55 protein-coding genes and 1 other RNA gene (2 of these 56 running past the window's edge) are annotated in these 54,807 nt (G+C 68.0%); 28 read left to right on the forward strand and 28 right to left on the reverse strand.

Annotation, left to right across the window (positions count from 1 at the left end; genetic code table 11):
* From AC3WXD_RS22950 to AC3WXD_RS22970, 5 genes are all read left to right on the forward strand, one after another.
* Positions 1 to 46, forward strand: partial view of an ABCB family ABC transporter ATP-binding protein/permease gene (locus AC3WXD_RS22950; RefSeq protein ID WP_492324766.1) — the 3' portion only. 1,853 nt of this gene lie to the left of the window's left edge; only the last 46 of its 1,899 coding nucleotides appear in the window; its start codon lies off the left edge, out of view; its stop codon occupies positions 44 to 46.
* 317 nt (positions 47 to 363) lie between these two features.
* On the forward strand, positions 364 to 1,389 hold the full coding sequence (locus AC3WXD_RS22955; RefSeq protein ID WP_043366622.1) for an ABC transporter substrate-binding protein: 1,026 nt from the start codon (positions 364 to 366) through the stop codon (positions 1,387 to 1,389).
* Entirely contained in the window at positions 1,386 to 2,249 is an 864-nt protein-coding gene (locus AC3WXD_RS22960; protein ID WP_059410476.1) for an ABC transporter ATP-binding protein, read from the forward strand. Before AC3WXD_RS22955 ends, AC3WXD_RS22960 begins: the two co-directional genes overlap by 4 nt.
* A 2-nt stretch (positions 2,250 to 2,251) precedes the next feature.
* The gene (locus AC3WXD_RS22965) at positions 2,252 to 3,037 is read left to right on the forward strand and encodes an ABC transporter permease (protein WP_492324767.1); all 786 of its coding nucleotides are present in this window, start codon (positions 2,252 to 2,254) and stop codon (positions 3,035 to 3,037) included.
* 416 nt (positions 3,038 to 3,453) lie between these two features.
* On the forward strand, positions 3,454 to 4,278 hold the full coding sequence (locus tag AC3WXD_RS22970; protein ID WP_454730919.1) for an IS5 family transposase: 825 nt from the start codon (positions 3,454 to 3,456) through the stop codon (positions 4,276 to 4,278).
* A gap of 152 nt (positions 4,279 to 4,430) precedes the next feature.
* Here the strand turns inward: AC3WXD_RS22970 and AC3WXD_RS22975 are convergent, their stop codons facing one another.
* From AC3WXD_RS22975 to AC3WXD_RS23005, 7 genes are all read right to left on the reverse strand, one after another.
* Positions 4,431 to 6,137, reverse strand: a complete 1,707-nt coding sequence (locus AC3WXD_RS22975) for a LeoA/HP0731 family dynamin-like GTPase (protein ID WP_492324768.1) — start codon at positions 6,135 to 6,137, stop codon at positions 4,431 to 4,433.
* Positions 6,138 to 8,360 (reverse strand): acyl-CoA synthetase family protein, encoded by a 2,223-nt coding sequence (locus AC3WXD_RS22980; protein WP_454730920.1) that lies wholly within the window; start codon positions 8,358 to 8,360, stop codon positions 6,138 to 6,140. It abuts the gene before it with no gap.
* A 365-nt stretch (positions 8,361 to 8,725) separates the two neighbouring features.
* Positions 8,726 to 9,025 (reverse strand): tyrosine-type recombinase/integrase, encoded by a 300-nt coding sequence (locus AC3WXD_RS22985; RefSeq protein ID WP_454730921.1) that lies wholly within the window; start codon positions 9,023 to 9,025, stop codon positions 8,726 to 8,728.
* 206 nt (positions 9,026 to 9,231) lie between these two features.
* Positions 9,232 to 9,543: a phage integrase central domain-containing protein gene (locus tag AC3WXD_RS22990; protein ID WP_454732441.1), complete on the reverse strand. Its 312-nt coding sequence runs from the start codon at positions 9,541 to 9,543 to the stop codon at positions 9,232 to 9,234.
* A gap of 27 nt (positions 9,544 to 9,570) precedes the next feature.
* The gene (locus AC3WXD_RS22995; RefSeq protein WP_454732442.1) at positions 9,571 to 9,957 is read right to left on the reverse strand and encodes an Arm DNA-binding domain-containing protein; all 387 of its coding nucleotides are present in this window, start codon (positions 9,955 to 9,957) and stop codon (positions 9,571 to 9,573) included.
* Positions 9,958 to 10,164: 207 nt separating this feature from the next.
* The gene (locus tag AC3WXD_RS23000) at positions 10,165 to 10,626 is read right to left on the reverse strand and encodes an Lrp/AsnC family transcriptional regulator (protein WP_020203173.1); all 462 of its coding nucleotides are present in this window, start codon (positions 10,624 to 10,626) and stop codon (positions 10,165 to 10,167) included.
* 60 nt (positions 10,627 to 10,686) lie between these two features.
* A complete protein-coding gene (locus tag AC3WXD_RS23005; protein WP_020203174.1) occupies positions 10,687 to 11,247 on the reverse strand; it encodes a cysteine dioxygenase family protein in 561 nt (186 codons plus the stop codon).
* A gap of 174 nt (positions 11,248 to 11,421) precedes the next feature.
* Between AC3WXD_RS23005 and AC3WXD_RS23010 the strand changes: the two genes are divergently transcribed.
* From AC3WXD_RS23010 to AC3WXD_RS23035, 6 genes are all read left to right on the forward strand, one after another.
* On the forward strand, positions 11,422 to 12,435 hold the full coding sequence (locus tag AC3WXD_RS23010) for a LysR family transcriptional regulator (RefSeq protein ID WP_059410477.1): 1,014 nt from the start codon (positions 11,422 to 11,424) through the stop codon (positions 12,433 to 12,435).
* 127 nt (positions 12,436 to 12,562) lie between these two features.
* Positions 12,563 to 13,882: a Glu/Leu/Phe/Val family dehydrogenase gene (locus AC3WXD_RS23015; protein WP_020203176.1), complete on the forward strand. Its 1,320-nt coding sequence runs from the start codon at positions 12,563 to 12,565 to the stop codon at positions 13,880 to 13,882.
* Between the two features lie 425 nt (positions 13,883 to 14,307).
* A complete protein-coding gene (locus tag AC3WXD_RS23020; protein WP_029043645.1) occupies positions 14,308 to 15,207 on the forward strand; it encodes a glutamate/aspartate ABC transporter substrate-binding protein in 900 nt (299 codons plus the stop codon).
* A gap of 63 nt (positions 15,208 to 15,270) precedes the next feature.
* Positions 15,271 to 15,999: an amino acid ABC transporter permease gene (locus AC3WXD_RS23025; protein WP_020203178.1), complete on the forward strand. Its 729-nt coding sequence runs from the start codon at positions 15,271 to 15,273 to the stop codon at positions 15,997 to 15,999.
* Between the two features lie 11 nt (positions 16,000 to 16,010).
* A complete protein-coding gene (gene gltK / locus AC3WXD_RS23030) occupies positions 16,011 to 16,694 on the forward strand; it encodes a glutamate/aspartate ABC transporter permease GltK (protein WP_020203179.1) in 684 nt (227 codons plus the stop codon).
* On the forward strand, positions 16,691 to 17,425 hold the full coding sequence (locus AC3WXD_RS23035) for an amino acid ABC transporter ATP-binding protein (RefSeq protein WP_454730922.1): 735 nt from the start codon (positions 16,691 to 16,693) through the stop codon (positions 17,423 to 17,425). The genes gltK and AC3WXD_RS23035 overlap by 4 nt, the downstream gene beginning before the upstream one ends.
* A gap of 367 nt (positions 17,426 to 17,792) precedes the next feature.
* On the opposite strand, the gene AC3WXD_RS23040 is transcribed toward AC3WXD_RS23035, so the two are convergent.
* A complete protein-coding gene (locus AC3WXD_RS23040; RefSeq protein WP_059410478.1) occupies positions 17,793 to 18,623 on the reverse strand; it encodes a class II glutamine amidotransferase in 831 nt (276 codons plus the stop codon).
* Between the two features lie 190 nt (positions 18,624 to 18,813).
* Between AC3WXD_RS23040 and AC3WXD_RS23045 the strand changes: the two genes are divergently transcribed.
* The 5 genes from AC3WXD_RS23045 (at position 18,814) to rnpB (ending at position 23,546) form a co-directional block, all read left to right on the forward strand.
* Positions 18,814 to 19,902: a tartrate dehydrogenase gene (locus AC3WXD_RS23045; RefSeq protein ID WP_020203182.1), complete on the forward strand. Its 1,089-nt coding sequence runs from the start codon at positions 18,814 to 18,816 to the stop codon at positions 19,900 to 19,902.
* Positions 19,899 to 21,212 carry a glycerate kinase type-2 family protein gene (locus AC3WXD_RS23050; protein ID WP_454730923.1) on the forward strand — a complete coding sequence of 438 codons (1,314 nt, stop codon included), beginning with the start codon at positions 19,899 to 19,901 and terminating at the stop codon, positions 21,210 to 21,212. Before AC3WXD_RS23045 ends, AC3WXD_RS23050 begins: the two co-directional genes overlap by 4 nt.
* A gap of 57 nt (positions 21,213 to 21,269) precedes the next feature.
* The gene (gene pyrC, locus AC3WXD_RS23055; RefSeq protein WP_492324769.1) at positions 21,270 to 22,304 is read left to right on the forward strand and encodes a dihydroorotase; all 1,035 of its coding nucleotides are present in this window, start codon (positions 21,270 to 21,272) and stop codon (positions 22,302 to 22,304) included.
* Between the two features lie 32 nt (positions 22,305 to 22,336).
* A complete protein-coding gene (locus AC3WXD_RS23060) occupies positions 22,337 to 23,146 on the forward strand; it encodes a DUF3025 domain-containing protein (RefSeq protein ID WP_059410511.1) in 810 nt (269 codons plus the stop codon).
* A 59-nt stretch (positions 23,147 to 23,205) separates the two neighbouring features.
* Positions 23,206 to 23,546: RNase P RNA component class A (gene rnpB / locus AC3WXD_RS23065), an RNA gene on the forward strand.
* Positions 23,547 to 23,652: 106 nt separating this feature from the next.
* Here rnpB and AC3WXD_RS23070 read toward each other — a convergent pair.
* Positions 23,653 to 24,075, reverse strand: coding sequence for an OsmC family protein (locus AC3WXD_RS23070; RefSeq protein ID WP_029043648.1), 423 nt, complete (start codon positions 24,073 to 24,075; stop codon positions 23,653 to 23,655).
* A 760-nt stretch (positions 24,076 to 24,835) separates the two neighbouring features.
* On the opposite strand from AC3WXD_RS23070, the gene rplM reads away from it, so the two are divergent.
* From rplM to erpA, 5 genes are all read left to right on the forward strand, one after another.
* A complete protein-coding gene (gene rplM, locus AC3WXD_RS23075; protein WP_011296658.1) occupies positions 24,836 to 25,264 on the forward strand; it encodes a 50S ribosomal protein L13 in 429 nt (142 codons plus the stop codon).
* 11 nt (positions 25,265 to 25,275) lie between these two features.
* Positions 25,276 to 25,668 (forward strand): 30S ribosomal protein S9, encoded by a 393-nt coding sequence (rpsI, locus tag AC3WXD_RS23080; protein WP_017226024.1) that lies wholly within the window; start codon positions 25,276 to 25,278, stop codon positions 25,666 to 25,668.
* A 233-nt stretch (positions 25,669 to 25,901) separates the two neighbouring features.
* Complete coding sequence (locus tag AC3WXD_RS23085) at positions 25,902 to 26,645, forward strand: DUF6776 family protein (RefSeq protein WP_492324770.1); 744 nt, start codon at positions 25,902 to 25,904, stop codon at positions 26,643 to 26,645.
* A 42-nt stretch (positions 26,646 to 26,687) separates the two neighbouring features.
* The gene (locus AC3WXD_RS23090) at positions 26,688 to 27,158 is read left to right on the forward strand and encodes a bactofilin family protein (RefSeq protein ID WP_492324771.1); all 471 of its coding nucleotides are present in this window, start codon (positions 26,688 to 26,690) and stop codon (positions 27,156 to 27,158) included.
* Positions 27,159 to 27,268: 110 nt separating this feature from the next.
* Positions 27,269 to 27,637: an iron-sulfur cluster insertion protein ErpA gene (gene erpA, locus AC3WXD_RS23095; protein ID WP_029043650.1), complete on the forward strand. Its 369-nt coding sequence runs from the start codon at positions 27,269 to 27,271 to the stop codon at positions 27,635 to 27,637.
* Between the two features lie 106 nt (positions 27,638 to 27,743).
* Here the strand turns inward: erpA and AC3WXD_RS23100 are convergent, their stop codons facing one another.
* The gene (locus tag AC3WXD_RS23100) at positions 27,744 to 28,577 is read right to left on the reverse strand and encodes a phytanoyl-CoA dioxygenase family protein (RefSeq protein ID WP_492324772.1); all 834 of its coding nucleotides are present in this window, start codon (positions 28,575 to 28,577) and stop codon (positions 27,744 to 27,746) included.
* 101 nt (positions 28,578 to 28,678) lie between these two features.
* Here AC3WXD_RS23100 and AC3WXD_RS23105 point away from each other — a divergent pair, with 101 nt between their 5' ends.
* A complete protein-coding gene (locus AC3WXD_RS23105; protein WP_492324773.1) occupies positions 28,679 to 29,593 on the forward strand; it encodes a LysR substrate-binding domain-containing protein in 915 nt (304 codons plus the stop codon).
* A gap of 39 nt (positions 29,594 to 29,632) precedes the next feature.
* Here AC3WXD_RS23105 and AC3WXD_RS23110 read toward each other — a convergent pair whose 3' ends face one another.
* Positions 29,633 to 30,793: an anhydro-N-acetylmuramic acid kinase gene (locus tag AC3WXD_RS23110; RefSeq protein ID WP_492324774.1), complete on the reverse strand. Its 1,161-nt coding sequence runs from the start codon at positions 30,791 to 30,793 to the stop codon at positions 29,633 to 29,635.
* A 6-nt stretch (positions 30,794 to 30,799) separates the two neighbouring features.
* Positions 30,800 to 32,188, reverse strand: a complete 1,389-nt coding sequence (locus AC3WXD_RS23115; protein WP_020203193.1) for a M23 family metallopeptidase — start codon at positions 32,186 to 32,188, stop codon at positions 30,800 to 30,802.
* Between the two features lie 225 nt (positions 32,189 to 32,413).
* Here AC3WXD_RS23115 and tyrS point away from each other — a divergent pair, with 225 nt between their 5' ends.
* The 4 genes from tyrS (at position 32,414) to AC3WXD_RS23135 (ending at position 35,686) form a co-directional block, all read left to right on the forward strand.
* A complete protein-coding gene (gene tyrS / locus AC3WXD_RS23120; RefSeq protein WP_059410485.1) occupies positions 32,414 to 33,655 on the forward strand; it encodes a tyrosine--tRNA ligase in 1,242 nt (413 codons plus the stop codon).
* A gap of 19 nt (positions 33,656 to 33,674) precedes the next feature.
* Positions 33,675 to 34,136, forward strand: coding sequence for a D-aminoacyl-tRNA deacylase (gene dtd / locus AC3WXD_RS23125; protein WP_020203195.1), 462 nt, complete (start codon positions 33,675 to 33,677; stop codon positions 34,134 to 34,136).
* Positions 34,137 to 34,197: 61 nt separating this feature from the next.
* On the forward strand, positions 34,198 to 34,854 hold the full coding sequence (locus AC3WXD_RS23130) for a YbhB/YbcL family Raf kinase inhibitor-like protein (RefSeq protein WP_059410486.1): 657 nt from the start codon (positions 34,198 to 34,200) through the stop codon (positions 34,852 to 34,854).
* Positions 34,855 to 35,011: 157 nt separating this feature from the next.
* Complete coding sequence (locus AC3WXD_RS23135; RefSeq protein WP_492324775.1) at positions 35,012 to 35,686, forward strand: histidine phosphatase family protein; 675 nt, start codon at positions 35,012 to 35,014, stop codon at positions 35,684 to 35,686.
* 22 nt (positions 35,687 to 35,708) lie between these two features.
* On the opposite strand, the gene AC3WXD_RS23140 is transcribed toward AC3WXD_RS23135, so the two are convergent.
* The 16 genes from AC3WXD_RS23140 to AC3WXD_RS23215 all read right to left on the reverse strand — a co-directional run bounded on the left by AC3WXD_RS23140 (position 35,709) and on the right by AC3WXD_RS23215 (position 50,993).
* Complete coding sequence (locus AC3WXD_RS23140) at positions 35,709 to 36,434, reverse strand: queuosine precursor transporter (RefSeq protein ID WP_020203198.1); 726 nt, start codon at positions 36,432 to 36,434, stop codon at positions 35,709 to 35,711.
* A gap of 100 nt (positions 36,435 to 36,534) precedes the next feature.
* A complete protein-coding gene (locus tag AC3WXD_RS23145) occupies positions 36,535 to 37,122 on the reverse strand; it encodes a BPSL1445 family SYLF domain-containing lipoprotein (protein WP_059410488.1) in 588 nt (195 codons plus the stop codon).
* Positions 37,123 to 37,321: 199 nt separating this feature from the next.
* A complete protein-coding gene (ruvB, locus tag AC3WXD_RS23150; protein WP_020203201.1) occupies positions 37,322 to 38,377 on the reverse strand; it encodes a Holliday junction branch migration DNA helicase RuvB in 1,056 nt (351 codons plus the stop codon).
* Between the two features lie 81 nt (positions 38,378 to 38,458).
* A complete protein-coding gene (ruvA, locus tag AC3WXD_RS23155) occupies positions 38,459 to 39,040 on the reverse strand; it encodes a Holliday junction branch migration protein RuvA (RefSeq protein WP_020203202.1) in 582 nt (193 codons plus the stop codon).
* A gap of 57 nt (positions 39,041 to 39,097) precedes the next feature.
* The gene (locus tag AC3WXD_RS23160; protein WP_492324776.1) at positions 39,098 to 40,291 is read right to left on the reverse strand and encodes a glycerophosphodiester phosphodiesterase; all 1,194 of its coding nucleotides are present in this window, start codon (positions 40,289 to 40,291) and stop codon (positions 39,098 to 39,100) included.
* Positions 40,292 to 40,342: 51 nt separating this feature from the next.
* Positions 40,343 to 40,888 (reverse strand): crossover junction endodeoxyribonuclease RuvC, encoded by a 546-nt coding sequence (ruvC, locus tag AC3WXD_RS23165; protein WP_020203204.1) that lies wholly within the window; start codon positions 40,886 to 40,888, stop codon positions 40,343 to 40,345.
* Between the two features lie 833 nt (positions 40,889 to 41,721).
* Positions 41,722 to 43,296, reverse strand: a complete 1,575-nt coding sequence (gene purH, locus AC3WXD_RS23170; RefSeq protein WP_492324777.1) for a bifunctional phosphoribosylaminoimidazolecarboxamide formyltransferase/IMP cyclohydrolase — start codon at positions 43,294 to 43,296, stop codon at positions 41,722 to 41,724.
* A 16-nt stretch (positions 43,297 to 43,312) separates the two neighbouring features.
* Positions 43,313 to 43,546, reverse strand: a complete 234-nt coding sequence (locus AC3WXD_RS23175) for a Fis family transcriptional regulator (RefSeq protein WP_017225335.1) — start codon at positions 43,544 to 43,546, stop codon at positions 43,313 to 43,315.
* Positions 43,543 to 44,634 (reverse strand): tRNA dihydrouridine synthase DusB, encoded by a 1,092-nt coding sequence (gene dusB / locus AC3WXD_RS23180; protein WP_492324778.1) that lies wholly within the window; start codon positions 44,632 to 44,634, stop codon positions 43,543 to 43,545. The genes AC3WXD_RS23175 and dusB overlap by 4 nt, the downstream gene beginning before the upstream one ends.
* A gap of 258 nt (positions 44,635 to 44,892) precedes the next feature.
* On the reverse strand, positions 44,893 to 46,158 hold the full coding sequence (locus tag AC3WXD_RS23185; RefSeq protein WP_492324779.1) for a UbiH/UbiF/VisC/COQ6 family ubiquinone biosynthesis hydroxylase: 1,266 nt from the start codon (positions 46,156 to 46,158) through the stop codon (positions 44,893 to 44,895).
* The gene (locus tag AC3WXD_RS23190) at positions 46,139 to 46,648 is read right to left on the reverse strand and encodes a hypothetical protein (protein WP_020206444.1); all 510 of its coding nucleotides are present in this window, start codon (positions 46,646 to 46,648) and stop codon (positions 46,139 to 46,141) included. The genes AC3WXD_RS23185 and AC3WXD_RS23190 overlap by 20 nt, the downstream gene beginning before the upstream one ends.
* Complete coding sequence (locus tag AC3WXD_RS23195) at positions 46,645 to 48,027, reverse strand: aminopeptidase P N-terminal domain-containing protein (RefSeq protein WP_029044332.1); 1,383 nt, start codon at positions 48,025 to 48,027, stop codon at positions 46,645 to 46,647. Before AC3WXD_RS23195 ends, AC3WXD_RS23190 begins: the two co-directional genes overlap by 4 nt.
* 62 nt (positions 48,028 to 48,089) lie before the next feature.
* On the reverse strand, positions 48,090 to 48,830 hold the full coding sequence (gene murU, locus AC3WXD_RS23200; protein WP_454730939.1) for an N-acetylmuramate alpha-1-phosphate uridylyltransferase MurU: 741 nt from the start codon (positions 48,828 to 48,830) through the stop codon (positions 48,090 to 48,092).
* A gap of 29 nt (positions 48,831 to 48,859) precedes the next feature.
* Entirely contained in the window at positions 48,860 to 49,198 is a 339-nt protein-coding gene (locus AC3WXD_RS23205; protein WP_020206447.1) for an AzlD domain-containing protein, read from the reverse strand.
* Positions 49,195 to 49,959: an AzlC family ABC transporter permease gene (locus tag AC3WXD_RS23210; protein ID WP_020206448.1), complete on the reverse strand. Its 765-nt coding sequence runs from the start codon at positions 49,957 to 49,959 to the stop codon at positions 49,195 to 49,197. The genes AC3WXD_RS23205 and AC3WXD_RS23210 overlap by 4 nt, the downstream gene beginning before the upstream one ends.
* A complete protein-coding gene (locus AC3WXD_RS23215) occupies positions 49,959 to 50,993 on the reverse strand; it encodes an aminoglycoside phosphotransferase family protein (protein WP_059410493.1) in 1,035 nt (344 codons plus the stop codon). Before AC3WXD_RS23215 ends, AC3WXD_RS23210 begins: the two co-directional genes overlap by 1 nt.
* A gap of 155 nt (positions 50,994 to 51,148) precedes the next feature.
* Here AC3WXD_RS23215 and AC3WXD_RS23220 point away from each other — a divergent pair, with 155 nt between their 5' ends.
* Both AC3WXD_RS23220 and AC3WXD_RS23225 read left to right on the forward strand, forming a co-directional pair.
* Positions 51,149 to 53,557: an LPS-assembly protein LptD gene (locus AC3WXD_RS23220; RefSeq protein WP_492324780.1), complete on the forward strand. Its 2,409-nt coding sequence runs from the start codon at positions 51,149 to 51,151 to the stop codon at positions 53,555 to 53,557.
* Positions 53,558 to 53,566: 9 nt separating this feature from the next.
* Positions 53,567 to 54,807 carry the 5' portion of a peptidylprolyl isomerase gene (locus AC3WXD_RS23225; protein WP_029044335.1) on the forward strand. 265 nt of this gene lie beyond the right edge of the window, so the window shows 1,241 of its 1,506 coding nt (coding positions 1-1,241); it begins with the start codon at positions 53,567 to 53,569; the stop codon falls past the right edge of the window.

The following is a 54,807-nucleotide window of genomic DNA, read 5'->3' on the forward strand; positions in this document are numbered from 1 at the left end:
CGCGACGCTGGCCGTCGAGGCCGGCGACGCCACGCAGGACGCCTGAACATCTGATTGCCTGAAGCGGCGGCGGGGCGGACACGCCCGGCGCGCGCAATTCGCGCGCGCGGATTGCCGACAATCCGGCGCGGCAAACGGCGCCGGCGCATCGGCTTGCGCAAGTCCGGTTCGACAAACCGATGCGGGCCCGCCCAGGCCTGGTGCGCCTTCGCATGGCATGCCGCTTGCAGACGGACTCTCCACGAAAACGATCAACAGGAGAGAGAGTCCATGCCGCAATCCCGTGCCGCCAACCCGATCGAAGTCATTGCCGCCGCCACCGCCGCGCCGGCCGCGTCCGCCGCGCCAACGCTGGGCCGCCGCATGCTGCGGCTCGGCATGGCGCTCGGCACCGCGCTGGTGCTGTCGACGCAATTCGCCGGCCACGCGCATGCCCAGACCAAGGTCCGCTTCCAGCTCGACTGGCGTTTCGAGGGGCCGTCCGCGCTGTTCCTGCTGGGCGAGCAGAAGGGCTACTTCAAGGCCGAGAAGCTCGACGTGTCGATCGACGCCGGCAACGGCTCGGGCAACGTGGTCAACCGCGTGGCCTCCGGCACCTACGACATGGGCTTCGCCGACCTGGCCTCGGTGATGGAGTTCTACGGCAACAACCCGGACGCGCGCAACAAGCCGGTGGCCGTGATGATGGTCTACAACAACACGCCGGCGGCCGTGCTGGCGCTGAAGAAGTCCGGCATCAAGGCGCCGCGCGACCTGGCCGGCAAGAAGCTCGGCGCGCCGGTGTTCGACGCCGGGCGCCGCGCCTTCCCGATCTTCGCCAGGGCCAACGGGCTGCAGGCGGCGAGCTTCAACTGGCAGGCGATGGATCCGGCCCTGCGCGAGACCATGCTCGCGCGCGGCGACCTCGACGCCATCACCGGCTTCTCGTTCACCTCCATCCTCAACCTCAATGCGCGCGGCGTGAAGGACGAGGACATCGTGGTGCTGCCGTATCCGCAGTACGGCGTGAAGCTGTACGGCAACGCGGTGATCGCCTCGGAGGAATTCATCAAGAAGAACCCGGAAGCCGTGAAGGCCTTCCTGCGCGCGTTCGCCAGGTCCGCGCGCGACGTGATCGCCCGGCCCGAGGACGGCGTCAAGGCGGTCAAGGCGCGCGACGGCATCATCGACGAGAAGCTCGAGGTCCGGCGCCTGAAGCTGGCGCTGGACAGCGTGGTCAAGTCGCCCGACGCGCGCGCCGAGGGCTTCGGCCGCGTCAGCAAGCCGCGCCTGTCGCTGATGGCGTCGCAGGTGGCCGACGCGTTCGGCACCAAGGGCCGCATCGATCCCGACGCGCTGTGGACCGATGCCTACCTGCCCTCGGCCGCCGAACTGGACGTGCTGCGATGACGGCCGGACACGCATCGCCGCGCGCGCTGGCGCCGGCCGAACCCGCGGAACCGGCGGAACCGGCGGACAAGCCCTTCGTCGAGTTCAACCGCGTGTGGCTGGCCTATAACGACGAGCTGGCCCGCAAGGGCGAGTTCGCCGTCGAGGACATCTCGCTGCAGGTCGAGCCCGGCGAGTTCATCGCCATCGTCGGGCCTTCGGGCTGCGGCAAGTCCACCTTCATGAAGCTGGCCACCGGCCTGCGGCCGGCCACGCGCGGCGTGGTCAGGATCGCCGGCCGGAAGGTGAGCGGGCCGCTCAACATGGTCGGCATGGCGTTCCAGGCGCCGACGCTGCTGCCGTGGCGCACCACGCTGCAGAACGTGATGCTGCCGCTGGAGATCGTCGAGCCCTACCGCGCCACGCTGCGCGAAAAGCGCGAGGAATACACGGCGCGCGCGCGCGACCTGCTGCGCACGGTGGGGTTGGCCGGCTACGAGGACAAGTATCCGTGGCAGCTTTCCGGCGGCATGCAGCAGCGCGCCTCGATCTGCCGCGCGCTGATCCACGAGCCGCGCATGCTGCTGCTCGACGAGCCGTTCGGCGCGCTCGACGCCTTCACGCGCGAGGAGCTGTGGTGCGTGCTGCGCGACCTGTGGCAGGCGCGGCGCTTCAACGTGATCCTGGTCACGCACGACCTGCGCGAGGCGGTGTTCCTGGCCGACACCGTGTACGTGATGAGCCAGCGCCCCGGGCGCATCCTCACGCGCAAGGAGATCGGCCTGCCGCGCCCGCGCGACCTCGACCTGACCTATACCGAACCCTTCGCCGATCTGGTCCACGCGTTGCGCGAGAAGATCGGCCACGTGAGGCAGCACTGACCATGAGCACCTTCTCTTCCCCGATGAGCGCCGCGCGGCAGCGCTGCGTGCAGCGCGTGGCGCCGTGGCTGCTGCTGGCCGCGGTCCTGGCGCTGTGGCAGGGCGCGTGCCTGGCGTTCGACCTGTCGGACTTCATCCTGCCCAGCCCGCGCGCGATCGTCGCCGCGCTGTTCGAATACTGGGACGTGATCGCCGGGCATGCCTGGCGCACCTTCTGGACCACGATGGTCGGCTTCGCCCTGGCCATCGTGGTGGGCGTGGCGCTGGGGCTGGTGATGGGCTCGTCGAAGCTGGCCTACGCCGCGGGCTATCCGCTGATGACGGCGTTCAACGCGCTGCCCAAGGCCGCCTTCGTGCCGATCCTGGTGGTGTGGTTCGGCCTCGGCGCCGGCCCGGCCATCCTGACCGCGTTCCTGATCTCGTTCTTCCCGATCATGGTCAACATCGCCACCGGCCTGGCCACGCTCGAGCCCGAGCTGGAGGACGTGCTGCGCGTGCTTGGCGCAAAGCGCACCGACGTGCTGCTCAAGATCGGCCTGCCGCGCTCGATGCCGTTCTTCTTCGCCTCGCTCAAGGTGGCCATCACGCTGGCCTTCGTCGGCACCACCGTGTCGGAGATGAACGCCGCCAACGAAGGCATCGGCTACCTGCTGGTGTCGGCCGGCTCGGCCATGAAGATGCCGCTGGCCTTCGCCGGGCTGGTGGTGATCGCCGTGATGGCGATGGTGATGTACGAGTTCTTCGCGGTGGTGGAGCGGCGGATGACGGGGTGGGCCAATCGCGGGTGAGTGATGGGGCGACGCAGTGCCCGACGTGGCCGAGGCAGCAGAGGTCGTTGAGGTAGCTGAGGCCGGGGTCGGACTCGAATTGTAAGTATAAGTATCTGAATTTATTGGAATAAAAAATATTTTCATTCCAGGAGTACTATCAAAAGTACCAACGTTTCCCAAGCCTTACCTCGCGTCTGCCGATGTTGTCTATCGCTGCCTCAAGACTTCCACCGGACCGCTGGGGGTACAGCCCCTCACTTAAATTTTACGATGCTCTGCCGATAGCCTGTGAACACACGAAGGCCGGCAGTTCGTATAGGGACGGGGCACCTACAACTATGTCGAATATCTTCCTGAGTGAGCTTGTCCCAAGAACCGAATCCCATGCTGAGAGCCTGTTTGAAAATTCGCCGCAGATGTGATCTGACGTTCGGATGTGGAAGAAAGAACATCGAGAACGGCAGGCAAGTATGGCGGCCAAGGCAAAGCGATATCCGAGCGACGTGACAGACGTGGAATGGGCTGCGATGGAAGGATTGCTGCCGAAGCCAGCCCAGCGTGGGCGACGCAGGAAGGCCGACCTGCACGAAGTCATCAACGCGCTGCGATACCTGGTGCGCTCGGGCTGCGGCTGGCGAATGCTGCCCAAGGACTTCCCGGCCTGGCAAACGGTGTATTGGTGGTTTCGCCGACTGATGCGCAGGTTCCTGTTTCGCACGCTCCACGATGTTGTACTGATGCTCGACAGGGAGTTGGACGGCCGCCAGCTTTGCCCCAGCGCTGGTGTTGTGGATAGCCAATCGGTGAAGGCGCCAGCGGCGAAAGAGCGCGGCTACGATGCTGCGAAGAAGATCGTCGGGCGCAAGCGGCATATTGCCGTGGATACAAATGGGCGGCTGCTGATGGTGAACCTGACGCCTGCAGGCATTGCCGACAGTACAGGGGTAGTGACGGTACTGGAGGCCTTGAAGAGGCGTTGGCCGGGCCTGAAACATCTGTTTGCTGATGGCGCGTACGATCGTCGCGCGCTGACGGATAAAGCCGCGACGCCCGACTTTGTCGTCGAGGTGGTGCGTCGCCGCGAGGATCAGGTCGGCTTGGCAGTTCTGCCCCGGCGTTGGGTAGTGGAACTTACCTTCGGCTGGATGATTCGCTGGCGTCGCCTGGTCAGGGACTACGAGCGACGTCCCGACGTGTCCGAGGCAATGGTCTATATCGCAATGGGCGGACTTCTGCTACGCAGAGTCGCCCATCCTTGAATTTTCAAACGGGCTCTAAGGATCAGGAAGGTCGTTATCGTCGGGAGCCAAGGCGCCGCTTCTCGGCGGAGTACAAATGCCAGATGGTGCAGACGCAGTTGTCGTCGCCGATGTCATTGGCGTGCTTTGAGCGCGAGCACGACTTGGGCAGATCAGTCCTGCAGGACGGTGAACTCGGCGTCGATGGCTTCGCCTGCTTGGCGCCATGCATTGAAGCGGTCGCGCTGCTGCCGACGCTGCGCCACGTCCAGTTGCACCTCCGCCACGTTGCTGCGTAGTTCGATGTATTCGGAGAAGAAGTGGTCGACGAAGTGCACCCCGTCGATCAACTGCAGCAGTTCCATCCGCTGGATGTTGAAGTTCGCGACCATCATCTCGATCGACTCGCGGAACTTCTCCTCGCGCTTGGCCTGCTCCCAGCTATCCCAGGCCTCCAGGGCTAGGCCCGCGAAGGCCAGCACGCCGTTGATTCCTTTGGCCAGATTGACGGCTCCCCAGGGCTTGAATTTCAGCATCTTGCCCAAGTCTACTCCGACCGTTTTTGCAATGGCGACGATGCCATCCCGTGTCGCCAGCACCGTGGAGTTATTGATCAGGTTGCTCTTGAGCATGTAGTCCAGGCCCTGCTTACCGAGCACTTTGACCGCACCATTGAAGTGGTTGATTTCTGTGTTGAAACCGATTTTCATCTTGCTGACTTCCAGGGTGACCGCCTGCAGTTGGCGCTCGAACTCGTTCTGCAGACGCGTCGTCAGCACGATGCCGTTGTTGCCCACTTCGCGCTCGAAGAATTCGGTGAAGGTGGCCAGGCTCGCCCCCTTTGCCTGCAGGATCAAGTCCGTGAAGTAGTCGGAGACGAACTCGCGAAGGCTTACGCGCACCGCCGAGATCTTGCCCTCGGTCGAAGCGAGCTGCCGGGCCAGCCTGGTGTTCATCGCTTCGAGCTTGTCCACCTCACGGCCGATCTTCTCGTCGTTGGCGACCGCCACTGGCAGCTGTTTGGTCAGGACGTCGCGGATGACGCTCGCTTTTGTGGCCTCGGCAATGGCTGTGGCGCCGCCGTTGGCCTTGACTTTCTCTGACGTGGCCGCCTGCAACGTGGCGATGTGGGAGAGCGTCTTGAACTTGTCCAGGTTTGACAGCCAGTACTCAGTGCCCATGTCGAACGGGTTTGCCGCCACGGCGACGATCGCCAGAGCGGCCGTCTCGACGGCGTCCAGGCAGATCAGGTTGCGCAGGCGGTCGCTGACGTTGTCGCGCTTGACCGCCAGGCTTTCCCGGTACTCCCGCTCGTCTTCCACGTCGGCGACTTCGTCGAAGCGGCTCAGCACGAACACCGTGCGCGGCAGGAGGTCCAGCGTGCGGAACAGCCACATCAGGTCTTCCTTGTGGCTTTCCTTAATGGGGTTGGTCGAGTTCATTACGTACAGCACTAGGTGGGCTTCGCTCACGTACTTCTTGGTGATGTCCTTGTACTTCTCCACGAGGTGGGTTTGCGCATTGTATTGTTCCTTGAAGCCGAACAGCCCGGGGGTGTCGATCAGTACGAAATCGGAGCCCACGTCGTACACCTTCACTTCGTTGGACGATTCCTTGTGGCTGATCTTCATGGTGGACTTGTCCAGTTGCTCCATCCAGGCCGCAGCGATAGAGGTCTTGCCCTCCGAGAAGCCGCCAACTAGTGCAATCCTGAGTTTTTCTTCGGCTACGTCCTGGATGGCCGTTTGCAGCTTGGCCTTTAGGTTCGGATCGATCTGCACGCCGACGCTTTCGCCTTGTTGCAGGAAGCCCTGAAGCTTCTCCAAGATGTCCACGGCGCGGGATTGTTGCGCCTTGAAGGTGTCTAGGGTCTTTTCCATTTACTGTGCACCTACGGCTTCGATGGTTTTGGATAGTTTCTTTAGCTCCGCCACGGACTTGAGCAGCGTCGCACTGATTTCGTCAACCTGGCGGACAGGCTCGTTCAGCGCTTCCTTAATGATCTCGACGTTTTCCTCCAGTTCGCGGAAGGCGGCGGTCAGGCTTCCGCGCAGCGAGTCGCGCATCTTGTCTGCGATGGTCTCCAGGTTCTGGTCGGCCGACTTGCGCTGTTGGGACATTTTGTAGCTGGAGCTGAAGAAGCCGACGAGGGCCTTGCCGAGGCTGACCAGCAGCGTGATGGCGCCGATCGTCAGCGCGACCCACCCGGCCGGGTTCCAGATCATCAGCACTCCGCCGACCAGCGAGCCAAGCAGGTTGGATATCTTGAGGCCGTTGTCAATGCTGATCTTCAGCTCGAACGAGCTGTCCAACTGGCCCATGCCGATCTTGCCGTAGGTCTCGACCAACTCGCTGGCGTATTGCTGGAACTGCTCGACGACCTCTGCGATCTCCGCCTTGAAGGTCTTCAGTTCGGCCTCCATCAGCCCGGGCAGGCGCTGTTCTAGGCTGGCCTGCTCGATCCTGATGCAGGATTCGAGCGCGTTCTTGAAGATATCGTTGCCGATGTCGGACTCGATGCGCGCGTAAATGCGCCTGCGCACGGCGTTCTTGAAACCGGTGATCGTCCGTTCACCTTCTGTTTCCAGGCGTGTCTTAAGCGTTCGGAGCGCGATGGTCAGTTGCTCGCGGGAGCCATTTGCGTCCTGCTTTAGCTGCTGTCCCAGCGGCTTGAACGAATCACGCTGGATCCTGGCGACCTCATCCGCCGCCGTCTTGACCACTTGGTTGGCCTTGTTGAAATTGGAGCGTCTGATCTTGGTCTTATAGTCGTGCACCAGGTTGCCGGCCAGAAGCTCGCGAAACTGCTCCATGTTCGAGCGCTGCAGCAGTTCTTGGGGCTTGAGCCTAGCGAGGAACTTGTCCTTGCTCTTGGCATTCTGTGAGCCGGGCACCAGGCAGTCGGCAACGGCTAGGAACGCGGGCTGGGCACTCAGCGGGATGACGCGCTGGTAGTGCTCGCCGAGCTGCTCGCGCATTTTTTCGTCGAGGTCCTGCAGGCTCTCGAGTTCGTCCTGGCTGGCGAGCCCGCCCTTCTCTAGCTGCATGGGGTTGGTGATGCGCTTGTTGAAGAGGGTCCAGACCTCGGTCTGCGTGCCAAGGTGTTCCTTGATCTTCTCCAACGTGCCCTTGGTATGCTCGTCGCCTTTCTGCGGAGCCGCAGCTTTGCCCGTCACATAGAACACGGCATGGGCCTTCTGCACTGCCGAGCGGATGCCGTCCATGACCATGGCTTCCTTGCCTTCGATGCCGGGAACGTCGAGCAAGGTGAATTTGTGGCCACCAGCTTCGAATGCATAGCCTCGGGTCTCGAGCGTATAGTCGGAGCGCCCGTTACCGATGATTACGCCGTCGGCCAGCGATTCCAGCTTGTGCTGGTCGCGCTCCACGCGTTCGAGTTCCCGTTCGGCAGCTTGCTTTGTATCCAGCGTCTCGCGCTGCTGCCGCGCGACGTCCTCGACGGCGCCGTTCCTCTCGGCGAGCAGGGCCCTCAGGCTGGCTTCTGCACCGGTAAAGGTCTGTTCTTCAGGCAACTGGCGCAGCCGGTTCAGGAATTTCTGCCAGAGTGTCGCCGTTCTCTTTTTCTCGACCACCAGTGCATGCAGGCGGTGGATCTCGTCGCGGCAGGCCTGCTCCTGCTCATCATAGTACGACACGAGTCCGTCAAGGCGCGCCTGCAACTCGGTAAGCAGTGCGTCGCCCTGCCGGATTCGTTGGCGCAGGGCCTCGAGATTCTCCTCGCTGACGCAAAGTTCTTCCCGCAGTGTCCGGAAGGCCTGCTGAGCCTTAGCCTTGCTCTGTTCCCCCAGCATGATGCGCAGCGTCTCGATGATGGTCGACTTGCCGGCATTGGTTTCGCCGTAGAAGGCGATGGTGAAGGTGTCCCATTCGGCATGGCGCTCGAGCCCGGCGATATTGCCTTCGATGTCTCGCTGGAACTTCTCGAGGATGGCGCGGGTATTCTTCTTGGCCTCCAATACCTGCTGGTCCTCCGATGCGCTGCCAAGCCTTCGCAAAATACTCTCTACTTCGCGCGAGACGTTCAGGTAGATGTCTCGCGGGGATTCCGGGCTTATACTCATCCGTCGTTCTTGTCGTTTCAAGAGAGAAATCGCCGCCAGCTGGCGGCAACTCATTCATGCGCGCGAGCGCGGCATGCAGCGCTCGCGCGGCCCCCGATTTTGCGGGATGGCCCCTGGAACGGCCGCCCTCCTAAAGCGGGGTGAAGTCGTGCGGCATGGCTGCCGTTAACTAGCTGGGGTTATGCGCGAGCCGCGGGCGCGTCGGGCAAAAAGAAAGGTTTTTCGCTGATCTGTGTGACCGCTTAGAAACAAGAAGAGCCAACTTCCGCTATTGTAAGTGGGAGACTGTGTCCAGCGTCTCAGGGGGTCGCTCTAGCCGCTGGACAATGCGGATTCGTAGCTGAGTGCGCATCATGCGCATCAATGAGGATCCAGCCGCTATCAGGTCATGTTGCGCTTACCGCCAGCAACGGGATGATCTTCGCCCTAGCCTTGAGTTGATCCAGATAGTCTGCCCACTTCTGCATCATCACTCGCGGGTCCTTAATGAATTTAGTGCGGTTATATGCCGCGCCGAGTGCATCGGGAACTGAGTGCGCGAGCTGGTGCTCGATCACCTCGGGCTTTTGCTCCAATTCTTCATGAAGAATGGTGTGCGCCATCACACGGAAGCCATGGCTGGTAATCTCCGTGTGCGTGTCGTAGCCAAGCCGGCGCAACGCAGCGTTGATCGCAGCATTGCTCATAGGGCGCTGCCTGGAGCGAGCCCCCCGGAAACACATACCGCTCGTTACCGGTCACCGCTTGCAGTTCTTTGAGGATTTGAATGACCTGCGTGGCGAGCGGAACGAGGTGTTCCGTTTTGGTTTTTGTAACCAGATAGCGCCACTCCCCTTTTTCAAGGTCGAATTGAGCCCATTCCGCCTTGCGCAATTCCCCGGCCGGACGAATACTAGCGGTGCCAGCTTGAGGGCGCATAGAACCGTGAAGGTGCCGCTGAAGCCATCGAAGGCCGAAGCATTTCACCAACCTTTGCCGGATCGGTGATCGACGCAAAGTGCGTGGCTTTCGCTGGTGGGATCGCCTTGACCAGAGCCGCGGCGGGGTTGCTGATGCAGAGCCCTTCCTTGACGCCGTAGAGAAACACCCGGCGGAATTTCGCTGCACACGCGGTGCTCGGTGAAACGCGCTCCTCGGCCATCATCCGTTTCAGCACCGCCAGGATTTCTGGGGCCTCGATTTCGGTAATCGGGCGCTTTCCCAGCCAGGGATAGACATCGTTCTTGAGGCGCTAGAGTGTTTTTTCGCATTGTTTGGGAGTCACGGTGCTTCCGTGCTCCTTGATCCATGCGTTTGCAACCACCTCGAACGAGTTTTCCGCTGCCAAGCGGGCAGTGTGCTTGTCGCTTTTCTTGAGTTCCCCGGGGTCAAATCCTACTGCCAGTTTCTCGCGTGCCTCCGCGCGCCGCTGTCGGGCTGAAGCCAGACTCACTTCGGGGTAGACGCCCAGGGCCAATGTCTTTTGCTTGCCGAGGTAGCGGTAGGCGAGCCGCCAATATTTTCCGCCGCTCGGCTGTACTAACAGAAACATGCCGTCGCCGTCAGTTATCTTGTACTGCTTGTCCAGGGGCTTGGCATTGCGGACGGCCAGGTCGGTGAGGCTCTTGGGGCGATTGATACCAACAGGGAGGAGTAGGTACTAACGAATATACCATCAGCTTTTTCGGATCCAGTTGGACATCGTCGGATGCCCAAAAAGAAAGAATCCAGCAAAATCAGGGGCTAATGCGGGGTTCTTGGACGGCTATGGAGGTTGTTGGACGTGCTGTTGGTGCCCGGGGTCTGTTCCCCTCTCCCTTTCGGCTTCGCTGGATGGCGCGGAGATCTAGTCGGCGTAATCCAGCGGCAGCGCGGTGGTGTACTTGATCTGCTCCATCGCGAAGCTGGAGCTGACGTCGGCCAGCTCCGCGCCCTGGATCAGCTTCTTGTAGACGCGGTCGTAGGCGGCGATGTCCGGCACCACCACGCGCAGCAGGTAGTCGGTGTCTCCCGCCATGCGGTAGAACTCGGTGACTTCGGGGATCGAGGCGACCAGCTCGTGAAAGGTCTTGAGCCACCTGGCGCTGTGCTGGTTGGTGCGGACCGAGACGAACACGGTCACGCCCACGTTGAGCAGGGCCGGGTCGAGCAGCGCCACGCGCTTGCGGATCACGCCGCTTTCCTCCAGCTTCTGCACGCGCCGCCAGCACGGCGTGGAGGTCAGGCCGACGCGCTCGCCGAGTTCGGCCACCGGCACGGTGGCGTCTTCCTGCAGGGCGGCGAGTATCTGGCGGTCGTAGCGGTCCATGTTCGGGCGGTGTTTTCCTGGCATGCAGCGTGACAGGTGCCCGGCCGCGCCGGCCCGGAATCAGGCCGCGTCGACCAGCAGGTTCACACCGCTGCCGATGTGTTCCTGGTCCACCCCGTAGATGTGCAGCGACACGGCTACTTCGGTGCCGTCGTTGCCGAGCGCGTGGATGTGGCGCAGGCCGGCCGGCACGCTGAAGGTGTCGCCCGCCGCGCGCGGCATTTCGCCGCACAGCCGCGCGCGCCGCGCCTGCGCGTCCCAGCGGTAGTGGCGCTCGTGCAGCGTGCCTTGCAGCACGCGGTAGGCGCACCAGGTCTGGTGGCCGTGCACCGGGCTGTGCTGGCCGGGTCGCCACACCAGCAGCATGGCCGCGTAGCGCGCCAGCGGGTCGGCGTGGACCAGGTGGCGCACATAGCCGTGCGGCGAGCCGGCGCGCAGCGGTTCGGGCAGCAGCGCCAGCAGCGCGGCGGCATCCGGCAGGCTGTCCTCGATGCCCTGCGCCACCAGGCGCGCGCTGGCCGCGAATGCCGAGGACATGCCCGCGGACAGCGGAGCGAACAGGCCGGGATGCGGGGTCTGGCGGTGGGCGGCATCGGCCGCGCCGGCTTGCTGGGTGGCCATGTCGGGCTCCTTGTTGGTCTGCGACCATCATAGCGCCGGGCCTTTAGCAAACACGTGCGTCTTGTCGTGCAAATCTGCCTGGAAGTGTAATCTCATTCCACCAAAAGGCAAGAAGGTGGAATTTCATTCCCGCGGCTGCGCCGGACGCGGGCAGCCGGTGGATAATGCCGCCTCATGGAAATCAAATGGCTTGAAGACTTCGTCAGCCTGGCCGAGACGCACAGCTTCTCGCGCTCGGCCGAGCAGCGCCACGTGACGCAGCCCGCGTTCTCGCGCCGGATCCAGTCGCTGGAGTCCTGGGTGGGCACGGAGCTGATCGACCGCTCCAGCTATCCGACCAGCCTGACGCCGGCCGGCAAGGTGTTCTACGAGCAGGCGCTGGCGATGCTGGCGCAGGTCAGCGAGACGCGCGCGCTGATGCGCGGCCAGCGCTCGGCCAACGGCCACGTGCTGGAATTCGCGGTGCCGCACACGCTGTCGCTGACCTTCTTCCCGGAATGGCTCAAGGCGGTGGAGCGCGAGATCGGCACGCTGCCGTGCCGGCTGCGCGCGCTCAACGTGCACGACGCGGTGCTGGCGCTGGTCGACGGCGGCTGCGACCTGGTGATGGTCTACCACCACGCGCGCCAGGCCATCCAGCTCGACCCGGCGCACTACGACATGCTGGTGCTTGGCATCGAGCGGCTGTCGCCGTACAGCGTGCCCGACGCCGCCGGCAAGCCGCTGTACCGGCTGCCCGGCACCGACAAGAAGCCGGTGCCGTTCCTCAGCTACACGCCGAACGCGTTCCTCGGGCGCATGGTGGACATGCTGCTGGGCGAGACCGCGGACAAGCTCAAGCTCGACAAATGCTACGAGACGGACATGGCCGAGGCGCTCAAGGTGATGGCGCTGGCCGGGCACGGCATGGCCTTCCTGCCCGAGAGCGCGGTGCGCGACGAGATCGCCCACCACCGGCTGGTGCGGGCGGAGCCGGCGCGCGGGCTGCCGCTGTCGATCGACATGGAGATCCGCCTGTACCGCGAGAAGCCGGGCGAGCAGGCCGGCGAGCGCCGCAGCGCGCAGTTGCGCAACAAGCGCCGGCTGGTGGACCGCGTCTGGAACGCGGTGGCCGCGCGCAGCCTGCCCGCGCCGGGCGCGTGGCAGGCCGGCGCGCCCGCCGGCGCCACGGGAGGCGCCCCCGCGTAGGCGCGCGGCGCCGCGGGCAACGTTATGCGCGGCTTGCATAACATGCGCGGCGGGATGACCAAACGGCATTGGCTTCGGCGGGGCCGCCTCCTCTAAGCTGGCGGCACCTTCACACCGAGACCCAACGATGTCTTCCGCCGTACCCTCATCCGTCCTCTCCAACGCCGCCGCTTCATCCCACACGCTGCCTTCCTACCTCAACCCCGAGGCCCTCGGCCCCTGGGGCACCTACCTGCAGCAGGTCGACCGCGTCACGCCCTACCTGGGCTCGCTGGCCCGCTGGGTCGAGACGCTCAAGCGCCCCAAGCGCGCGCTGATCGTGGACGTGCCCATCGAGATGGACAACGGCACCATCGCCCACTTCGAAGGCTACCGCGTGCAGCACAACCTGTCGCGCGGCCCGGGCAAGGGCGGCGTGCGCTTCCACCAGGACGTGACGCTGTCCGAGGTGATGGCGCTGTCGGCCTGGATGTCGGTCAAGAACGCGGCGGTCAACGTGCCCTACGGCGGCGCCAAGGGCGGCATCCGCGTCGATCCGCGCACCCTCTCGCACGGCGAGCTGGAGCGCATCACGCGCCGCTACACCAGCGAGATCAACATCATCATCGGGCCCAACAAGGACATCCCGGCGCCCGACGTCAACACCAACGCGCAGGTGATGGCGTGGATGATGGACACCTATTCGATGAACTCGGGCAGCACCGCCACCGGCGTGGTGACGGGCAAGCCGATCTCGCTGGGCGGCTCGCTGGGCCGCCACGAGGCCACCGGCCGCGGCGTGTTCGTGGTCGGCTCCGAGGCGGCGCGCAACCTGGGGCTGGAGATCCGCGGCGCCCGCGTGGCGGTGCAGGGCTTCGGCAACGTCGGCGCGGTAGCGGCCAAGCTGTTCCACGAGGCCGGCGCCCGCGTGGTGGCGGTGCAGGACCACCGCACCTCGCTGTACAATCCGGCCGGCCTGGACGTGCCCGCCATGATGGAATATGCGTCGCACAGCGGCACCATCGACGGCTTCCAGGGCGAGACCATCTCCAGCGGGCAGTTCTGGCAGGTCGACTGCGACATCCTGATCCCGGCCGCGCTGGAAGGCCAGATCACCGCGCAGAACGCGCCCCAAATCAAGGCACGGATGGTCATTGAAGGTGCGAACGGCCCGACCACGCCCGAAGCCGACGACATCCTGCGCGAGCGCAACATCCTGGTGGCACCGGATGTGATCGCCAACGCCGGCGGCGTCACGGTTTCGTACTTCGAATGGGTGCAGGATTTCTCCAGCTTCTTCTGGACCGAGGAGGAGATCAACCAGCGCCTGGTACGAATCATGCAAGAGGCTTTCCGTGCGATCTGGCAGATCGCTCAGGAAAACAAGGTTACCTTGCGCACGGCCGCGTTCATCGTGGCCTGCACGCGGATCCTGCAGGCGCGCGAAATGCGCGGCCTTTACCCCTGATGGTCGGGGCGGCTTGCTGCCGCGGCGTCGCCGGAGGGTGATGCTGCATTGCAGCAATCCAGTCGGGTGTCGGTAACGCGGCTGCCGGATGTTCCGGCAGCCGCGTTGTCGTATGGTGTTGCCAGCCGCGCTGACGGGAGCGGCGGCGGCCATGCGGCATGTGACCGTCCGATGACGGCCGCGCGGAAGCCGGTCCGCGGCGCTTTCCGGCGTTCCCCGGTGTTGCCGGGAGGAAACGGCCGGCCGGCAACGGGTCCGTATCCGGGCCGCAACAGGGTGCGATCTCCCCGCAAACCATGCCCATATTGGCTTTGCTAGGGGAAAAACCCGTTGTCTTGAGTGCATGCCTGCGCAATACTATTTCGTCGGCGGGTGGTTTTTTGTTAGAGTCCCGCCTTTCTTCTCTTCATGGTCAAGGAGATGTTATGAATGTTGCCAAGTTGGCTTCCCTGATGATTGCAGCCGGCGTGCTGTGCGGTACCGCGCAAGCCGCCGAGCAACTGACGGGCACGCTGCAGAAGATCAAAGACACCGGTGTGATTACGCTTGGCGTGCGCGAATCGTCGATTCCGTTCAACTACAACCTGGGCGGCGTGCGCCAGGTCGGCTATTCCTACGACATCAACGTCAAGATCGTGGAAGCCATCAAGGACCAACTGAAGCTGCCGAACCTGCAGGTCAAGGAAATCCCGATCACCTCGCAGAACCGCATCACGCTGCTGCAGAACGGCACCATCGACATCGAGTGCGGCTCGACCACCAACAACCTCGAACGCCAGAAGCAGGCATCGTTTACCACCAGCATCTTCATCATCGGCACCCGCATCATGGTGAAGAAGGACGGCGGCATCAAGGACTGGGCCGACCTCAAGGGCAAGAACGTCGTGACCACCGCCGGCACCACGTCCGAGCGCCTGCTGCGCAAGATGAACGATGACCAGAAGCTGGGCATGAACATCATCAGCACCAAGGACCACGGCCAGTCGTTCCTGACGCTGGAATCGGGCCGCGCGGTCGCGTTCATGATGGACGACGCGCTGCTGTACGGCGAGCGCGCCAAGGCCAAGAACCCGGCCGACTGGATCGTGGTGGCCAAGCCGCAATCGCGCGAGTCCTACGGCTGCATGATCCGCAAGGATGACGCACCGTTCAAGAAGCTGTCGGACACCGTCATCACCGGCATGATGAAGGACGGCTCGATCAACACGCTGTACACCAAGTGGTTCCAGCAGCCGGTGCCGCCCAAGGGCCTGAACCTGGACTTCCCGCTGTCCGAAGACATGAAGGCGTTGTTCAAGACGCCGAATGACAAGGCGCTCGACTGATCCTGGGATTCCGGTTGTGCGAAACGGAAGGCATGTCCTTCCGTTTCTTTTTGAGGACTCATCATGAATTACAGCTGGCATTGGGGTGTATTCCTCGAGCAGGCCGCCCAGAACGAGACCTACCTTGACTGGATGATTTCCGGGCTCAAGGTCACGCTGGCGCTCGGGCTCTCGTCATGGATCATCGCCCTGGTCATCGGCTCGGTGCTCGGCGTGCTGCGCACGGTGCCCAACAAGTGGCTGTCCGGCCTTGCCGCGACCTACGTCGAGATCTTCCGCAATATTCCGCTGCTGGTGCAGCTGTTCATCTGGTACTTCGTCATGCCCGAGCTGCTGCCCGGCGGCGAGATGTTCAAGCAGATGAACCCGTTCGCGCAGCAGTTCCTGGCAGCCATGTTCTGCCTGGGCACGTTCACCGCGGCCCGGGTCTGCGAGCAGGTGCGCTCGGGCATCAACTCGCTGCCGCGCGGCCAGCGCAACGCCGGCCTGGCGATGGGCTTCACGCTGGCGCAGACCTACCGCTTCGTGCTGCTGCCGATGTCGTTCCGCGTCATCGTGCCGCCGCTGACCTCCGAGTTCCTGAACATCTTCAAGAACTCCGCGGTGGCGTCCACGATCGGCCTGCTGGAACTGGCGGCGCAGGGCCGGCAGCTGGTGGACTACACGGCGCGACCGTACGAGTCCTTCATCGCCGTGACCATCATGTACGCGCTGATCAATCTCGTCGTGATGCTGCTCATGCGCTGGGTGGAACAGCGCACCCGCGTGCCCGGCTTCATCGGTGGCAAGTAAGAGGACCCGTCATGGCATATTCATTCGATTTCAGCTCGATCAACGCGACCACGCTGGAAGTGCTGGGCGAGGGCATGATGGTCTCGCTCAAGATCACCGTCACCGCGGTGGTGGTGGGCATCGTCTGGGGCACCATCCTGGCGATGATGCGCCTGTCCTCGGTCAAGCCGCTGAACTGGTTCGCGCAGGGCTACGTGACCATCTTCCGCTCCATCCCGCTGGTGATGGTGCTGCTGTGGTTCTTCCTGATCATCCCGCAGGTGCTGCAGAAGACGTTCAACCTGTCGCAGGCGTCGGACCTGCGCATGACCTCGGCGCTGATCGCGTTCGCGCTGTTCGAGGCGGCGTACTACTCCGAGATCATCCGCGCCGGCATCCAGAGCGTGTCGCGCGGGCAGATGTTCGCCGCGCAGGCGATGGGCATGACCTACGGCCAGTCCATGCGGCTGGTGATCCTGCCGCAGGCGTTCCGCAACATGGTGCCGCTGCTGCTGACCCAGGGCATCATCCTGTTCCAGGATACGTCGCTGGTCTACGTCAGCGCGCTGGCCGACTTCTTCGGCCAGGCCTACGGCATCGGCGAGCGTGACGGCCGCATCGTGGAGATGCTGCTGTTCGCCGGGCTGGTGTACTTCATAATCTGTTTTTCCGCATCTCTGCTGGTCAAGCGTTACCAGAAAAAGGTGGCCGTATGATTGAAATCAACAACGTCTCCAAGTGGTATGGCGCCTTCCAGGTGCTGACCGATTGCACCACCAAGGTCGCCAAGGGCGAGGTGGTGGTGGTGTGCGGTCCGTCGGGCTCCGGCAAGTCGACCCTGATCAAGACCGTCAACGCGCTGGAACCGTTCCAGAAGGGCGACATCCTGGTCGACGGCACCTCGGTCGGCTCGCCCAAGACCAACCTGCCCAAGCTGCGCTCGCGCGTGGGCATGGTGTTCCAGAACTTCGAGCTGTTCCCGCACCTGTCGATCACCGAGAACCTGACCATCGCCCAGGTGAAGGTGCTCGGCCGCTCGAAGGAGGAAGCCACCGCCAAGGGCCTGAAGTACCTCGAGCGGGTCGGCCTGAAGAGCCAGGCGGCCAAGTTCCCGGGCCAGTTGTCGGGCGGCCAGCAGCAGCGCGTGGCGATCGCCCGCGCGCTGTCGATGGACCCGATCTGCATGCTGTTCGACGAGCCCACTTCGGCGCTGGACCCGGAAATGGTCAACGAAGTGCTGGACGTGATGGTGCAGCTCGCGCAGGAAGGCATGACCATGATGTGCGTGACCCACGAAATGGGCTTCGCGCGCAAGGTCGCCAACCGCGTGATCTTCATGGATGCGGGCAAGATCGTCGAGGACTGCCCCAAGGAAGAGTTCTTCGGCAACATCGACGCGCGCTCGGAGCGCGCCAAGCAGTTCCTGTCGAAGATCCTGCATCATTGAGATTGGATGGCCGCCCGAGGCGGCAAGCCATGAAAAGGGACGCCGAGGCGTCCCTTTTCTTATCCGCCGGCAAAGACGGTCGGTTGCCGCATGTTGTCTCCCCCCGGACGATTGACGAAGCCCGCGAACGGGCCCACACCGCCAGAGCTGGCCCAAGCAAGGTGTCCTCCCTCTCCCCTCACGGGGAGAGGGCCGGGGAGAGGGGCGGTTTGACCAGGAGTCACAAGAAGCGGGGCCAACGGTGTTGTCCGGCATGATGACCGCGGACGAAGCCGCCGGTTTTTTCCAGCGCGCCAGCATTCGCCAGCCCCCGCCCTCTCCCCCAACCCCTCTCCCACTGCGCGGGAGAGGGGAGCAAACCGGCACCTCAGGTGCAGGCGCTGTTCGCCGCGTTCCTGGCCTGCACCTCGGGCGGGATCGGCACCGACAGCGTCATCACCGAGCGGCCTTCCTCGAACATCATCAGCTCGCCCGGCGCGAACGCGGTCCAGGTCTCGTTGTCGGTCAGCGGCGCGGTGGCGATCACCGCCACGCGGTCGTCGGGCGTGGTGACCTGGGCGAAGTCGATCGACAGGTCGGCGTCGATCAGGTGCGCCGTGGAAAACGGCCACTGGCGCACGATGTAGTACAGGCGCGTGGAGCAGTGCGCGAACAGCGCCTGCCCGTTGGACAGCAGGTAGTTGAACACGCCGTGCAGCGTGATCTCGCGCGTGATGTCGGCCAGCGCGTGGCACAGCTCGTTGAGCGGCGGCTGCGAGCCGGGGAAGCGCTTGCGCAGGCCCTGCATCAGCGTGCAGAAGGCCAGTTCGCTGTCGGTGTCGCCCACCGGCTGGTAGACGCCGGACAGGAACGGCGAGAAGTTCTTCAGGTCGCCGTTGTGGGCGAAGATCCAGTGCCGGCCCCACAGCTCGCGCATGAACGGGTGGCAGTTCTCCAGCAGCACGGTGCCCTGGGTCGCCTTGCGGATATGCGAGATGACGTTCTTGGACTTGATCGGGTAGCGCTTGATCAGGTCGGCCACCGGCGAGGTGCCGGCGGACTGGTTGTCGATGAACAGTCGGCAGGCCTTGTCCTCGAAGAACGCCACGCCGAAGCCGTCGGCATGGTGGTCCGTGACGCCGCCGCGGGCGGCGAAGCCGGTAAAGGAGAACGTCACGTCGGTCGGCGTGGCGCAGTTCATGCCGAGCAGCTGGCACATGGCGGGGCACCGGACCGGCAGCAGGCTGCCGGATTGCAATAGAATGTTCCATTATCCGGCCAGCCCGGGTTTTCTGCCAAGCGCGTCGCGCCTCGCGGTTTTCCCGCGCGCCGCCGGCATGCCGCCCGGCCGCCGCCGGATCTTCCCGACAACCATTCGTCCTGTACACCTTCAGCGGGCTTTTCGAGACATGAGCAAATACAAGATCGCAGTCATCCCTGGCGACGGCATCGGCACCGAAGTGATGCCCGAGGGGCTGCGCGTGATGGACGCCGCCGCGCGGCGTTTCGGCATCGACCTGCAGTTCGACCAGTTCGACTTTTCCAGCTGCGACTACTACGCCCGCCACGGCAAGATGCTGCCGGACGACTGGTTCGACACCCTGGTCAAGTACGACGCGATCTATTTCGGCGCGGTGGGCTGGCCCGATTCCGTGCCCGACCACGTCTCGCTGTGGGGCTCGCTGCTGCAGTTCCGCCGCTCGTTCGACCAGTACGTCAACCTGCGCCCGGTGCGGCTCATGCCCGGCATCCGCAGCCCGCTGGTGGACCGCGACGGCAACCCGCGCAAGCCCGGCGACATCGATTTCTACGTGGTGCGCGAGAACACCGAGGGCGAGTATTCCAGCATCGGCGGACGCATGTTCCCCGGCACCGACCGCGAAGTGGTGATCCAGGAAACGGTGATGACGCGCACCGGCGTGGACCGCATCCTCAAGTTCGCCTTCGAGCTGGCGAACAAGCGCCCGGGCAAGCATCTGACCTCGGCCACCAAGTCCAACGGCATCTCCATCACCATGCCGTACTGGGACGAGCGCGTGGAGGCGATGGCGGCCGGCTATCCCGGCGTCAAGGTCGACAAGTACCACATCGACATCCTGACCGCGCACTTCGTCCAGCATCCCGACTGGTTCGACGTGGTGGTGGCCAGCAACCTGTTCGGCGACATCCTTTCCGACCTGGGCCCGGCCTGCACCGGCACCATCGGCATCGCGCCGTCGGGCAACATCAACCCGGACCGCACCTTCCCCAGCCTGTTCGAGCCGGTGCACGGCTCGGCGCCCGACATCGCCGGGCGCGGCGTGGCCAACCCGATCGGCCAGATCTGGTGCGGCGCGATGATGCTGGAGCACCTGGGCCACGCGGAAGCCGGCGCGGCCGTGCTGGGCGCCATCGAGCAGGTGCTGGCGGCCGGCCCGGAACACGCGCCGCTGACCCGCGACATCGGCGGCAAGGCCGGCACCGCGGACCTGGGCCAGGCCATCGCGGAGGCGCTGTGAGCGCGGCCGACGCGCGGGCCCTGCTGCTCGACACCTTCCAGGCAGCGGTAGCGGCGGCCGATCCGCTGCGCATCGTGGCGGACCATCTGCCGCCGCCGCAGCCGGGCGGCCGCACGCTGGTGGTGGGCGCGGGCAAGGCCGCCGCCTCGATGGCGCTGGCGGTGGAGCAGGCCTATGCGCGCCTGGACCCGGGCCATGTCATCGAAGGGCTGGTGGTCACGCGCTATGCCCACGGCCTGCCGACCGCGCACGTGCGCGTGATCGAGGCCGGCCACCCGGTGCCCGACGAAGCCGGCGAGCGCGCCGCGGCCGAGATCCTGGCCTGCGTGGCCGCGCTCGGCCCGGACGACCGTCTGATCGTGCTGGTCTCGGGCGGCGGCTCGAGCCTGCTGTCGCTGCCGGCCGAAGGCATCGCGATGGCCGACCTGAAGGCCACCACGCAGGAACTGCTGCGCTGCGGCGCGCCGATCACCGAGATGAACATCGTGCGCAAGCACCTGTCGCGCATCCAGGGCGGGCGGCTCGCCCAGGCCAGCCGCGCGCCGGTGACGACGCTGATCGTCTCCGACGTGGCCGGCGACGACCCGAGCGCGATTGCCTCCGGCCCCACGGTGCCGGACCCGAGCACCTACGGCGACGCGCTGGACATCCTGCGCCGCCACGGCGCCACGGTGCCGCCGGCGGTGCGCGCCTACCTCGAGCGCGGCGCGCGCGGCGAAGTGGCGGAAACGCCCAAGCCGGGCGACGCGCTGTTCGCCCGCGTCGACAACCGCGTGATCGCCACGGCGCACGGCAGCCTGACGGCGGCGGCCGAGGTCTTCCGCGCGCGCGGCATCCAGCCGGTGGTGCTGGGCGACACCGTGACCGGCGAGGCGCAGGAAGTGGCGCGCGTGTACGCCGCGCTGGTGCGCGAGATACGCGCGTACAATGCGCCGTTCGCCGCGCCGGTGGCGCTGATCTCGGGCGGCGAATGCACCGTGACGCTGCCCGCGGGCGGCGGCGCGGCCGGCACGAAGCCGCGCGGCGGGCGCTGCGCCGAGTTCCTGCTGTCGCTGGCGCTGGAGCTCGACGGCGCCGCCGGCGTGTACGCCATCGCGGCCGACACCGACGGCATCGACGGCTCCGAGGACAACGCCGGCGCCCTGCTGGACCCGTCCACGGCGGCGCGCGCGCAGGCCGCCGGCGCCCCGGCGCGCGCGCGGCTGGACGCGCACGACGCCTGGGGCTTCTTCGACGCCGCCGGCGACCTCGTGATCACCGGCCCCACGCGCACCAACGTGAACGACTACCGCGCCATCCTGATCCTGTAATCCCCCGCGAAAGCGCTGGCCGCCACCGGCGGCCGGCCACCCGAGCCACACCAAGCCATGACCCAGACCCTCACCATCACCCGCCCGGACGACTGGCACCTGCACCTGCGCGACGGCGCGGCGCTGGCCGCCGTGCTGCCCGACACCGCCCGCCAGTTCGCCCGCGCCATCATCATGCCGAACCTGAAGCCGCCCGTGACCACGGTGGCGCAGGCGGCGGCCTACCGCGAGCGCATCCTGGCCGCGCTGCCGGTCGGCATGGCGTTCGAGCCGCTGATGACGCTGTACCTGACCGACAACACCCCGGCCGCGGAAATCGTCGCGGCCAAGGCCAGCGGCTTCGTGCACGGGGTCAAGCTCTACCCGGCCGGCGCCACCACCAACAGCGACGCCGGCGTGAGCGACCTGCGCCGCTGCGCGAGCGCGCTGGAGGCGATGGAGCGCGCCGGCCTGCCGCTGCTGGTGCACGGCGAAGTGACCGATGCCGACATCGACATCTTCGACCGCGAGGCCGTCTTCATCGACCGCGTGATGACGCCGCTGCGCCGCGACTTCCCCGGCCTCAAGGTGGTCTTCGAGCACATCACCACCAAGGACGCCGCCGAATACGTGCGCGACGCCGAAGGCCCGGTCGGCGCCACCATCACCGCGCATCACCTGCTGTACAACCGCAACGCGCTCTTCACCGGCGGCATCCGCCCGCACTACTACTGCCTGCCGGTGCTCAAGCGCGAGATCCACCGCGCCGCGCTGGTGGCCGCTGCCGTGTCCGGCAGCCCGCGCTTCTTCCTCGGCACCGACAGCGCGCCGCACGCGCGCGGCCTCAAGGAACATGCCTGCGGCTGCGCCGGCTGCTACACCGCCCTGCACGCGATGGAGCTCTACGCCGAGGCCTTCGAGGCCGCCGGCGCGCTGGACAAGCTCGAAGCGTTCGCCAGCTTCAACGGCCCGGCCTTCTACGGCCTGCCGCGCAACGGCGGCACGCTGACGCTGACGCGCGAGGCGTGGGAACTGCCGGCCGAACTGCCGTACGGCGACACCACGCTGGTGCCGCTGCGCGGCGGCGAGACGCTGCGCTGGAAGGCCAGCTGAGCCTCGCGGCCGTGACGCAGCAGCAGGGCGGCATGCCGCCCGTGGCCGGCGCCGTGGCGGAGATCGACTGGACGCGGCCCTGGTACAAACCGTTCGCACGGGTCGGCGCGGCGCTGGCCGGCGCGCTGCAAGCCGGCGCCGACCTGCGCGCCGCGCTCTGCGAACTCAGCGCGCGGCAAGGCCTGCGCAACGCGCGCGGCCTGCCGCTGCGCTTCGTGCCGCAGGCCGAGCTTCCTGCCGGCACCGCCTACGAGGCCCATATCTTCGCCACCGGCGCGGTGCCCACGCGCGACAACCTGCACGACGTCTTCAACGCGCTGGTCTGGTTGCATTTCCCCCAGGCCAAGCGCGCGCTGAACCGGCTCCAGGCCGAGGCGATCGCCGCCGCCGGCGTGCAGCCGCGCCGCGGCGCCCTGCGCGACGCCGCCACCTTGTTCGACGAGAACGCCATCCTGTTCCTGAGCACGGACGGCAGGCTGGAAAGCGCGTTGCGCGGTTTCGGCTGGCACACGCTGTTCGTGGCGCGGCGCGCGGACTGGGAGGCAGCCGGCTGCGCCGTGGTGCCGTTCGGCCACGCGCTGCTGGAAAAGCTGGCGCGGCCCTACAAGGCCCTGACCGCGCACGCGTGGCCGCTGGCCTTGCCGCCCGCGGCGGGCGGCGAGCTGCCCGGCACGCTCGATGCGGCCGTGGCCGCCTCGCTCGAACGCCGCGCGCTGTCGAGCCGCGATTTCGCGCCGCTGCCCGTGCTGGGCATCCCGGGCTGGTGCGATGCCAACCGCGATCCGGACTTCTACGCGGATGCCGCCGTGTTCCGTCCGGGCCGGCGCGCCGCGGCGGCCTAGCGCCCGGGCCGCGCGCGCCAGGCCGGGCCGGGGCCAAACGGTGTTAGACTGCGGGCCGCAAAGCAGGACAGACAATCGCTGCTTGCATCGCAAGGTGCAAGGGGAGGAAAGTCCGGACTCCACAGGGCAGGGTGTTGGCTAACAGCCATCCACGGCAACGTGCGGAATAGGGCCACAGAGACGAGTCTTGCCGCCGGGTTCGCCCGGCGGCAAGGGTGAAACGCGGTAACCTCCACCTGGAGCAATCCCAAATAGGCAGGCATCGAGGCGGCCCGCTGAGCCTGCGGGTAGGGAGCTGGAGCCGGCCGGTAACGGCCGGCCTAGAGGAATGGTTGTCACGCGCCGCCGGCCGCAAGGCGGGTGGCGCGCACAGAATCCGGCTTATCGGCCTGCTTTGCTTCCCGATTCTTCCGTCCCGGCCGGCGCGCATTGCGCGTCGCATGCCGCCCGGGACAATGGAAGGTGCGGCCGCCATGCCGGTCCGCGCCCATCCTCGCGCTTACCGCTTACCCTTCCACGATCTCCACCGTGTGCGTGATCTCGGCCGTCTTGGCCAGCATGATCGACGCCGAGCAGTACTTGTCGTGCGACAGCTGGATGGCGCGCTCGACCGTGCTGGCATTGAGGTTGCGGCCCGTCACGGTGAAATGGAAATTGATGCGCGTGAACACCTTCGGGTCTTCGCCGGCGCGCTCGGCTTCCAGCTTCACGCTGCAGCCGCGCACGTCCTGCCGGCCGCGCTTCAGGATCAGCACGACGTCATAGGCGGTGCAGCCGCCGGTGCCCAGCAACACCATTTCCATCGGCCGCGGCGCCAGGTCGTGGCCGCCGCCCTCGCGCGCACCGTCCATCGCGACCACGTGGCCGCTGCCGGTCTCGGCCACGAAGGTCATGCCGTCGCCGCCCATCCAAGTTACTTTGCATTCCATTTTGTTCGATCCTGCGCTTTGGTGAGTGCGTATCCGATCACGAACACGCGATTTCGAAACTTGATTTTTTAGTATATGCCACTTGCCAATGTGTGGTCAGGACGCATCAGATCCGGCTCAAGACTGAGGGTTTCCTCTAAGATGACGGTTTGATGACAGGCGAAATCGGTCGTAAGTATTTGATTTTGTTGATTAATGCACTATGTTTTTGCCGTGTCGCAATTTTTTACAATGCAAAACGCCATTCCGCACTGCAAATTTTCTTGCGCCGGAAGGGCGCTCATGTATAATTTCAATCATTGAACGACGGCATGCAGGACTCGCCAGAGTGCGAAAGCGAACTTCCCGGTTCGCCGGCCGCACCGCCAGCCAGGCCCCGTCGCTCTCCAGGTGTCTCCTCCACCCTCCTCCTTTGGTGGATTCAAACCCAAGCTCATGGCTTGGGTTTTTTTTCGCCTTCCCGCACCCGTCCACCTCCCGCTGGCATCCGGCCGCGCCCATCGAAGTGCCGCCGCCGTCGCCCGGCACATGCCGTCTTGACGCGGAGCCCAGACTTTGCTTGTGCCTGCGCCAAAAACGACAGTATAATCGAGGGCTTTTCCGTCATGCCCGCGGAAAAGGATTCAGGGAGAGCCTGCACATACAAGCAGGAGAAGGCCAGGTCCCGAGGACCGGCCGACGGCGCCAGCACCGATCAGCGATCACAAGCAAGGCGGTGCGCGTCACGTTACGGGCAGTTCTACAAGTCTCAGGAAAAATCATGAAGACCTTTTCCGCCAAGCCTGCAGAGGTAAAGCGCGACTGGTACGTGATTGACGCGACGGACAAAGTCCTCGGCCGTGTTGCCAGCGAAGTGGCACGCCGACTGCGCGGCAAGCACAAGCCGGAATTTACTCCGCACGTCGACACGGGTGATTACATCATCATCGTCAACGCAGCCAAGCTGCGTGTCACGGGTACCAAGGAAACGGACAAGAAGTACTACCGCCATTCGGGCTACCCGGGCGGTATCTACGAAACGACGTTCGGCAAGATGCAGCAGCGTTTCCCGGGCCGTGCCCTGGAAAAGGCTGTGAAGGGCATGCTGCCCAAGGGCCCGCTGGGCTATGCGATGATCAAGAAGCTGAAGGTGTACGCCGAAGCCGAGCATCCGCATGAAGCGCAGCAGCCTAAGGCGCTGGAAATCTAAGGGGGCCATCCATGATCGGAAACTGGAATTACGGTACCGGCCGCCGCAAAAGCGCTGTGGCTCGTGTCTTCATCAAGTCGGGCAAGGGCGACATCATCGTCAACGGCAAGCCCATCAATGAGTATTTCGCTCGCGAAACCTCGCTGATGATCGTGCGCCAGCCGCTCGAACTGACCGCCAACGCACAGACCTTCGACATCAAGGTCAACGTGACCGGCGGCGGCGAAACCGGCCAGGCCGGCGCGGTTCGCCACGGCATCACCCGCGCGCTGATCGACTACGACGCGACCCTGAAGCCCACGCTGTCCAAGGCTGGCTTCGTCACGCGCGATGCGCGCGAAGTGGAACGCAAGAAGGTCGGTTTCCACAAGGCACGTCGCCGCAAGCAGTTCTCGAAGCGCTGATCGTGTCCGGCAGGTCCGGTTCACCGGATCTGGCCGAGCCAGAAAGACCGCACGGTTCGCCGTGCGGTTTTTTTTTGCCCGCCGGCCGGCCGTGCCGCCCGCGCCGACCCCGGGGCGAGGCAGGTGTCACGCGCGCTTTATAATGCCAATGCCTCTTCCCGGATACAATTCCGGCACTTCCCGCCCGGAGAACCTCAGATGACCCAACCGCCAGCGCGACCCCGGCGCAGCGCATGAAATACCGCCTGCTGCGTCCGCGTCGCGCGCCGATGTCGCGGCCGCTGGCCGTGCGCTCGCACCGGCCGTGGCCGGTGCGCGTGCTGGGCGGGACGCTGGTGGCCGCGCTGGTGGCGGCGGTGGCGGGAGGGGCGTATTACGCCGGCCGGCGCGCGGTTGGCGCGGCGGGGCCGGACATGGCGGCGCAGAACAGGGCGCTGCGCGGGCAGGTGGCGGCGGTTTCGGCCGAGCGCGACCGCCTGCAGGCCGCGGCCAATACCGCCGACGCGCAGTTGCAGATGGCGCGCGGCGCGCAGCGCGGGCTGGCGCAGCAGCTCAAGACGGCGGAGGGCGAGGTTGCCCAGCTCCAGGAAGACCTGGCGTTCTTCGAGAGCCTGCTGCCCGCCAGTGGCAATACCTCGGGCATCCACGTGCGCAGTTTCCGGGTCAGCGTTGATGAAGCTGACACACAAAAGATGCACTATCGGTTACTTGTCATGCAGGGCGGCTCGAAGGCGTTCTCGTCCCTGCCCGAGTTTCGCGGTGAGTTACAGTTGGTGGCTTCGCTGGTGCGGGACGGCCAGCCCGTCACCTTGAACCTGGGCGAGGACCAGGCCGGCGCGCTGCCGGACCTGCGCCTCACGCACTACCAGCGCATCGAGGGGACGTTCGCGCTGCCTGCCGGCGCCGCGGTGCAGGCGGTGACGGTACGAATTTTGCAGAACGGTCAGTTACGCGCGACCCAGACGGCCCTGCCGTAAGGCCGCCGCGGCCGGCAACTCCAGAGAGGGGCAAAAGGACCTATGTTTTTTTCCAAGAAGAAGGGCCTGGCGATCGATACGCTGATCGGCCAGCACACTGTGATCCACGGCGACCTCACGTTCTCGGGCGGCCTGCGCCTGGACGGTCGCGTGCGCGGCAACGTGACGGCGCTGGCCGAGCAGTCGAGCATGCTGGTCATCAGCGAGAAAGGCGTGGTCGAGGGCGAGGTCCGCGTCGGCCACCTGATCCTCAACGGCACCGTGACCGGCCCCGTCCACGCGGCCGAGCTGCTGGAACTGCAGCCGCACGCGCGCGTGTACGGCGAGGTGCACTACGCGGCGCTGGAAATGCACCAGGGCGCGCTGGTCGAAGGGCGGCTGGTGCCGCTCGGCGCCGGCGAGCCCAAGGCGCTGCCCAACCTGTCGCTGGCCAGCGGCGCGGCGGACGCTTCGGATGCCGCGGATGTTGCGGATGGTGCGGATGCGGCCGGGGATGCGCAGAAAACCGCCTGATGACGCACGCGCGGCGGGCCGGCGGCGGCAGAAGCCCTTGAAGTTGCGGGGTTTCGGCACGATCTTCCCGATGCGCTTAGAATACAGGCGTATCTAAACAGGAGAACCCCATGAACGCAGTCGCAGAGGCACCCGTTACCGAGGACATGCCGGCTCCGTTTGTCTTTACCGACAGCGCTGCCGACAAGGTCAAGCAGTTGATCGAGGAAGAGGGCAATGCCGACCTGAAACTGCGCGTCTTCGTGCAGGGCGGCGGCTGTTCCGGCTTCCAGTACGGCTTCACCTTCGATGAAGACGTCAACGAGGACGACACCACCCTCAACAAGAACGGCGTCACGCTGCTGATCGACTCGATGAGCTACCAGTACCTGGTGGGCGCCGAGATCGACTACAAGGAAGACATCAACGGCGCGCAGTTCGTGATCAAGAATCCCAACGCCACCACCACCTGCGGCTGCGGTTCTTCGTTCTCGGTCTGACGAACGCCCGACCGGCCAGCAGTAAAAAAGCGCACTTCGGTGCGCTTTTTGTTTTCATGCACCCGGCAAGGGCCGCCGTCCCGCACCAGCACGAGGCGCGGCCGATCTACGAAGGCCGGCGCCACACCACCGGGAACCAGTCCTCGCGCATGCGCTCGCCGCTGGCCAGCCCGATGCCCGGGAACGGCGGCGAGGTCCGGCCCGGCCGCGCGAGGTAGCGCACGTCGTCGCCGAGGAAGCGCGCCGAGAACGCGCGGCGCCGGCCGCTGCCGGTATTGCCGGCGGCGCCGTGCACGGTGCGGAAGTCGAACACCACCGCGTCGCCGGGCTCCAGCTCCGGCACCAGGATCGCGTGGCTGCCGTCTTCCACGTCGGGCATCTCCATGAACAGGTCGTCGCCAGCGTAGAAATTCTCGTTGCTGGCCCAGCGCTTGGGCCGCACCAGCCGCGGCCAGCGGTGCGAGCCGAGCACCACGCGCAAGGTGTTGGCGCGGGTGACGGGGTCGAGCGGAATCCAGTAGCTCGCGGTCTGCAGTCCTTCCACGCAGTAATAGGGCAGGTCCTGGTGCCAGGGCGTGGGCTTGGCCGTGCCCGGCTCCTTGACCAGGATGTGCTCGTGGAAGACCTGCACGGCGTCGGCCCCCATCAGCCGCCCGGCGATCTCCGCCGCCGGCGAGCGGCGGATGAAGTCGGCGAACGGCGCGATGCGCTGCCAGTTGCAGTAGTCCTCGAAGAAGCGCCCGCGCTCGCCGCCGCCGACGTTCTCGATCGCGAACGGACCGGGCTGCGCGAGATTCTGCTCGAAGCCATCGCGCAGCGCGGCCACCCAGCCGGCGAAGGCGCCGCGCAGCACCAGCGCGCCGTCGCGCTGGTAGGTTTCGATGTCGGCCGGCGAGAGGGCGGCCGGGAGGGCGGCCGAGGGGGCTGGCGAGAGGGTCACGATGGTCCTTTCCGGCTGGCGTGGGGCGGGGATGGAACGAGTATCGCGGCTGCCTGGAGATAGGAAAAGCATATATTTCCTATGCTGTAGTATTGGAAATTATGATTGGTTTCTCCTTCCGCCAGCTCGAATACTTCGTGGCCGCCGCCGAGCACGGCAGCATCAGCGCCGCCGCGCGGGCGCGCCATGTGTCGCAGCCGTCGGTGTCGCTGGCGATCGCGCAGCTCGAGGAAACGCTCGGCGAGACGCTATTCCGCCGCCAGGTCAGCCGCGGGCTGGAACTGACGCCGGCCGGCCAGCAACTGCTCGGCCGCGCGCGCGACATCCTGGCGCTGGCCGCGGGCCTGGGCGCCGGCGGCGCGCACGGGGCCGCCGGGCGCGGCCTGCGCGGGCAGCTTTCGCTGACGTGCTTCCAGGATCTCGGTGCCTACTATGCGCCGCGCCTGCTGGCCGGCTTTCGCCGCCGGCATCCGGAGGTCTCGGTGACGCTGTTCGAGGCGGACCTGGCGACGGTGCATCGCGCGCTGGCCGCCGGCAAGGCAGAGCTGGCGCTGACCTACGATCTCGGCTTCGACCAGCGCATCGCGCGCTGGGTGGTGGCGCGGCTGGCGCCCTATGCGTTGCTGCCGGCCGGCCACGCGCGTGCCGGGCAGGCGGACGTCAGCCTGGCCGAGCTGGCTTCGGAGCGGCTGATCCTGGAGGACATCGCGCAGACGCGCGAGTATTTCCTGTCGCTGTTCTGGGCCCACGGCCTGCGCCCGCAGCTGCACCAGTACACGCAGACCTTCGAGATGCAGCGCGGGCTGGTGGCGCATGGCTACGGCGTGGCGCTGTCGTGCACGCGCCCGGCCGGGGACCACAGCTACGACGGCGAGCCGATCGCCTGCCTGCCGCTGCGCGACGCGGTGGCGCCGCAGCGCGTGGTGCTGGCGCGCTCGCCGGCCATGCGGCCGTCGCCGGTGGCCGAGGCCTTCATCCAGTGGGCATGCGAGGCCGGCCACGCGCAGCCGGCGTGAGGATGTAGCGGCAAGAAGCGCCTTCTAAGAAGCGCCTTCTTAGCGCGGGTAGAGCGCGCCCAGCACGCGCGGGCCGGCCGCGCCGGTGACGGTCGGCACGTTGCCCGGCGCGCGCAGCAGCATCTGGCGCGCCAGCCATGCGAAGGCGATGCCTTCGACCTGCGAGACCGGCACGCCGAAGTCGTCCGAGCTTTGCACGGCCACGCCCGGCAGCGCGCGCGCCAGCAGCGCCATGACGAAGCCGTTGCGCGCGCCGCCGCCGCACACGATCAGCCGCGCGGCGCCGGGCGCGTGCGCGCGCACGTCACGCGCGATGGTCTCGGCCGTGAGCGCGGCCAGCGTGGCCTGCACATCGGCCGGCGCGAGCGCGGCGCCGTGGGCGGCGAGATGGCTTTCCAGCCAGGCCGGGTGGAACAGGTCGCGGCCGGTGCTCTTGGGCGGGGCCACGCTGAAATAGGGCTCGGCCAGCAGGCGCGCCAGCAGCGCGTGGTCGATGCTGCCGCTGGCGCCCCAGGCGCCGCCGGCGTCGAAGGCCTGGCCGTGGTGGCGCTCGATCCAGTAGTCGAGCAGCACGTTGCCGGGGCCGCAGTCGAAGCCGCTGACGGGGGCCTGGCCGCCCTGGCCGCCGGCGGTGGCGGGCAGCACGCTGATGTTCGAGATGCCGCCGATGTTGCAGGCCACGCGTGTCTCGCCGGCGGCGCCGAACAGAGCCTGGTGCAGCGCCGGCACCAGCGGCGCGCCCTGGCCGCCGGCGGCCACGTCGCGGCTGCGGAAATCCGCCACCACGTCGATGCCGCACAGCTCGGCCAGCAGCGCGGGCTGCTGGCTCTGGCGCGTATAGCCGGTGCCGTCGTAGAGGCCGGGCCGGTGGCGGATGGTCTGCCCGTGCGCGCCCACGGCCGCGATCGCCGCCGCCGCCAGCCCCGAGTCGCGCAGCAGCGACGCCACGCAGCCGGCGTAGACGCGCGCCAGTCCGTTGGCGGCCAGCGCCTCGCGGTGGATCTCGTCGGCGCCGGGCTGCTGGAGCGCGGCGAAGGCCTCGCGCAGCTCGGCCGGGAAGGGCTGGTGCGCCGCCGCCAGCACCGCCGGCCGCGCGCCGGAGAAATCGACCAGCACGCCGTCGGCGCCGTCCATGCTGGTGCCGGACATGATGCCGATGAAGCGGTCGGAGGCGGACGGCGGGGACGCGGAGGTCGGCATGCTGGCTCAGTTGTTGATGGAGGCCACGTTGTAGGTGCGCAGCGCGTTGATGCGGCTGAGCAGCTCGCTGGAGTAGGCGAGGAACTGCTGGCGCGCCGGCCCGGTCAGCGCCGGCGTGTCCAGCGCGGCGATGGCCAGCGGGTTGAGCGGCACGTCGTTGACGCGGAACTCGTAGTGCAGGTGCGGCCCGGTGGCCCAGCCGGTCTGGCCGACGTAGCCGATGACCTGCCCCTGCGACACATGCTGGCCGCGCTGCATGCCGGCAAAGCCGGACAAGTGCGCGTAGTAGGTGGCGTAGCCGCTGTGGTGCCGGAGGATGACGATGTTGCCGTAGCCGTTCTGCTGGCCGACGAATTCCACCTCGCCGTCGCCGGTGGCCATCACCTTGGTGCCGGTCGGCGCGGCGAAGTCCACGCCCTTGTGCTGCGCCCAGTTGTGATGCAGCGGATGGTTGCGCCCGCCGAAGCCGGACGACACCCGCGAGAACTCCACCGGCGAGCGCAGGAACGGCCGCTTCATGCTGCGCCCGTCGAAGGTGTAGTAGGCGCCCTGGGCGCCCTGCGCGCCGCCGTCGGGCGCGTACCACAGCGCCTGGTGCAGCTGGTTGTGGTTGATCAGCTCGACCGCCACCACGCGGCCGTTGCGCACGAAGGCGGCGTCGCGGTAGCCCGCCTCGTAGACGATGCGGAAGCGGTCGCCGGCGGTGATGTCGTGGTGGAAGTCGATCACGCCGGAGAAGATCGAGATCATCTGCGCGACCACGTCGTCGGGCACGTCGGCGTCGTCCATGGCCTTGAAGAAGCCGCCCGCGGCGATGGCGCCGGACAGCATCTCGTAGTGCACGTCGTTCTTCACCGACTGCACGCGCGCCTTGTAGGCCGGCGTGGCGGCGTCGCCGGCGCGCTCGATCACCAGCTCGCGCGAGGACTGCGCGTCGCCGCCGAGGTTGGCCTGCAGCGACACCAGCAGGTTGTCCTGGTCGACCTCGGCCTGCACGTTCTGGCCCGGCTCGAGCGCGAACAGGCCGCGCGCGGTGGCGTTGCCGCGGATGAAGGCCTGCGCGTCGGGATCGTCGATGCCGAGCCGCTTGAGCAGCGTGGCGATGGTGTCGCCGCGCAGCATGCGCGCCTCGCGCACGAAGGTGGCGTCGGTTTCGGTAAGTTGCTCGAGCTGGTCGCGCAGGTCGGGCAGCCGGATGGCTTCCCGGATGCGCGGCGCAAGGGGGTCGTCGTAGGCGTTGCGCGGCGCCACGCCCATGGCGGCCGCCATGCCAAGCGTAAACACCGTGCCGACCGCCGCCGTGAGCTGCTTGCGCCGGCGCGCGTGCAGGGCGTTGGTCGGATCGACGAGAACCACCAGCTCACGCGCGAAAACTTCGCGGAGTCTGGACCACATCACGTAAAATTCACTCTTTGGTTCGGGCTGCGCTGCCGCGACGATCTGCTTCGTCTGCCTTCCTCCCCCGAGGTGCGGCGCGTGCCATATTGGTTTGCCGCCGTAGAATGGCGGTTGGCCAACGGGAGCGTCCCGCCGGCACAAGAAGCGCGGATTATACCAAATGCGGCCGCTGGCTGTTTTTCGTACGCGTCTGAATTCTCATGTTTTTCAAAGACTTACGTCATGACTGAAGTTTCCTCCGGCGCCGCCACCTCCTACCCCCTCACGCCTACCGTGATGCACGCCCTGGAGGTGTCCAAGCGCGGCTGCGACGAACTGCTGGTCGAGTCCGAGTGGCTGGCCAAGCTCGCGCGCAGCGAGGCGACCGGCGTGCCGCTGCGCATCAAGCTGGGCCTGGACCCGACCGCGCCCGACATCCACATCGGCCACACCGTGGTGCTCAACAAGCTGCGCCAGCTGCAGGACCTCGGCCACCAGGTCATCTTCCTGATCGGCGACTTCACCTCCACCATCGGCGATCCGTCCGGGCGCAACGCCACGCGCCCCCCGCTCACGCGCGAGCAGATCGAGGCCAACGCCCAGACCTACTACCGCCAGGCCAGCCTGGTGCTCGACCCGGACCGCACCGAGATCCGCTACAACAGCGAATGGTGCGACCCGCTCGGCGCGCGCGGCATGATCGAGCTGGCGGCCAAGTACACCGTGGCGCGCATGATGGAGCGCGACGACTTCACCAAGCGGTTCCGTTCTGGGATTCCGATTTCGGTCCATGAGTTCCTCTACCCGCTGATGCAAGGCTACGATTCGGTCGCGCTCAAGGCCGACCTCGAGCTCGGCGGCACCGACCAGAAGTTCAACCTGCTGGTCGGGCGCGAACTGCAGAAGGAGTACGGCCAGGAGCAGCAGTGCATCCTGACCATGCCGCTGCTGGTCGGCCTGGACGGCGTGGAGAAGATGTCCAAGTCCAAGGGCAACTACGTCGGCGTGACCGAGGCCCCGAGCGACATGTTCGGCAAGCTGATGAGCATCTCCGACGACCTGATGTGGCAGTACTTCGAATTGCTGTCGTTCCGCCCGCTGAGCGAGATCGACCTGATGAAGCAGGAGATCGCGCTGGGCCGCAACCCGCGCGACTGCAAGGTGCTGCTCGGCCAGGAGATCGTCGCGCGCTTCCACAGCGCGGCCGACGCCGAGCGCGCGCTGGAAGACTTCAACCACCGCGCGCGCGGTGGCGTGCCCGACGACATCCCGGCGGTCAGCCTGTCCGGCGCGCCGCTGGGCATCGCGCAGCTGCTCAAGCAGGCCAACCTGGTGCCGTCCACCTCCGAGGCCAACCGCAACATCGAGCAGGGCGGCGTCAAGATCGACGGCGCCGTGGTCAGCGACAAGGCGCTCAAGGTCGAGGCCGGCAGCTACGTCGTGCAGGTCGGCAAGCGCCGCTTCGCGCGCGTGACGCTGGCGTGAGCGCGCGCCGGAGCCGTCCATGATCGCGCTGATCCAGCGGGTCTCGCAGGCCCGCGTCACGGTCGAAGGCCGCACCACCGGCGAGATCGGCGCCGGCCTGCTGGCGCTGGTGTGCGCCGAGCGCGGCGACACCGAAGCCCAGGCCGAGCGCCTGCTGGCCAAGCTGCTGTCCTACCGCGTGTTCTCCGACGCCAACGGCAAGATGAACCTGCCGGTGCAGGACATCGACGGCCGCGGCACGCGCGGCGGCCTGCTGGTGGTGTCGCAGTTCACGCTGGCGGCCGACACCAACAGCGGCACCCGCCCGAGCTTCACCCCGGCCGCCGCGCCGGCCGACGGCGAGCGTCTCTACAACCATTTCGTGCAGCGCGCCCGCGCCGCGCACGGCGAGGTCCAGACCGGCGAATTCGGCGCCATGATGCAGGTCAGCCTGGTCAACGACGGCCCGGTGACCTTCTGGCTGCGCGTGCCGCCGGCCTGAGTCCGCCGACCCTCACATTGGCCGCGCCGCGCGCGGCGCCCAAACCAGCAAGGAGAGATACATGAAGATCTGGAGCAAGGCATTCGGCGACAACGGTCCCATCCCGGTCGATTTCGCTTTCGGCGCGATGGATCCCGCCACCCACGTGGCGCTGTCGGGCAACCGCAATCCCGACCTGCACTGGGACGAGGCGCCGGCCGCCACGCGCTCGTTCGTGCTGATCTGCCACGACCCGGACGTGCCGAGCCGCGGCGACGACGTCAATCAGGAAGGCCGCGAAGTGCCGGCCTCGCTGCCGCGCGTGGACTTCTTCCACTGGGTGCTGGTCGACATCCCGCCTGGCCTGCGCTCGATCTCCGCCGGCAGCCACAGCGACGGCGTGATCGCGCGCGGCAAGCCCGGCCCCGAGGCCACCGGCGGCACCGCGGCGGCGGGTGGCCTGCGCCACGGCCTCAACGACTACACCGGCTGGTTCGCCGGCGACCCCGACATGAAGGGCGACTACTACGGCTACGACGGCCCCTGCCCGCCGTGGAACGACACCCTGCTGCACCACTACGTGTTCACCGTCTACGCGCTCGACGTCGACCGCCTGCCGCTCGACGGCACCTTCACCGGCGCGCAGGTGCGCGAGGCGATCCGCGGCCACGTGCTGGCGCAGGCGGCGATCACCGGCACCTACACGCTGAACCCGAAGCTGTCCGGCCCGGCGCAATAGGCTGCGACAGGCCACAACGGGCCACAACGGGCCACAACGGGCCACAACGGGCCACGACAGGCCGCGCGAGGCCGTGCGCGGCCGCGGACCCCGCCGGCATGGCCGGCGGGGTCCGCGAAGGGTCGCAGGCAAACGCAAGGAAGAGAAAGGAAACGGCATGTCGCAATTGCCCGGGCCGCATTCGCTGGCCTTCACCCACCTGATCCTGATCCGCCACGGCGAGACCGCGTGGAACCGCGAGCGGCGCCTGCAGGGGCAGCTCGACATCCCGCTCAACGCCACCGGCGTGGCGCAGGCCGACGCGCTGGCGCAGGCGCTGTCCGACGAGCCGATCGACGCGGTCTATGCCAGCGACCTGTCGCGCGCGATGCAGACCGCGGCGCCGCTGGCCGAGGCGCTCGGCACCACGGTGCGGCCCGACGCGCGGCTGCGCGAGCGCTGCTACGGCGCGCTCGAAGGCCGCACCTACGCGGAGGTGGCGGAGAATTCGCCCGAGGATTTCGCCCGCTGGCAGGCGCGCGTGCCGGACTACGCGCCGCAGGGCGGCGAATCGCTGCTGGCCTTCCACGAGCGCGCGGTGGAAGCCGCGCTGGCGCTGGCGCGCCGCCATCCGGGCGAGCGCATCGCGCTGGTCGCGCACGGCGGGGTGCTCGACTGCCTCTACCGGGAAGCCAACGACATGACGCTCGAAGCGCCGCGCCAGCACGAGCTGCTCAACGCCAGCATTAACCGGCTGCGCTGCGACAGTCAGCGCCTGACCGTGATGCAGTGGGCCGACGTGGCCCACCTGCAGGACCTGGCGCTCGACGAGGTGGACCGCCGCGTGCCCTAGCCGCGCGGCATGGCGGGCCGCGCTACACGCGCAGCCGGAACGGCGTGAAGTCGGTGTTGCGGTCGTACCAGTCCTCGCGCTCGGCGCGCTTGAGGAAACCCACCACCTTGTAGGTGACCGGCGTCATCACCACCTCCCAGCCGGTCTTCAGGATGTACTGGGCGATCGCCACCTGGATCACCTTCTCCAGCGGCCAGATGCCGTAGAACGCGATCACGTAGAACAGCGACGAGTCGACCAGCTCGCCGGCCAGCGTGGAGCCGATGGTGCGCGTCCACAGCCAGCGCCCCTCGGTCCACAGCTTCATCTTGGCCAGCACGTAGCTGTTGGCGAAGCTGCCGCAGCAGAACGCGATCAGCGAGCCGAGCGCGATGCGCCAGGTGTTGCCGAACACGTCCTGCAGGCTTTTCTGGTAGTCGCTCATGAACGGCGCCACCGGCATCTTCAGCACCACCAGGCTCATGAACGTGGCGAAGGCCAGCGCGGCGAAGCCGGCCCACACCACGCGGCGGTCGCGCCCGTAGCCGTAGACTTCGGTCAGCACGTCGCCGAAGATGTAGGAGATGGGGAAGAACAGCACGCCGGCGCCGAAGGTCACCGGGCCGATCAGCGGCAGCGTGACCTGGGCCGCCTTGGCCGCGCCGATCAGGTTGGAGCACAGCAGGACCGTGACGAACGCCACCATCACGAGATCGTAGTAGCGGTAGACGCGCCCGGTATGGCCGGGCGTGGCGTTCGATGTGGTCATGGCGGTTCCAGGGGCGGCGGTGTGGCGATTATGCCAGCCATGCCGCCGCCGTGTTCGCGCCGCGTCCGCCTCGCTCGCGCGCCGTGAGGCGCGCGCCGGACTACAGGTCCAGCTTGCCGATCTTGGAGCCGTCCAGCGAGATGTCGAACATCAGCCCGGCGTTGGTCTGCACGAAGCCGATCACCGGCTGCTGCGCGGTGTTGGTGTCGATCGAGCCGTTGGCGCCGATCTTGGCCAGCGCCACGCTGGCATCCGCGCCCACGGTCCAGCCGCTGCTGTTGAGGAACTTGCTGTAGGCGTCGGGCGTCATGAACATGATGATGACCGACTTGGACTGCCCGCCCGCGGTCAGGCCCACCGAGGCCGAGGTGGTGCGGTAGTAGCCCACCGGAGCACCGCTGCGGCCGCGCAGCACGCCTTCGCCATATTCGCCGCCGATCACCAGCCCCGCCGACAGCACGCGCGGGAAGACCAGGATGCCCTGGGCGCGCGCGGCCAGCTCGCGCGCGCTGCTGGTGGTGCCGTAGAGCCGGTTGAGCGCGCCGTCGGCCCCCGCGTTGATCTCCTGCCGCTTGGCCGCCGCGTCGGTTGGCGCATTGGTGCCCGTGGTGGTGCAGCCCGCGGTGAAGGCGGTGGCCACGAGCAGGCCCGAGCCCGCCATCCGGGTCACAAACTGGCGTCGATTCATGTGCTCTCTCCTGTCAGGTACGAACGGGGCCGGCCGCCCGGCATGCGGCGCCAGGCCGGTACCGCCTCGCGGCGGCCGGAACTAAGCCATTGTGAACAGGCAGGCAGCCGCCAGCAACGCGCGACGAAAGAATTGTCTGCGGGCAACGAAAACATTTAACACGGGATACGCGGCACCGCGCGGCCGTCGCCGCCGCGCCTCAGGGCGCCGGCTCGGCCTCGCCGCCCGGCGCGGGCAGCCCGAAGTGCAGGTAGGCGGCGGCCGTGGCCATGCGCCCGCGCGGCGTGCGCTGCAGGTAGCCCTGCTGGATCAGGTACGGCTCCAGCACGTCCTCGATGGTGTCGCGCTCCTCGCCGATGGCCGCGGCGAGGTTGTCCACGCCGACCGGGCCGCCGCCGAACTTGTGCAGGATGGCCTCGAGCAGCTTGCGGTCCATCAGGTCGAAGCCGACCGCGTCCACGTCGAGCATGGCCAGCGCGGCATCGGCGGTGGCGCGCGTGATGGTGCCGTCGCTCTTGACCTCGGCGAAATCGCGCACGCGCCGCAGCAGGCGGTTGGCGATGCGCGGCGTGCCGCGCGCGCGGCGGGCGATCTCCAGCGCGCCGAGCGGGTCGATGCGGGCATTGAGCAGTTGCGCCGAGCGGGTGACGATGCGCCCGAGCTCCTCGGCGGTGTAGAACTCCAGCCGCGCGACGATGCCGAAGCGGTCGCGCAGCGGGTTGGTCAGCATGCCGGCGCGCGTGGTGGCGCCGACCAGCGTGAACGGCTGCAGGTCCAGCTTGACCGAGCGCGCGGCCGGCCCCTCGCCGATCATGATGTCGATCTGGTAGTCCTCGAGCGCCGGGTACAGGATTTCCTCCACCACCGGCGAGAGGCGGTGGATCTCGTCGATGAAGAGGACGTCGTTGGCCTCGAGGTTGGTCAGCAGCGCGGCGAGGTCGCCCGGGCGCTCCAGCACCGGGCCGGAGGTCTGGCGCAGGTTCACGCCCATCTCGCGCGCGATGATGTGCGCCAGCGTGGTCTTGCCCAGGCCCGGCGGGCCGAACAGCAGCACGTGGTCGAGCGCCTCGCGGCGGTTGCGCGCGGCGTGCATGAAGATGTCGAGCTGGCCGCGCACCTTCTCCTGGCCGACGTATTCGTCGAGCAGCTTCGGGCGCAGCGCGCGCTCGAAGGCCTCCTCGCTGGGGGAGGCGGTGGTGGGGGCGATCACGCGGTCGCTGCCGCGGTCGGGGACCAGCTTGTCGGTTTCGATCATGGGTGTGCTGCGGGCGAAGTGGCTCGATTGTAGCCCCTCCGGGCCGCGCTACCCGCGCCGGCCGCGCCTGCCCGCGGCCGCTCAGCCCTTGGAGAGCGACTTCAGCGCCAGCTTGATGCCGTCCGACACGCCGGTGCCGGCCGGCACCTGCTTGATGGCCAGCGCCGCTTCCTTCTCCGAGTAGCCCAGCGCCAGCAGCGCGTTGAGGATGTCGACGGCGTTGTCGTGCACCGGCGTGCTGCCCGGCGCGTGGCCGAGCTCGGCGCCGAGCTTGCCCTTGAGCTCGAGCAGCAGGCGCTCGGCGGTCTTCTTGCCGATACCCGGCACGCGCGTCAGGCGCCCGGCCTCCTGCAGCGTGATGGCCTGCGCCAGCTCGCCGACCGACATGCCCGACAGCACGGCCAGCGCCATGCGCGCGCCGATGCCGGTGATCTTGATCAGCTCGCGGAACGCATTGCGCTCGGTGGCGGTGCCGAAGCCGTACAGCAGGTGCGCGTCCTCGCGCACGATCTGCTGGGTCAGCAGCGTGACCGGATGGCCCACCGCGGGAAGGTTGTAGAACGTGCTCATCGGCACGTCGATCTCGTAGCCGACGCCGTGGCAGTCGACCAGCAGGTGCGGGGGATTCTTCTCGATGAGGGTGCCGGCGATGCGTCCGATCATGGTGTCTGGTGTGTGCGGCGAAAGCGAAAGTGGGCGCCAGTGTAGCCGAGCGGCGGGTCAGCGTCCCAGGGTGTCGACGGCGCGGCGGCCCAGCGCCGGGTCGTCGGTGAAAACGCCGTCGACGCCGGCGGCCAGGAAGGCCTGCACCTCCCGCACCATGCCGTCCGGGCTGCGCGTGGCATCGTCGCCGCCGGTGCGCAGGCCGCGCGGCAGGAAGCTGTTCTCGGGGCGGAACGTGTACGGGTGCACCAGCAGCCCGGCGGCATGGGCGTTGCGCACCAGCGCGGTGGGCGCGCCCAGGCCGCCGCCGGCATCGCGCGGCACCACGCTGGACTTCTCCGGCGCGATGCCGCCGGCATAGCTGGCCACCTCGCGTAGGCCGATGGGCGTCATCATGTCGGCGTAGGTGCGGGTGTCGCCGGCCAGGCGCCAGTCGGCGGGCCGGCCGCGCGCGCCGCCCATCAGCTGCACCAGCTTCACGTTCGGCATGCCGGCGCCCAGGCGCTGGCGCAGCTCGCGCAGGTTGCCGCTCTCGAACGACTGCACGTACACCGGCGCGCTGCGCGTATAGGCGTGCGCGCGCAGCGTGGCCACCAGCTTTTCCTCGAGCGGCAGGCCGATGCCGCGGAAGTAGCTCGGGTGCTTGGTCTCGGGGTACAGGGCGATCACGCGGCCGCTGCGCCGCGAAGCGCTGGCCACCATGTCGATGATCTCGTCGAGGGTCGGGATCTCGAACTGGTCGTTGTACTGCGTGTTGGCGCGGCGCAGCTGCGGGATGCGCTCGCGCGCGCGCAGCGTCTTCAGTTCGGCCAGCGTGAAGTCCTCGGTGAACCAGCCGTCCAGGCGCTCGCCGTCGATCACCTTGATGCGCTTGCGGCCGGCGAACTGCGGCAGCGTGGAGACATTGGTGGTGCCGCCGATCTCGTTCTCGTGGCGGGCCACCAGCACGCCGTCGCGCGTCGTCACGAGGTCCGGCTCGATGGCGTCGGCGCCGTCCTCGATGGCGCGCGCGTAGGATGCCAGCGTGTGTTCCGGGCGCAGCGCGCTGGCGCCGCGATGCCCGATCACCAGCGCCCTGGGCGCGGCCGGCGCCGGCGATGCGGCGGGAGCCGGCGCGGTGGCCACCGGCGGCGGCGCGGCGCAGCCGGCCAGGACCGCGGCGGCCAGTGCCGGCAGCAGCGCGGCCAGGCGTGGCAGGCGCGGACGCGCGCAAGCGCGAAGGCGACGGAAGTCGGCGGGCAGGCGAAACATGGGCATCCTCGGGCGGGCAACCGTCCGATTGTAAGCGGCCCGGAAAGACGATCAGCCGACCAGCCGGCCGCGCCGCACGCGCATGCCCTTGCGCACCAGCTCGGGCGCGAGGCCCGTCAGCGCGCCCAGCGTATTGCTGCCGTTGGCATGGCAGATCGCCACGCCGAGCGCGTCGGCCGCATCGGAACCGGGCCGGCCGCTCAGGCTCAGCAGGCGCATCACCATCTCCTGCACCTGCTCCTTGTTGGCGCGGCCATAGCCGACCACCGCCACCTTCAACTGCAGCGCGGTGTACTCGAACACCGGCAGGCCCTGGCCCACCAGCCCGCAGATCGCCGCGCCGCGAGCCTGGCCCAGCAGCAGCGTGGATTGCGGGTTGACGTTGACGAACACCTTCTCGATCGCGGCGCAGTCCGGCGCATAGGTGCGCGCGACCTCGCTGATGCCGTCGAACAGCGTCTTGAGACGCGAGGGCAGATCGCTCTCGCCATCGCTCTTGATGGTGCCCGAGGCGATGTAGCTGAGCTTGCTGCCGTGCTTTTCGAGCACGCCGAAGCCGGTGGTGCGGAGGCCGGGGTCGATGCCGAGGATACGCATGGGATTTGGGGTGTCTGCTTGCGATCTGGCCGCGGGGCTGGAGAGGGTGTCAGTATGACATTGCTTTGTGGGGCTTTGCTGCTGGGGGATGGCTGATGGCTATGTCGTGTGGTTTGCCTGTTCGGTCGGGGTTTGCGGGCGGTTTTGGTGCTTGAATCCAATGGCCATATGACATCCCCGCTGCGCGGGGCTGCCAGTCACTTTCTTTTGTCTGAAAAGAAAGTAACCAAAGAAAGCAGACCCCTTGCAGGGGGGCTGGGCGCTCAGACCTTATGTCTGGTGGTGGTTTCGTGGTGCGGTCTGTGGCTTCGATGAGGCTGCTGACGCTACCGGTTTGCTCGCCTGCGGCGTCGCGGGTGGTGTTTGATTCGTGGTGGCGCTGCATGATGGCGGAGGCCCAGGCCCTTCAGGCTGCTGCCGCGACCGGAGCGGATGGGCGCGTCATGGAAGCGGCACGGGTTTCGTGGTGGGCGTGGTGGCTCCGGCGCGAGGGCACTCAGTGCCAGCGTATTGCTGTGCAAGAGTGCCCGCCGACACCCGCGCTCCGGTCCACCGCGCCCACCACGAAACCACGAGGATGCTATGTCGTGGTCGCCCAAGCCGGTAACGGCAGATGCCAGCTCAAGAACCACATTCACGCCCTGCCGTCGCCAAAACACGGACACCGTGCCAAGGGTCTGGCCCTCCGCCGAGGGGTCTGCTTTCTTTGGTTACTTTCTTTTCAGACAAAAGAAAGTGACTGGCAGCCCCGCGCAGCGGGGATGTCATACAGCTTTTGGGTTCAAGCGCCAACGCGGCCAAAAAAAAACCGCCCGTCGCTCAAATCAGGCCAATCAATGCCTGAAATGCCGAGTCCCAGTCAGCACCATCGCAATATTCCTCTCATCCGCCGCCGCGATCACCTCATCGTCCCGCACCGAACCGCCGGGCTGGATCACGCACGAGGCGCCCGCGTCCACCACCACGTCGAGGCCGTCGCGGAACGGGAAGAACGCATCCGACGCCACCGCCGAGCCGGCCAGCGTCAGGCCGGCGTTCTGCGCCTTGATGCTGGCGATGCGCGCGGAGTCCACGCGGCTCATCTGGCCGGCGCCGACGCCCAGCGTCATGCCGCCGCCGCAGAACACGATGGCGTTGGACTTGACGAACTTGGCCACGCGCCAGGCGAACATCAGGTCGTCCATTTCCTTCGGGGTGGGATGGCGCTTGGTCACCACGCGCAGTTCTTCGCGCTGCACGTTCCTGGCGTCCGGGCCCTGCACCAGCAGGCCGCCGCCGACGCGCTTGAAGTCATACGGGTTCACGCCCTTGCCGAGCGGGATCTCCAGCAGGCGCACGTTCTGCTTGGCGGCGAACACCGCGCGCGCGCCGGCCGTGAACGACGGCGCGATCAGCACTTCGACGAACTGCTTGGCCACCACCTGCGCGGCGGCTTCGTCGAGCTCGACGTTGAAGGCGATGATGCCGCCGAAGGCCGAGGTGGAGTCGGTCTTGAAGGCCTTCTCGTAGGCTTCCAGCGCGCTGGCGCTCACTGCCACGCCGCACGGGTTGGCGTGCTTGATGATGACGCAGGCCGCGCCGTAGGCGGCGTCGAACGACTTGACGCATTCCCACGCGGCGTCGGCGTCGGCGATGTTGTTGTACGACAGTTCCTTGCCCTGCAGCTGCGCGTAGTTGGCCAGCGCGCCGTCGAACGGCTTGAGGTCGCGGTAGAACGCGGCCGACTGGTGCGGGTTCTCGCCGTAGCGCATTTCCTGCACCTTCTCGAAGGCGAGGTTGAGCGTCTGCGGGTAGGCGCTGCGGGCCTGGTGCGACTTGTCGGCGCCGAGGCTGGTCAGGTAATTGGTGATGGCGCCGTCGTACTGCGCGGTGTGCGCGAACACCTTGGTGGCCAGGCGGAAGTTGGTGTCGTAGCCGACGCTGCTGGCGTTGGCGCGCATTTCCGCCAGCACCGGCGCGTAGTCGGCGGGATCCACCACCACGGTGACGTCGCGGTGGTTCTTGGCCGCCGAGCGCAGCATGGTGGGGCCGCCGATGTCGATGTTCTCGATCGCGTCCGGCAGCGTGCAGTCGTCCTTGGCCACGGTCTGCTGGAACGGGTACAGGTTGACCACCAGCAGGTCGATGGTGGGGATGTCGTGCGCGGCCAGCGCGGCCATGTGCTCGGGCAGGTCGCGGCGCGCCAGGATGCCGCCGTGTACCTTGGGGTGCAGCGTCTTGACGCGGCCGTCGAGCATTTCGGGGAAGCCGGTGTAGTCGGCCACTTCCGTGACCGGCAGGCCGGCCTCGGCGAGCAGCTTGGCGGTGCCGCCGGTGGAGAGCAGCGCCACGCCCAGCGCGTTGAGCTCGCGGGCGAAGTCGACGATGCCGGTCTTGTCGGATACGGAGAGAAGAGCTTGCTTGATCATGGCTGTGGGGAACGCTTCAAAGTAAACCGTGCTGCTGCAGTTTCTTGCGCAGCGTATTGCGATTGATGCCCAGGTAGGCGGCGGCCAGCGACTGGTTGCGCTCGGCGCGCGCCATCACGGCTTCCAGCAGCGGCCGCTCCACCGCTTCGAGCACCATGTTGTACATGTTCGACGGCTCTTCGCCGTCCAGGTCGCGGAAATAGGCACTCAGGCTGTCCCGAATGCACTGGTCGATAGCGTTGCGGCTCATGCGGCAAGCAACTCCCCGTTCTTGTTGTTGTTCGACCCGTTGCGGTCGTCTTCGTCGCCGTCCGGGCCGGCCGCGCCTTCGTCCACGTAGACCAGGCGGTCCGACAGCAGCGCCTGCTGGTCGAAGAAGGCGTTGACCGCGGCCAGCTGGGCGGTGCTGCTGTCCAGCGTGTTCATGTGGTGGCGGAACAGGCTGGCGCCGGCCAGCCCGCGCGTGTACCACGCGATGTGCTTGCGCGCGGTGCGCACGCCGGTGAACTCGCCGTAGAACGCGTAGTGGTCTTCGAGGTGCTCGTTCATGATCGCGCGGATCTCGGCCACCTCGGGCGGCGGCAGCAGCGCGCCGGTGTCGAGATAGTGCGCGATCTCGCGGAACAGCCAGGGCCGGCCCTGCGCCGCGCGGCCGATCATGATGGCGTCGGCGCCGGTCGCGGCCAGCACGTGCCTGGCCTTGTGCGGCGAGTCGATGTCGCCGTTGGCGACCACCGGGATCGAGACCGACGCCTTGACCGCGGCGATGGTCTCGTACTCGGCCTCGCCCTTGTACAGGTCGGCGCGCGTGCGGCCGTGCACGGTCAGCATGCTGATGCCGGCCTCCTGCGCGAGGTGCGCGACGCGCAGCGCGTTGCGGTTCTGGCGGTCCCAGCCGGTGCGGATCTTGAGCGTGACGGGCACGCGCGGATCGACCTCGGCCACCGCGGCGACCACCGCCGCGACGATGCGCGCCACCAGCGGCTCGTTCTGCAGCAGCGCCGAGCCGGCGGCGACGTTGCACACCTTCTTGGCCGGGCAGCCCATGTTGATGTCGATGATCTGCGCGCCGCGCTCGACGTTGTAGCGCGCCGCCTCGGCCATCATCGACGGCTCGGCGCCGGCGATCTGCACCGCGATCGGCTCGACTTCGCCAGTGTGATTGGCGCGCCGCATGGTCTTCTCGCTCTTCCACAACTGCGCATTGGACGCGACCATTTCCGACACCGCATAACCCGCGCCCAGCCGCTTGCAGAGCTGGCGGAAGGGACGGTCCGTCACGCCGGCCATGGGCGCGACGAACAGATTGTTGCGGAGCAGGTGCGGTCCGATTTGCACGATAGAGACTGGCGGGGGGCCGGCAAGGCGGCCCGCAACGAGACAAAAATGAAATGGCATGCCCTGCCGGAACCATGCTCGGCGCATGGTTCGGCGACTTCCAGGGGCATGTGCGAGGGCAGGATTTTACCGCCAAACCGGGCGGGTTGCTTAAGTTTTGAGCAAATAATCGCAAGGGCGCCGCGACGGCCGGCGGCGGGACCGTGGCGCAGCGCGGCCGCGCGCCCCGCAGAGCGCGTTGCCGCGGGCCCGGCGGCGTCAGCGCCGCATGCCGTACATCATCTGCCGCGCCAGCGCATCCTTGAGCGGCCCGAGGCAGGCCAGCGCCGCCAGCGAGGCGCCGCGCGCATGCGCGGCCAGCGGGTAGGACACGCCGAACAGCCGGGGCAGCATGTCGGTCACGCCGATGGTCACGGCGCGGTCCAGCCGCTGCCGCCCGGCGAACGCCTGCAAGGCCTGCGGGCTGCACTCGGCGCGCAGCGCGGCGCCCAGCGCGAACGCGTCGCGCAGCCCCAGGTTGAGGCCCTGGCCGGCCACCGGATGCAGCGTCTGCGCCGCATTGCCGACCGCGACCACGCGGCCGTCGACCGTTACCTGGGCGGCATTGAGCCCGAGCGGGAACGCGTGGCGCTTGCCGATCGCGGTGAAGCGGCCCATGCGCGCGCCGAACGCCTGCTCCAGCTCGGCGAGGAACGCCGCGTCGGGCAGGGCCAGGCGGCGCGCCGCCTGTTCCGGCGGGCAGCACCAGACCAGCGCGTAGCCCGGCTCGCCGTGCTGTTCTTCATAGGGCAGCAGCGCCAGCGGGCCTTCCTCGGTGAAGCGCTCCCAGGCCCAGCCCGGCTGCGGACGCGAACAGATCACGTGGGCGATGATGGCGGTCTGGCCGTAGTCGCGCCGGAACACCGGGCCGCCGCGCGCGCGCGGCGCGGCCTTGTCCTTGTCTTTGCCCTGGTCCTTGTCGGCCTGCGGCTGGAACAGGCCGCCCTCGGCCTGCACCGCCAGCCGCGCGGTGAAGACGGCGGGCTGCTGCTCGTGCGCGTGGCCGCTCAGGCGCACCAGCCCGGCGGGATCGTCGTGCTGCCCGGTGTGCCCGATGTGCGTGTCGTAGGCGCGCAGCAGGCGCGCGCCGCCGTCCGGCACGGACTGCGCGGCCGCGGCCAGCGCCCGCTCGAGCGCGCCGCACAGCTCGCCGTAGCGCACCACGTAGCCGAGCGCCGGCACGGCGTAGTCGTCGTGGTGCAGGCGCACGTGGCCGAAGCGCCCGCGCTGCGACACATGGATGTGTTCGATCGGCGTCACCGCGCGCGGCCATGCGCCGATCTGCTCGAGCAGCTGGCGGCTGCCGTGCGAGAGCGCGATGGCGCGCGGGTCGCGCGCCGCGCGCGCCGGCGTGGCGGCGTCGATCAGCGCCACCCGCCAGGGACTGGTGCGCAGCAGCAGGCAGGCCAGGGACAGGCCGACCGGGCCGGCGCCGACGATGGCGATATCCGCGTCCATGATGTCGTCAGTGGCCGCCGGGCGCATGCGTGCCGTCCGCCGCATCCGCCTGCCTTGCCGGGTCCGCCGCGCCGGCATCGCTCGCGGCCGGCTCCGGCTGCGCGCCGCGCTTCCACAGGTTGGCGTCGGTGCGGTGCTTGCCGGCCGCGGCGTCGCGCAGCGCGTTGTCGAGCTTGGACTGGCTGAAGCCGGGCAGCGCCTGCAGGCGCTCCACCAGCGCGGCCTGGTTGACCGCGTTCATCGGCACCACGCAGCCGCGCCGGGTGCCGTCGGCGGCCGGGTCGCCGACCAGGATCAGCCAGGCGGGACCGGCCCACGGCTCGCGGTTCGAGACCCGCACCACCACGCGCTCCAGCGCGTCCCACTCGACTTCCTCGCGCTGGCCGTCGGGGCGGTGCACCACCACGCGGTCATCGTAGAGATTGATCACGAACGGCTGCGACGGATCGTAGCCGCGCGCGCGCGGGGCGTCGGCGCGGCCGGCGCCGGGCAGGACCTTGCGCAGCCAGCCGATCATCGCGCACCTCCCGCCTCGCGCATGAGGGCTTCGATCTCGTCGGCCTTGACCGGCACGCCGCGCGTGATCAGCTCGCAGCCGGCGGCGGTGACGACCGCGTCGTCCTCGATGCGGATGCCGATGTGCCAGAAGCGCTCGGGCACATCCGGCGCCGGGCGCACGTAGATGCCCGGCTCCACGGTCAGCACCATGCCGGGCTCGAGCGGGCGCCACGGGCGTTCGCCTTCGGCCGGCGCGGCGCCCGGCACGCGGTATTCGCCCACGTCGTGCACGTCCATGCCCAGCCAGTGGCCGGTGCGGTGCATGTAGAACTGGCGGTAGGCGCCGCTGGCGAGCACGTCGTCGACGTTGCCGCAGCGGTTCGCGTCGAGCAGGCCGCTGTCGAGCATGCCCTGCGCCAGCACGCGCGTGGCGGCGTCGTGCGGCACGTTGTAGGGCACGCCGGGGCGGGTCTCGGCAATGGCGGCTTCCTGCGCGGCCAGCACCAGGTCGTAGAGCTCGCGCTGGGCCGGCGAGAAGCGGCCCGAGACCGGGAAGGTGCGGGTGATGTCCGACGCATAGCTATCGAGTTCGCAGCCGGCGTCGATCAGGCACAGGTCGCCGTCGCGCAGTTCGGCCGGGCCGGCGCGGTAGTGCAGCACGCAGGCATTGGCGCCGGTGGCGACGATCGAGTTGTAGGCCACGCTCTGCGCGCCGTGGCGGCGGAATTCGTAGAGCAGCTCGGCTTCGAGGTGGTATTCGCGCAGCCCCTGGCGCGACGCGCGCATGGCGCGCACGTGCGCCTGCGCCGAGATCTCGCCGGCGCGGCGCATCACCGCGATCTCGCCGGCGTCCTTGAACAGGCGCATCTCGTCGAGGATGGTGCGGATGTCGAGCGCGGTCGCCGGCGCGGTCACGCCGGCGCGGCCCTGCATGCGCACCGCGTCGAGCCAGCGGCGCACCTGCATGTCGGTGCGGGTGGTGGCGGCCAGCGGGTAGGCCAGCACGGCGTGGTTGGCCAGCAGCGGCGGCAGCAGCGTGTCGATCTCCTCGACCGAATGCGCCGCGTCGAAGCCGAACGCGGCCTGCGCGCCTTCCGGGCCGTGGCGGAAGCCGTCCCAGATCTCGCGCTCTTCGTGCTTGGGGCGGCAGAACAGGATGCAGCGCTCCGGGCCCGCGGCCGGCGCCACCAGCACCAGCACCGCTTCCGGCTCGGTGAAGCCGGTCAGGTAATAGAAATAGCTGTCGTGGCGATACGGGTAGTCGCTGTCGCGGTTGCGCATGGCTTCCGGCGCGGTAGGCAGGATCGCCACGCCGCCGCCGGCGGCGCGCAACTGCTGCAGCACGCGGGCGCGGCGGCCGCGACAGGCGGAAAGAAGGGCGGGGTCGGGAGCGGTCATGTGTGTGGCCACGTGGATGTTGGGGGGAACAGGCTCGATTCTACGCCGCCGCCATCGGCGGGTCAGCGCGGCGGCGCGGCGCCGGCGCCGGCCGCGGCGCGCAGGGCGGCGTCCAGGCCGGCAAGCTGGGCCGGGGTGCCGACGTTCTCCCAGGCGCCGTCGAAGCGCTCGCCGCTGGCCAGGCCGGCGGCCACGGCGGCGCGGTAGTAGGGCGTCATCGCGACCTTCCGGCCGGGCTCGATGTCGGCGAACATGCGCGTGTCGTACAGGCCGATGTTGCCGAAGGTGAGGCTGGCCGCGCCGGCGCTGCCGGCGGGCCGCAGCAGGCCGTCGGCGCCGAGCGCGAAGTCGCCGCCGGGATGGAACGGCGGGTTGGGCACCATCACCAGGTGCATGCGCGGCTCGGGCGCGCCGGCCAGCGCGCGCGCGCGCGGCAGCAGCGCGCGGTAGTCGAAGTCGGTGAAGATGTCGCCCGACACCGCCAGGAAGATGTCGCCGCGCGCCGGCGCCGCGCTCAGCAGCGGCAGGGCGCGGGCGATGCCGCCGGCGGTCTCCAGCGCGCTGGCCTCGGCCGAGTAGGCCAGGCGCACGCCGAAGCGGCCGCCGTCGCCGAGCGCGTCCTCGATCTGCTGGCCGAGCCATGCGTGGTTGATGACGATGTCGGTGAAGCCGGCGCGCGCCAGCGCCTCGATCTGCCAGACGATCAGCGGCTTGCCGCCGGCCGGCAGCAGCGGCTTGGGGCGGGCGTCGGTCAGCGGGCGCATGCGCTCGCCGCGCCCGGCGGCGAAGATCATGGCTTTCAAGGCGGGCTCCGGTGCATTCGCGTTGGCGTTCATTTCGGCAGGTGGCCGAGCCACCAGGTGAGGCCGATCAGCGTGGCCATGCCGCCGGCGATGGTCCAGCCGACGCTGCGCGTGCGCGCGGCGATGACGATGGCCACCAGGCCGGCCAGCAGGCGCGCGTTGTCCAGGCCGAGCGCGAGCCGGCCGCCGCGCATCAGCAGGTCGGGCGCGATCAGCGCCGACAGCATGGCCGCCGGCACGAACTGCAGCGCGGTGCGGAACCACGAGGGCAGCCGCACCCGGCCTTCCACGGCGATGAAGGACAGGCGGATCAGGAAGGTGGCGAGGCCGGCGCCGAGGAACACCAGCAGCAAGGTCATCTGGCTCATGCCGCGGGCTCCGTGGCGCCGTGCTTGCGCTGGCCGCCGCCGCGCAGCAGCATGCCGGCGGCGATGCCGCCCAGCGCCGCCACCATCAGGCCCAGCTTGTGCGGCATGCCGAAGCAGGCCACCGCCAGCGCGCTGGCCACCAGCGCCGCGGCGCCATGCGAGCGGTGCCGGATGCCGGGCACGATGATGGCGATGAAGGTCAGCGGCAGGAAGAAGTCGAGCGGCCAGTCGCGCGGCACCTGCGCGCCGACCAGCACGCCGGCCAGCGTCGAGACCTGCCAGCTCGCCCACAGCGAGAACCCGGCGCCGAAGAAGAACCAGTGGCGGTAGCGTCGCCGCTCGCCGTCGTCGGCCAGGCGGCGCGTCATGGCGGCGAAGGCCTCGTCGGTCAGCAGGTAGGCCACCAGCGCCTTCCAGCGGCGCGGCAGGTGGGCCAGCGCCGGCGCGATGCTGGCCGAGTAGAGCGCGTGGCGCAGGTTGACCATCGCCACCGTGACCGCGATCAGCACGGCCGGCGTGCCGGCCGCCCACAACTGCGTGAGGATCATCTGCGAGGCGCCGCCGAACACCACCGCGCTCATGGCGCAGGCCAGCCACGCCGGCATGCCGGCATTGACCGCCAGCACGCCGTAGATCAGGCCGAACGGCACCACGCCGAGCAGCATCGGCGCCAGCGCGCGCACGCCGGCCCACCATTCGCCGCGGCGGGTGGCGGCGGGCCCGGCGGGCGAGGCGGCGGGCGCGCCTTGCGCGGCGGCCATCAGAAGGTGTAGCCGACCGGGCGCTCGACGCCGTCGAGGGCGTCGAACAGGCGTACCAGCTTGCGCAGTTCGGCGTAGCGGCCGGCCACCTGGCGCGCGTATTTCAGCACCAGCGGCAGGTTGGCGAGGTAGCCGTCCTTGCCGTCGCGGTGGTACAGGCGGGCGAAGATGCCGAGCACCTTGAGATGGCGCTGCAGGCCCATCCACTCGAAGTCGCGGTAGAAGTCGCCGAAATCGCCGGCCACCGGCAGGCCGGCCTTGCGCGCGCGCTCCCAGTAGCGGATCAGCCAGTCGAGCTGCGCCTCTTCTTCCCATTCGACGTAGGCGTCGCGCCACAGCGAGACCGCGTCGTAGGTGATGGGGCCGATCACCGCGTCCTGGAAGTCGAGGATGCCGGGATTGGCCTCGCCCTCGAGCACCATCAGGTTGCGCGAGTGGTAGTCGCGGTGCACGTAGACCTGCGGCTGCGCGAGGTTGTTGGCCAGCAGCGCCTGCATCACTTCGGCCAGGCCTTCCTGCTGCGCCGCCGTGAGCGTGACGCCGAGGTGCCGCGCCACGTACCACTGCGGGAACAGGTCGAGCTCGCGCTGCAGCAGTGCCTGGTCGTAGGCGGGCAGGGTGCCGGGGCGGGTGGCCGCCTGGATGCGCACCAGCGCCGCCGCGGCGTCGCCGTACAGCTGCCGCGCGCTGGCGGCGTCGAGCCGCGACAGGTAGGTGGTATTGCCCAGGTCGCTCAGCAGCAGGAAGCCCTGCTCCAGGTCCTGCGCCAGCACCTTGGGCACGGTCACGCCGGCGTCGCCGAACAGGCCGGCCACGTGGATGAACGGGCGGCAGTCTTCCTGCGCGGGCGGCGCATCCATCACGATCACGCTCGGATGCGCCGGATTGCCGGTGCGGGCGCGGAAGTAGCGCCGGAAGCTGGCGTCGGCCGAGGCCGGCACGCAGGAGGCGGGGTCGACCGACCAGGCCGGACCGAGTCCGGACACCCACAGTTTGAGCTGGTCGAGACGCGGGTCGAGAGGATGTGCTGCCATGCCGGAAAGGGAGAATACGATGCCCCGTATAATACCCGACCAGCACCGGGCCCCGGGGCGGCCCCGGGTGGGCTTGCCTTGCCCGGAAAGCCTGCTCCGGCGGCGGCTGGCGGCCACTGGACCGCCGCCGTCGCGCTGACCCATGACCCGCTCGCATGACCGAACAACGACGATCACCGCACCAGAAGGCAAGCAAGACATCGGCGCGACTGCCCGGCAGCGCACTGCGCCCGCTCGTGTTGGCGATGGCCGGATGGTCGGTGTGCGCGCAGGCGCAGACAGTGAGTTCGGCCATTCCCGACCTGCCGGTCGCCGAGCCCGCCGCCGAGCGGGTGCCCGAGGCGCCGCCGGTCTCCGGTGAGCTGGTGCCGCGCCTGGCCGAGCCCGGCGGCCCCCAGGCCCCGCCGGCGGCGCCCGGCGAGAACCCGCCGACCTTCGTCTCGGGCGACCGCATGAACGGCTACAACCAGCGCGGCGTGGAGCTCGAGGGCAACGCCGAGCTGCGCCGCGCGGGCGGCGTGGTCAAGGGCGACAAGCTCACCTACGACCAGGACAGCGACGAGGCCTTCGTGCACGGCAACGCGCGCCTGTCGCGCGGCGGCTCGCTGGCGGTGGGCCCGGAAGCCCGGCTCAAGGTCGAGGCCAACGAAGGCTACATGCTGTCGCCGGACTATTATTTCCAGCAGACCGGCGGCTCGGGCAAGGCCGAGCGCATCGACTTCCTCGACAAGGATGTCAGCACGATCCAGCACGCCACCTATACCACCTGCTCGCCGGACAACGCGGACTGGTATTTCAGCGCGCGCACGCTCGACATCGACAACGACCGCGAGGTCGGCACCGCCTACGGCGGCGTGCTGCGCTTCTTCGACGTGCCGATCATGGCCGCGCCGGTGTTCAGCTTCCCGCTCAACAGCGACCGCCACAGCGGCTTCCTGCCGCCACTGTTCGGCTACAGTTCCTCGTCCGGCCTGGACCTGACGGCGCCGTATTACTTCAATATCGCGCCCAACCGCGACCTGACGGTCTTTCCGCGCGTGGTGAGCTCGCGCGGCTTCCAGCTCGGCAGCGACTACCGTTATGTCGGCAACGGCTATGCCGGGCGCATCCGCGCCGAGTTCCTGCCGGACGACCAGAAGACCAAGACCAACCGCTGGTCGTACTCGATCCAGCATGCGCAGACGCTCGCCCCTGGGCTGTCCGCGTATGTGAACGTGAACAAGGTGTCGGATGCCCAGTATCCGAACGACCTGAGCCGCTCGGTGGTGCAGGCCACGCAGTTGCAGTATGTCCAAGAAGGGGGCATTACCTACAACTGGCAGGATTTCTCGCTGCTGGCGCGTGTGCAGAAGTTCCAGACGCTGCCGCCGAGCGGGACTTCCTATGAGCGCGTGCCGCAGTTGAATGGCCGATACACGCGCTATGACCTGGGCGGCTTCGACATCCAGGTGGAGACCGACTTCAGCCGCTTCCGCATCCCGCTGTCGGCGGGCAGCGCGCAGCAGCCCGAAGGCGACCGCCTGTTCATCCAGCCGTCGATCAGCTACCCGATCGTGCGGCCCGGCTGGTTCGTCACACCCAAGGTGTCGTTCAACGCCACCCAGTACCAGATGGAGCCGGGCTCGACGGCACCGGGCACGCCCAACACGCTGAACCGGAACCTGCCGACCTTCAGCGTGGACTCCGGCATGACCTTCGAGCGCGACGCGCCGACCGTGAGCCGGCTGTTCGGCGTCAACTACGTGCAGACGCTCGAGCCGCGCCTGTTCTACGTCTACACGCCGTTCCGCGACCAGAGCCTGTTCCCGCTGTTCGATACCGTGCAGTCGGACTTCGGCTACGGCCAGATCTTCAGCGAGAACCCGTTTACCGGCTACGACCGCATCGCCGACAACAACAAGATCACGGCCGGCGTGACCACGCGCCTGATCGAGGCGGGCACCGGCATCGAGCGCTTCCGCGGCACCATCGCCCAGCGCTTCGACCTGACCGGCCAGCGCGTGCAGATCGGCGGCACCGACCCGATCGGCAAGGCCGGCTACTCCGACCTGCTGGCGGCGGCCACGGTCCAGCTGTTCCGGGGCTATTATCTCGATACCGGGGTGCAGTACAACCCGGACAGCGACCGTGTGATTTATTCGAATATCGCCTTCTCGTGGCGTCCCGAGGCGCGCAAGACGTTCAATATCGGCTACCGCTACCGCCGGCCGACCTCGGTGACGGACGATACCGCCATCGACCAGCTCGAGCTGTCGAGCCAGTGGCCGCTGACCCAGCGCACCTACGGCATCGGCCGGGTCGCGTTCGACATGAGCGCGAGCCAGCTCGTCGACGCGCTCGCCGGGGTCGAATACGCGGCCGACTGCTGGGTCGGGCGGGTGGTCTACCAGCGCTTCCGCAACACGACGAACGGCTACACCGGACGGATCTTCTTCCAGGTGGAGTTCCGCGGGCTGTCCAAGATCGGCTCCAATCCGCTGGATATACTGCGGCTGAACGTGCCGGGTTATGAGCCCGTCACCGCCAGTCCGGTGATTCCATCCCAGCTCGACCATTACGAATGACGGACCATGATGAAACGTCAAGAAAGCACCGCGTTGTCCCACCTGCCGTCCGGCCTGACCGGCTGGCATAGCCTGCTGCTGGCCGCGCTGCTGGCCGCTTTCGCACTGCCTGCCGCGGCGCAGCTCAAGGCGCCCGGCGCCCAGCCGCGCGCCACCGGCATCTTCCTGCCGCAGGCGGGCGACAGCAGCGCCACTTCGCCGAGCCAGCCGCGCCTGGGCGTGACGCAGCCCGGCGCCACCGCCCAGCGCTCGCAGCTGGTGGACGAGGTGGTGGCGATCGTCGACAGCAGCGTGATCACACGGCGCGAGCTGCTGGACCGCGCCGACGAGATCGAGGGACAGCTGCGCGCCGCCAACCGGCCGGTGCCGGCGCGCGCCGACCTGCTCGGCGAGGTGCTGGAGCGCCTGGTGATGGAGCGCGTGCAGACGCAGGCCGCGCAGGACGCGGGCATCAAGGTGACCGACCAGGAAGTCGACCGCGCGGTCGAGTCGGTGGCGCAGCAGAACCGCATGAGCGTGACCGACCTGCGCTCGCAGGTCGAGCGCAGCGGCATGGCCTGGCCCAAGTACCGCGACGAGCTGCGCAAGCAGGTGCAGGTGATCCGCCTGCGCGAGCGCGAGGTCGACTCCAAGGTCCAGGTCTATGACGGCGAGATCGACAACTACCTCGCCGCGCGCGGCGGCCAGGGCGCCGCCGGCAGCGGCCCGACCGAGTACAACGTCGCCCAGATCCTGGTGCGCGTGCCGGAAGACGCCTCGGACGCCCAGAAGACCGCGCTGCGCGCCAAGGCCGAGGGCCTGCTCAAGCAGGTCCAGGGCGGCGCCGACTTCGCCCAGCTGGCGAAGGCCTCCGACTCGGCGGAAGCGGCCCAGGGCGGCGCGCTCGGCTTCCGCGAGATCGGCCGCCTGCCGGCGCTGTTCGCCAACGCCGTGCTCGACCTGCAGGTGGGCGCGGTGGCGCCGCAGGTGATCGAAAGCGCCAACGGCTTCCACGTGCTCAAGCTGGTGGCTAAGCGCACCGCGCCGGCCGCGGCGCCGAACCCGGCGGCCAGCGAGCGCATCGCCCAGACCCAGGTGCGCCACATCCTGATCCGCACCGGCCCCAACATGCCGGAAGCCGAGGCGCGCCGCCAGTTGTCCACGCTGCGCGACCGCATCACCCACGGCGGCGATTTCGCCGACGCCGCGCGCCGCTTCTCGCAGGACGGCTCCGCCTCCAACGGCGGCGACCTCGGCTGGGTCTCGCCCGG

It is taken from the genome of Cupriavidus sp. FW216-B1, assembly GCF_058789195.1.

What these genes read in the sequence shown, in the direction of transcription:
- AC3WXD_RS23025 (WP_020203178.1), top strand. Translation starts at nt 15,271, where the DNA reads ATGAATTACAGCTGGCATTGGGGTGTATTCCTCGAGCAGGCCGCCCAG.
- AC3WXD_RS23090 (WP_492324771.1), top strand. Translation starts at nt 26,688, where the DNA reads ATGTTTTTTTCCAAGAAGAAGGGCCTGGCGATCGATACGCTGATCGGC.
- gltK (WP_020203179.1), top strand. Translation starts at nt 16,011, where the DNA reads ATGGCATATTCATTCGATTTCAGCTCGATCAACGCGACCACGCTGGAA.
- AC3WXD_RS23020 (WP_029043645.1), top strand. Translation starts at nt 14,308, where the DNA reads ATGAATGTTGCCAAGTTGGCTTCCCTGATGATTGCAGCCGGCGTGCTG.
- AC3WXD_RS22970 (WP_454730919.1), top strand. Translation starts at nt 3,454, where the DNA reads ATGTGGAAGAAAGAACATCGAGAACGGCAGGCAAGTATGGCGGCCAAG.
- purH (WP_492324777.1), bottom strand. Translation starts at nt 43,296, where the DNA reads ATGATCAAGCAAGCTCTTCTCTCCGTATCCGACAAGACCGGCATCGTC.
- ruvC (WP_020203204.1), bottom strand. Translation starts at nt 40,888, where the DNA reads ATGCGTATCCTCGGCATCGACCCCGGCCTCCGCACCACCGGCTTCGGC.
- AC3WXD_RS23010 (WP_059410477.1), top strand. Translation starts at nt 11,422, where the DNA reads ATGGAAATCAAATGGCTTGAAGACTTCGTCAGCCTGGCCGAGACGCAC.
- AC3WXD_RS23070 (WP_029043648.1), bottom strand. Translation starts at nt 24,075, where the DNA reads ATGGAATGCAAAGTAACTTGGATGGGCGGCGACGGCATGACCTTCGTG.
- AC3WXD_RS23205 (WP_020206447.1), bottom strand. Translation starts at nt 49,198, where the DNA reads ATGAGCCAGATGACCTTGCTGCTGGTGTTCCTCGGCGCCGGCCTCGCC.
- AC3WXD_RS23005 (WP_020203174.1), bottom strand. Translation starts at nt 11,247, where the DNA reads ATGGCCACCCAGCAAGCCGGCGCGGCCGATGCCGCCCACCGCCAGACC.
- erpA (WP_029043650.1), top strand. Translation starts at nt 27,269, where the DNA reads ATGAACGCAGTCGCAGAGGCACCCGTTACCGAGGACATGCCGGCTCCG.
- AC3WXD_RS23210 (WP_020206448.1), bottom strand. Translation starts at nt 49,959, where the DNA reads ATGGCCGCCGCGCAAGGCGCGCCCGCCGCCTCGCCCGCCGGGCCCGCC.
- AC3WXD_RS23190 (WP_020206444.1), bottom strand. Translation starts at nt 46,648, where the DNA reads ATGATCGGCTGGCTGCGCAAGGTCCTGCCCGGCGCCGGCCGCGCCGAC.
- AC3WXD_RS23000 (WP_020203173.1), bottom strand. Translation starts at nt 10,626, where the DNA reads ATGGACCGCTACGACCGCCAGATACTCGCCGCCCTGCAGGAAGACGCC.
- AC3WXD_RS23195 (WP_029044332.1), bottom strand. Translation starts at nt 48,027, where the DNA reads ATGACCGCTCCCGACCCCGCCCTTCTTTCCGCCTGTCGCGGCCGCCGC.
- AC3WXD_RS23115 (WP_020203193.1), bottom strand. Translation starts at nt 32,188, where the DNA reads ATGTGGTCCAGACTCCGCGAAGTTTTCGCGCGTGAGCTGGTGGTTCTC.
- AC3WXD_RS23220 (WP_492324780.1), top strand. Translation starts at nt 51,149, where the DNA reads ATGACCGAACAACGACGATCACCGCACCAGAAGGCAAGCAAGACATCG.
- AC3WXD_RS23105 (WP_492324773.1), top strand. Translation starts at nt 28,679, where the DNA reads ATGATTGGTTTCTCCTTCCGCCAGCTCGAATACTTCGTGGCCGCCGCC.
- AC3WXD_RS22985 (WP_454730921.1), bottom strand. Translation starts at nt 9,025, where the DNA reads ATGAGCAATGCTGCGATCAACGCTGCGTTGCGCCGGCTTGGCTACGAC.
- rpsI (WP_017226024.1), top strand. Translation starts at nt 25,276, where the DNA reads ATGATCGGAAACTGGAATTACGGTACCGGCCGCCGCAAAAGCGCTGTG.
- AC3WXD_RS22965 (WP_492324767.1), top strand. Translation starts at nt 2,252, where the DNA reads ATGAGCACCTTCTCTTCCCCGATGAGCGCCGCGCGGCAGCGCTGCGTG.
- AC3WXD_RS23135 (WP_492324775.1), top strand. Translation starts at nt 35,012, where the DNA reads ATGTCGCAATTGCCCGGGCCGCATTCGCTGGCCTTCACCCACCTGATC.
- AC3WXD_RS23140 (WP_020203198.1), bottom strand. Translation starts at nt 36,434, where the DNA reads ATGACCACATCGAACGCCACGCCCGGCCATACCGGGCGCGTCTACCGC.
- AC3WXD_RS23085 (WP_492324770.1), top strand. Translation starts at nt 25,902, where the DNA reads ATGAAATACCGCCTGCTGCGTCCGCGTCGCGCGCCGATGTCGCGGCCG.
- AC3WXD_RS22955 (WP_043366622.1), top strand. Translation starts at nt 364, where the DNA reads ATGCTGCGGCTCGGCATGGCGCTCGGCACCGCGCTGGTGCTGTCGACG.
- ruvA (WP_020203202.1), bottom strand. Translation starts at nt 39,040, where the DNA reads ATGATCGGACGCATCGCCGGCACCCTCATCGAGAAGAATCCCCCGCAC.
- AC3WXD_RS23185 (WP_492324779.1), bottom strand. Translation starts at nt 46,158, where the DNA reads ATGCGCCCGGCGGCCACTGACGACATCATGGACGCGGATATCGCCATC.
- AC3WXD_RS23175 (WP_017225335.1), bottom strand. Translation starts at nt 43,546, where the DNA reads ATGAGCCGCAACGCTATCGACCAGTGCATTCGGGACAGCCTGAGTGCC.
- AC3WXD_RS22960 (WP_059410476.1), top strand. Translation starts at nt 1,386, where the DNA reads ATGACGGCCGGACACGCATCGCCGCGCGCGCTGGCGCCGGCCGAACCC.
- AC3WXD_RS23045 (WP_020203182.1), top strand. Translation starts at nt 18,814, where the DNA reads ATGAGCAAATACAAGATCGCAGTCATCCCTGGCGACGGCATCGGCACC.
- AC3WXD_RS23145 (WP_059410488.1), bottom strand. Translation starts at nt 37,122, where the DNA reads ATGAATCGACGCCAGTTTGTGACCCGGATGGCGGGCTCGGGCCTGCTC.
- AC3WXD_RS23015 (WP_020203176.1), top strand. Translation starts at nt 12,563, where the DNA reads ATGTCTTCCGCCGTACCCTCATCCGTCCTCTCCAACGCCGCCGCTTCA.
- dtd (WP_020203195.1), top strand. Translation starts at nt 33,675, where the DNA reads ATGATCGCGCTGATCCAGCGGGTCTCGCAGGCCCGCGTCACGGTCGAA.
- tyrS (WP_059410485.1), top strand. Translation starts at nt 32,414, where the DNA reads ATGACTGAAGTTTCCTCCGGCGCCGCCACCTCCTACCCCCTCACGCCT.
- AC3WXD_RS23060 (WP_059410511.1), top strand. Translation starts at nt 22,337, where the DNA reads ATGCCGCCCGTGGCCGGCGCCGTGGCGGAGATCGACTGGACGCGGCCC.
- AC3WXD_RS22975 (WP_492324768.1), bottom strand. Translation starts at nt 6,137, where the DNA reads ATGGAAAAGACCCTAGACACCTTCAAGGCGCAACAATCCCGCGCCGTG.
- AC3WXD_RS23110 (WP_492324774.1), bottom strand. Translation starts at nt 30,793, where the DNA reads ATGCCGACCTCCGCGTCCCCGCCGTCCGCCTCCGACCGCTTCATCGGC.
- AC3WXD_RS23160 (WP_492324776.1), bottom strand. Translation starts at nt 40,291, where the DNA reads ATGTTTCGCCTGCCCGCCGACTTCCGTCGCCTTCGCGCTTGCGCGCGT.
- AC3WXD_RS23035 (WP_454730922.1), top strand. Translation starts at nt 16,691, where the DNA reads ATGATTGAAATCAACAACGTCTCCAAGTGGTATGGCGCCTTCCAGGTG.
- AC3WXD_RS23040 (WP_059410478.1), bottom strand. Translation starts at nt 18,623, where the DNA reads ATGTGCCAGCTGCTCGGCATGAACTGCGCCACGCCGACCGACGTGACG.
- pyrC (WP_492324769.1), top strand. Translation starts at nt 21,270, where the DNA reads ATGACCCAGACCCTCACCATCACCCGCCCGGACGACTGGCACCTGCAC.
- ruvB (WP_020203201.1), bottom strand. Translation starts at nt 38,377, where the DNA reads ATGATCGAAACCGACAAGCTGGTCCCCGACCGCGGCAGCGACCGCGTG.
- AC3WXD_RS23215 (WP_059410493.1), bottom strand. Translation starts at nt 50,993, where the DNA reads ATGGCAGCACATCCTCTCGACCCGCGTCTCGACCAGCTCAAACTGTGG.
- rplM (WP_011296658.1), top strand. Translation starts at nt 24,836, where the DNA reads ATGAAGACCTTTTCCGCCAAGCCTGCAGAGGTAAAGCGCGACTGGTAC.
- AC3WXD_RS23130 (WP_059410486.1), top strand. Translation starts at nt 34,198, where the DNA reads ATGAAGATCTGGAGCAAGGCATTCGGCGACAACGGTCCCATCCCGGTC.